A 56,086-nucleotide genomic window follows, 5' to 3' on the forward strand; every position below is an offset into this window, starting at 1 on the left:
CCGGGCGTAGGTGCGGCGCTGTCGAGCCATCCCGATATCGACATGGTCTCGTTCACCGGATCGACCCGCGCCGGCGTCGAAGTCGCGCGCAGCGCGGCGCCGACGGTCAAGCGCGTGGCGCAGGAACTGGGCGGAAAATCACCCAGCATCGTGCTTGATGACAGCGCGTTCGCGGCCAACGTTGCGGCGGGCGTGGGCGGGATGATGGGCAATTCGGGCCAGACCTGCTCGGCGCCATCGCGAATGCTGGTGCCCGGCGCGCGGATGGACGAAGCGATCGCGGTCGCCAAGGCCACCGCCGATCAGGTGACCGTGGGTGATCCCAACGGCAACTTCGCGTTGGGCCCGGTGGTCAACAAGGCGCAGTTCGACAAGATCCAGGGGCTGATCGAGGCGGGAATGGCCGAAGGCGCAACGCTGGTCGCTGGCGGTCCCGGCCGGCCCGAGGGACTCGACAAGGGTTACTACGTCAAGCCGACCGTCTTCGCCAATGTCACCAATGACATGACCATCGCGCGCGAGGAAGTGTTCGGTCCGGTGCTGTGCATCCTGGGCTACGATAGCGTCGACCAGGCGGTCGAGATCGGCAACGACACCGAATACGGGCTGGCTGGATACGTCGCGGGCGCAGACCTTGGTGCGTGCCAGGCAGTGGCGCGGCGGCTGCGTGCCGGCCTGATCGCGATCAACGGCGGGTTCGATTTCGCGGCGCCGTTCGGTGGCTACAAGAAAAGCGGCAACGGCCGCGAATGGGGCGAGCCGGGCTTCCACGAATACCTCGAATTGAAGGCGATCACCGGCTACGCGGCCGCCTGATTTTGGCTCCCCTCCCGCTTGCGGGATGGGTCGGGGGTGGGCCGCCGCAAAGCGCTACCTCGCCTTGCCAACCCCAAACCCCTCCCGCAAGCGGGAGGGGCTGATGTTAACAAGGACAGTTCGATGGCCGAACCCGCCAGCCGCTACGCCGCGCCACACCCATTCAGCGCGGCCGAGGGTTGGCGGATCGAGCGGCTGACCCCGCCCAGCCGCTTGTTCGGCGCCAACGGCTTGCGTACCGGGCTCGATGGGCGGATTTACGTTGCGCAAGTGCCCGGCAGCCAGGTTTCGGCGATCGATCCCGAATCTGGCGCGATCACCACGATCAGCCCGATGGGCGGCGCGGTGGTCGCGCCCGACGATCTGGTGTTCGATGACGCGGGCAACATGTACCTGACCGAGATCACCGAAAACCGCGTGACGATGCTGACGCCGAACGGCACGCATCGCGTGATCCGCGGCGACATGCCGGTCGCCAACCCGATCACCTGGCACCAGGGCAAGCTGATTGCGGGCGAATGCCGGATGGGCGGGCGGATCATGGAACTCGACCTGGCCGGCGGGGCGCCGCGTATGATCGCGCAGGACGTGCCGATGGCCAATGCCTTCGAGGTTGGGCCCGATGGCAAGCTCTACTTCCCGGTAATGGGCACCAACCAGATCTGGCGGGTCGATCTCGCGGGCGGCGCGCCCGAAGTGGTCGTGGGCGATCTGGGCGTGCCCGATTCGGTCAAGTTCGACAGCAAGGGCCGCATCGTCAGCACGCAAGTGGCGAGCGGGCAGGTGCTGCGGATCGACCCCGCCACTGGCGCGCGCGAGGTGCTGGCGCAATTGGAGCCGGGGCTCGACAACTGCACGTTCGTGGGCGATCGGCTGTTCGTCAGCAGCATTCCGGGCGAAGTGACCGAGATTCTGGGCGGCGGCCAGGTGCGCAGCCTGATTCCGCGTGGGCTGCAATGGCCGCTGGGGCTGGCGGCGGGGGCCGAGGGCGAGCTGTTCGTCGCCGATGGCGCTTTTTCGTACTTTCACGCGGGCGACCAGCCGCGCACGATCGCGTGCATGCTGTTCACCGCGGGCGGGCCGGGCTTCGTGCGCGGGGTCTGCGCCGGATCGGCTGTTGGCGAGTGGATCGTCACCACCGGGCTCGGCAGCGTAGCGCGCTACCGCGTTGGCGAGGAATCCGAATGGCTGGCACATGGCTACGACCGGCTGATGGGCGTTGCGACCAACGACAAGGGCGCAGTGGTCTTTGCCGAATACGGCGCGGGCCGAGTGCACGTGGCCGAGGGCGGCACGGTGCGCGAAATCGCCAGCGGGCTCGACAAGCCGATGGGCGTGGCAGTCGATGGCGATACCGCATACGTGACCGAGGCCGGCACGGGCCGGATCGTGCGGCTGCGGCAAGGTCGTCCGGTGGAAACCGTGGCCGAGGGCTTTGGCCGGCCCGAAGGTTTGTGTGTGGTCGAGGGCAAGCTGATCGTGGTCGATGTCGCGAAGAAAGCGGTGTTTTCGGTGGATCGCGAGAGCGGCGCGGTCGAAACGCTGGCGGAGAACCTGCCGGTCGGCGCGCCCGCCGGCGTGACTCCCAAGGTTCTTGGCCCGATCGGCGACATGGCCGGGCCGATGATCCCGTTCGCCGGGATTGCGGCTGGCGCGGACGGCGCGCTTTACGTTTCGGGCGATGCCGAGGGCAGCGTGCTGATGCTGCGCAAGGTCTCGTAGTACGTCAACGCATCCGCTCGACACGAACGGGGGGAGGGGCTCTAACCGCCCAGTTGCGCCGAAATGCTGTTGGCAGCACCCACAAGTGCCTGGCCCAATGTCGCCGCGCGTCCCTCGCGCAAGGCCGCGCCGATTCCGAGCGCGACGAGCGCATGGCTCGGCGTCCCTGGCGCTTTCCAGACAGGGGCGGCCAGTACCGTGACCCCGGCGATGTAGTTGCCATCATCCACCGCGTAGCCCTGTTCGCGGGTGCGCGCGATTTGCGCCTGCCATTGCGCGAAGCTGGGCGGAACGTCCCATCGCAGCGCGGTGAAGCGGCGTTCGAGTTCGGCCTCTGGTACAGTGCCGAATGCGGCGATGCAGCGGCCGGTGGCGCTGATCAGCGCGGGGAAGCGGCTGCCGACGCCCGCGCTCAATTGCAGCGTCTGCCCGCCGCTGGCGGTGGCGACGACGATGATATGGTCCAACCGGACGATCTGCACCGCCAGCACGGTCACCCCGAATTCGCGCGCCAACCGGTCGAGCGGGGCGGCGACGAGATCGGCGAAGCGGTCACGCCTTAGCCAGCCGCGCGCCAGCGTCAGCACCCCGGCATCGAGCGTGTAGCGCTTGGTGTCGGGATCGAAGCTGACCAGCTCCTCCTCGACCAGCGCGCGCAGCACGTACAGGCAGGTACTCGGCACCAGTCCGAGTTCGCGCGCAATCGCCTGCACGCCCATCGGTGCCTCGCTTCGGCCGAGCAGGCGAAGGATGGCGGCGGCACGCGCGATGGCGGGGGCTTTGGGGATCGGTGGGGAGATGCTTGTCATTCGATATATAGAATATCATTCGATATAGACAACGGCAAGCGATTCGTGACATAGGCTCCGCATGGCTTTGCTCACCACCTTTACGCGCCACACCGATGCGCTCGCCCACGCCAGTGGGGCGGCGCTGTGGGACTTGTTCGACGGCACACGCGAACGCTTCAACATCGCGCACGAATGCGTGACCCGCCACGCCGACGGCTCGGGCCGCGCGGCGGTGCGGATTGCACATGCTGGCGGCAGCGACGAAATCCTGTCGTTCGACACGATCGCGGCGGGCGCGGCGCAGTTCGCACATTGGCTCGACGCGCAAGGCATCCAGCCGGGCGAACGGATCGCGTTCATGCTCGAACCGTCGCTGCCGTTCTACGTCTGCCTGTTCGGCGCGATGCAGACCGGCGCGATCTCGGTGCCGATGTTCACGCTGTTCGGCCCCGATGCGCTGCGGCTGCGGGTCGATGACTGCAAGCCCACGCTGCTCATCACCAACCGCGAAAAGGCTGACCTTGCGCGCGGGCTCGGTACGGTGCGCGTGGTGGTGGCCGATGACGGGCTGCTCGACGAGATTGCTTCGTATCCAACCACTTACGAACCGAAGACCAGCGCCGATGACATGGCGGTCTTCCAGTACACTTCGGGCACCACGCGCGAATTGCCCGAGGCGGTCAAGCACACGCACAAGGCGCTCGTCACGTTGATGTTCGCCGCGCTTTACGGCACCGGCATTCGGCCTGGCGACGAATTCTTCTGCCCGTCCTCGCCCGCCTGGGGCCATGGGCTGTGGCACGGCACGCTCGCGCCGCTGGGCCTGGGCGTCACCACCGGCACCTTTGCCGGGCGGTTCGACGCGACGCGCCTGATGCGCGCGATGCAGGACTTCGGCATCACCAACATGTCCGCCGCCGCGACGCACTACCGGATGATGAAGAATTCGGGCCACGCGGGCGACTTCAAGTTCGCGATCGCCAAGCTGTCCTACACCGGCGAGCCGATCGATCCCGCGACGCTCGACTTCATCGAGCAGACGTTCCACGTGCCGGCATGCAGCATGTACGGCACCACCGAAATCGGTGTGGTGCTGGTCAATTTCCCCGGCGCCGAGGACTATGCTGTCAAGCCCGGTTCGCTCGGCAAGCCGATCCCGGGGCAGAAGCTCGAAGTCCAGCGGCCTGATGGTTCGCCCACTCCGCCCGACGAGATCGGCGAACTGATGCTGTGGCGGCGCGGGGCATGGGAAACCACCAAGGACCGCGCGAAGATCGACGCCGACGGCTATTTCTACCACTGCGGCCGCGCCGATGACGTGATCATTTCGGCCGGCTGGACGATGAGCGCGGTCGAGATCGAGAACACGCTGCTCAAGCATCCCGCGGTGCTCGAATGCGCGGTGATCGGCGTGCCCGACGAAGCGCGCGGGCAGGTGGTCAAGGCCTATGTCATCGCCAATTGCGCCGGCTCCGCCGCCTTGGTGAAGGAATTGCAGGACTTCACCCGCGAAAAACTGGCGCAGCACGAATTCCCGCGCCTGATCGATTTTGTCACCGATTTGCCCAAGACCCCGGCCGGCAAGGTCAACCGCAAGGTGCTGCGCACGCAGGCCGCCGCAATTGCCGAAGCCGCCGCAGCCGCCGCCAACTAGAATACAGGAGAGAACGTGATGCCAGAAACGCAAACCCATGACGCCGAAGTCACCGCCAAGTTCCCCAAGATCACCGAGCAAGGCCTCGCCGATCTGCGCACCCGCATCGGCGTGAAGATCGAAAACACGATCGAACCCTGGAACTACGAAGCCAGCCGCGACGCGATCCGCCACTATGCGCACGGCATCGGCGACGACAATCCGCTGTGGTGCGATCCCGCTTACGCCAAGACCACCAAGTACGGCGACGTGATTGCGCTGCCCAGCTTCCTGTTCACGACCAGCCGGCTGATCTCGGGCTATTGCGGCGGGCTTTCGGGCGTGCACGCGATGTGGGCCGGCGCCGACTGGACCTGGCACAAGCCGGTGTTCCGCAACGACACCATCCGCACCGAAGCCTACCTCAAGGACCTGGTCGAGCACCAGACCAAGTTCGCCGGGCGTTCGTTCCAGCAGATCTACCACGTCGATTTCTACAACCAGCACGGCGATCTGGTGTGCGAAGCCGATTCGTGGGTGTTCCGCACCGATCGCGATGAAGCGCGCGAACGCGGCACCAAGTACACCGAAGCGCGTGGCCGGGTGGAACCGTTCACCGATGAACAGCTTACCGAATGGGGCAAGCTTTACGCCAACGAAGAAGTCCGTGGCGCCACTCCGCGCTACTGGGAAGACGTCAACGTGGGCGACGAACTGCCGCGCATGATGAAGGGGCCGATGACCGTCACCGGCTTCATCTGCTACGCGCAGGGCTGGGGCGGGCTGTACATTCGCGCCAACAAGCTGGCTTACAAGATGCAGCAGGCGCACCCTGGCCTGGCCATCAAGAACCGCTTCAACGTGCCCGATTGCCCCGAGCGCGTGCACTGGGACGAAGAGTTCGCGCTCGAAGTCGGCGCGCCCGGCGCGTACGATTACGGCCCCGAGCGCAATTCTTGGCTGACGCATCACATCACCAACTGGATCGGTGACGATGGCTTCCTGCAGAAGTCCAAGTGCCAGATCCGCCGCCACAATCCCGATGGCGACGTGATCTTCATCGACGGCACGGTGATCCGCAAGTTCGAAGAGAACGGCAAGAAGTACGTCGAAATCCAGCAGATGGCCAAGACGCACCGCGACGAGGTTTCGGCTTTCGGCACCGCGATCGCCGAACTGCCAAGCAAGGGTTGACCCGTCATGGGCTCCGGCTCCGAGGCATGTCCTCGGGCCGGAGCTTGAGCGAACCGGTGGCAGGCCATAAGGCCGCGCGATGACAGAAACATCCCTCACTCCGGTATGGTCCGGTCCGCTCGCCGGCGTGCGCGTGCTCGATTTCACGCGCGTGCTTGCGGGGCCGGCGGCGGCGCTGGCACTGGCCGACCTTGGCGCCGAAGTGATCAAGATCGAACCGCCTGCGGGCGATGAAACGCGCGGGTTTCCGCCGATCCGCGATGGGGAAAGTCACTATTTCCTCGCGGTCAACCGCGCGAAGAAAAGCGTGGTGATCGATCTCAAGACGCCCGAGGGCGTCGCGCTGGTGAAGGACCTGGCGGCCAAGTCCGACGTGGTGATCGAGAACTACCGCCCCGGCGTGATGGACCGGTTGGGGCTTGGGTGGGACACGCTGTCGGCGCTCAATCCCCGGCTGATTTATTGCGCGATCTCGGGTTTCGGGATGACCGGCCCTTTGCGCGACCGGCCGAGCTTCGACATCGTGTTGCAGGCGATGTCGGGCGCGCTCAGCGTGAATGGCGAGCCCGCCAAAGACGGACAGGGCGATATGCCGACCAAGCTGGGGATTCCGCTCGGCGATCTGGTTGGCGGGATCAACGGGCCGATCGCGATCCTGGCCGCGCTGCACGAACGGCACGCCACCGGGCGCGGGCGGTTGATCGACGTGAGCCTGATGGACGGGTTGCTGGGCCTGCTCGGCTACTACGCGCAACTGTCGTTCTTTACCGGCGCTGACCCGGTGCGGACCGGATCGCAACATCCCAATCTCGTGCCCTACGGCATCTTTCCGGCGGCCGATGGCTCAATCGTGGTGGCGTGCCTGACCAACGCCTTCTGGGCCAAAGTCTGCGCGGCGATCGAGCGGCCCGAGTGCGCGGACGATCCGCGCTACGATTCGATCCAGCAGCGCCGCGATCACCGCGATGAGGTCAATGCGCTGGTCAGCACCTACACCGCGCGGCACAGCGTCGCCGATCTCGTCACCCGCTTCGCCGCGCACGAAGTGCCGCACGCGCCGATCCTGGGGGTGGGCGAAGCGCTGGCGCAGGAGCAGACGGTCGCGCGCGGCATGGTCGTCGAGGTGGAGCACGCTACGCTAGGGACCATCCCGATCGTCAACCGCCCGTTCCGTTACGTGGATGCCGAGCAGGCGCCGCCCGCCGCGCCACCGGTGCTGGGCCAGCACACCGACGCGGTGCTGGGCGAAGTGCTGGGGTTGGATGCCGCGGCGATTGCCGGCCTGCGTGCGAGTGGCGCGGTCGGCTAGGCCCGAACCGCGATCCCGAACCGGTCGATGTAGTCCTTGAAGTGCGCGTGCACGCCTGCGCGCGTGAGGCCGTAATCTTCCAGCCGATAGCTGTGCTTGCCGTGCTTGCCTTGCGGATTGGCATCAAGCATCGCCTGCATTCCGGCTTCGGCCGCGGGCGTGAAATCCTCGTCGAAGTGCGCGTAGAGCGTCTTCATCGTGCCGATCGGGTCGGTGGTCAGCGCGTTGTACTGGACGTGGTGGATCGCCTGGGCGCCATGCTTCTCGTGGAACGCGATCGTCCGCCGGATCATCGCGTCGAAGGTTTTCAACGAGATCGCCGCGATATCGAGCGGGTTCACGCTATCGCTGTAAAGCTGGCGCACCGCATAGACCAGGCTGCACGCCGAGGCGACCACGTCGGCGGGATCGCGATGCGTCATCACCAGTTGCGCGTCGGGATACACGCCGGTCAGCGCGTCGAGATAGAGCGGGTGCCACGGGTTCTTGAAGGTCCAGCGCCCGCCATTGTGCTGCTGGAGCAGTTGCATCAGTCGCTTGTGATAGCGGAACGCGGGCGCGTAGTCGGTCGACAGGAACCAGTCCGAATAGCTCGGAATGTGAAATTGCGAATCGTACACCTGGCTGATGAAGCTGGGCGACATCGCGAACTGGCATTCGCAACTGCTGTCGGCATCCTCGTGGTGCATCGCCGAGATATGCGGCACGTATTTGAGCGACATGTCGAGCCGCGCCTGTTCTTCAAGGCAGCGCGGATCGCTGCGCAACGCGCCCTTCGCGGCCGGCGGCACCGTCGCGAAGGCTTCCCAGCGCATGAACGACCGGCGCGCCGGATCGGCGGTGAGCAGGTTGATCGCCAGCGTGGTGCCGGTGCGCGGCAGCCCGAACACGAACGTCGGGCGCTCGATCGGGGCTTCGAGCAGTGCCGGGTTGGCCTTGAGGTAGTCCTCCACCTTCAGCCGGTTGACCAACGTTGCGGTGACGCTCGCGGCGAGCCTCTGGTCACCGCTCTCGGTCAACGCAGCTTCGGCGTTGAGCGCGTTGATGAGCACGTCGAGCCCCTCGAACATCGAAGGATCGCCGAAGTCATCGAGCCCGGTCTGTGCCTTGGCATTAGCCAGCAGTTTCGCTGTCTCGATCATTGCGTCAGGCCGGCTTGCGCGGAAGTTCGACTTCGGCCTTTGCCGTCGCCAGCACGCCGCCGCTCTGGTTGACCATGCGGCTTTCGATCTGCACCAGCGCGCGGCCGTGCTCGTCGACGAACTTGTCGACCACTTTGCCCGTCTGGATGGTGATGTCGCCGGTCAGTGCGGGGCTACGGTAGTTGCAGTTCGAGTGGCGCACCATGCCCCATTCGCCCGCCCAGCCGGCGAGGTAATCGGTGATCCACGCGCCCATGCTGGCGCCGTAGCCATAACCGCGCGGCATGCCGATGAAGCGCGCCCAGCGCGGGAACAGGTGCCCGCGCGACGGACCGACGTAGGCCCCATCGGTCAATTCGGGGTTGTTGCGCTCCTCGACCGGGTCCTGCTCCTTGCCCGCCATCGGGCCGACGAAACCGAGCAATTCCATGTCGAGATCGGTGCGGCGGTGCATGCTGCCCCACTGGGTGAAGGTGTAGCTGCGCCATTCGGTGGTGAAGCTGACGATCGAGTGCGGGCCGAACACGCGCTCGGTCAATTCGTCGCCCACGTTGACGCTTTCCCAATAGCGCGGCGAATGCCCCAGATCGTGCATCATCTTGATGTACTTGTAGGCGCGCGCTTCGACTTCGAGGATCTCCTCGTCGGTCCACACCGGCTCTTCGTGGCCTTCGGTCGATCCGTGCTGGGCCGCCTGGCCGGCTGCCTGGTTGTAGCGGATCGAGGTCGAGCGTTGCTTGGCGACCAGGTCGCCGTGCTGGTTGTAGTAGAAGTTGTCGCCGCGCTGGAAGCAGGTGGGGCCGAACGACGAGGTGTCCTTGACCTTGTAGTCGAACGGAACGCGCTCGTTCCAGATGCGATCGCCGCCCTTGACGCGCGGGCCGTTGAACCACCACTCGTCGCCACCGAACAGCATGTGCGAATTGGGGATCGACCCGATGCACGACGGCGCCGAGCCGTGGCCGTCGTCCATCGTGACGGGGAAGCTCTGCGGCGCGATCAGTTCGCCGAAACGGCTCTCCATCGCGAACATCGTGTCGTAATGCAGGCGGTTGGGGAAGTGCATCGCCTGGACCCAGCGGCGGATATCGCAATTGGCGAAAGGTTCGACCATCCGGGCGGGCTGCATTGGCTTGCCGATGTAGTTGTCGAGATCCGAACAATCGAGCGTGGTCACCAGGCTATCCCCCTAAAGGCTTTGATCCCGGTCGGCGTGGGGCATCGCATCGGGCAAGGCAATGGCGGGGCGGCGCGGCCTTGCAAACTTCGCCCCGGCGTTGCGAGGGGAGATCGGAACCTCAGATCAGTTCGCGGAATTCCTCGATCACCTGGCGATAGACGCGCTTCTTGAACGGCACGATCAGGTCGGGCAATTCGTCGGGCGCAACCCATTTCCACTCGTTGAATTCGGCCGGATCGTGCGCATCCAGCTTCACGTCGGCATCGCTGCCGGTAAAGCGCAACAGCATCCACCACTGGCGCTGGCCGCGGTACTTGCCCTTCCACAGCGTGCCGAGCAGGTCTTCGGGCAGATCGTAGAACAGCTCCTCGCGCGATTGCGCCAGCACCTGGACGAGTGTTTCGGGCAGCCCGGTTTCCTCGTGCAATTCGCGCAAGGCGGCGGCGCGCAAGTCTTCGCCCTTGTCGATCCCGCCTTGCGGCATCTGCCACGAATCGCCTTCCTTGCTGTCGATCCGCTTGCCCACGAACACCTGGCCCTCGGCGTTGACGAGCATCAGCCCGACGCAAGGTCGGTACGGCAGGCCTTCGTACTGGGGGTCCATCAAGCGGTGCCCAGCATCAGCTTCATGGCGGCAAACACGCGTTGCATGTCGGCCTGCCCGCTGGGGATGGCCTTGCGCAGCGTGGTGAAGCCGTGGATTGTGCCTTTCATTTCCATGAAAATCACGTCCGACCCGGCCCGGATCAGCGCTTCGCCGTAAAGCCGGCCGCTGTCACGGATCGGATCGAGCGAAGCAGTGACCAGCACCGTCGGCGGTGCGGCCGCGTGATCGCCGTGAATCGGATAGGCGCGCACGTTGCCGGCTTCGGCAGCATACGATGCGTGGAACCAGTCCATCGAGACCTTGGTCAGCAAGTGCCCTTCGGCAAAGTCGAGCATGGACTGGTGATCGGTCTTCTCGTCTGAAAGCGGGTAGATCGGCACTTGCAACACCACTGGAACGGCAGCGGGAGCATCGCCCAACGCCTGCGTCACCACGATCGCGAGATTGCCGCCGGCCGAATCGCCGATGGTGATGAGCCCGGTTGCACCACGGCCCAGTTCGGCCGGGCTGCCAGCAACCCAGCGCGCGGCGGCTTCGCAATCGTCGGCCGCGGCGGGGAACTTGTGTTCGGGGGCGAGGCGGTAGTGCACCGCCACTATGGGCAAATCGACCTCGGCGGCGATTTCGGTGCACAGCGCGTGGTGCGTATCGAGATCGCCGATCACGAAACCGCCGCCGTGGAAGAACATCACCACCGGGCCCGGCTCGCGAGTTTCGCGCGCATCGTAAAGCCGCAGGGGGATTTCTCCGCCGGGGCCGGGACAGGTGAGATCGCGGATCACGGCCAGCGGGCGAGGATCGGCTTCGCCCAGCGGAACCATCGCAAGGTACGAACCGCGTGCATCGGCCAGCGACATTTCATGCATCGGCGGAGCTTGGACCCCGTTCAAAAAGGCGAGGAATGCGGCAACATCGGGCCGGACAAAGGGCTTTGATTTATCGGCGGATTCGCTCGTGCTCATGCATCGTTTCCCGGATATCGTGAATCGGCGGGGGTTTTCCCCTGCGCGCCAAAGGTCTAGGGGGGCTTTGGCACCTTGACCAGACGGCCAGTCGTGTTTCTGGCTTGATGGAACTTGGTGAGAGGCGAGTTTTTCTTTTTTGCGCGCCACCGCTGCGACGGGTAGGCGCGCTGCTCCGGACGGCCCATGCCACATCAATGGCTTACGCCTCGACCGTCCGACGCGAAGGACTTACATGGCTACAGCAATTCTGGACGATGTCATGGTTGGGCAGCCGGCTCAAGCCGCGCCCGAGGCAATGGTGGTGCGTTTCGCGGGCGATTCGGGCGACGGCATGCAGTTGACCGGGGGGCAGTTCACGCTCTCCACTGCCCTTGCGGGCAACGACCTCGCCACGTTCCCCGATTTTCCCGCCGAAATCCGCGCGCCGCAAGGCACGCTGTTCGGCGTTTCGGCATTCCAGATCAATTTCGGGTCGACCGAGATCGAAACCGCTGGCGATGCGCCCGACGTGCTGGTGGCGATGAACCCGGCGGCGCTGAAAACCAACGTGGGCGCGCTCAAGCCGGGCGGGTTGATCATTGCCGACAGCGGCGAATTCACCAGGCGCAACCTGGAAAAGGCGCATTACGCGGTCAATCCGCTGGAAGATGGCAGCCTGGCGAAGTGGCAGTTGCTGGCGTTCGATATCTCGAAGCTGACGCTCGATGCGGTCAAGCCGTTTGGCCTTGGCAACAAGGAAGCGCTGCGCTGCAAGAACATGTGGACGCTGGGGCTGGCGCTGTGGATGTTCGACCGTGATCGGCAACCGCTGATCGACTGGCTGAACGGCAAGTTCGCCAAGAACCAGGTGCTCGCCGATGCCAACGTGGCCGCACTCAACGCGGGCCATGCCTATGGCGAAACCGCCGAGCTTTCGGGTCCGTTGCGGCAGATGCACATGGCGCCAGCCAAGAGCGAGCCAGGTTTGTATCGCACCGTCACGGGCGCCGAGGCGATCAGCTTTGGCCTCGTTGCGGGTGCGCAACTGGCGGGCTTGCCGATGTTCTTCGGCGGTTATCCGATCACGCCCGCTTCGGCGATCCTGCACAACCTGGTGCGGCTGAAGGAATTCGGCGTCACCACCTTCCAGGCCGAGGATGAAATCGCCGCGATCGGTTCCGCCATCGGCGCAAGCTATGCCGGGCATCTGGGCGTAACTTCGTCATCCGGCCCGGGCATCGCCTTGAAGGGCGAGGCGATGGGCTTGGCGGTGATGACCGAACTGCCGCTGGTGATCATCAATTCGCAACGCGGCGGGCCTTCGACCGGCTTGCCGACCAAGACCGAGCAAAGCGATCTGTACCAGGCGGTCTATGGCCGCAATGGCGACACGCCGATGCCGGTGATCTCGTGCCGCAGCCCGTCCGATGCGTTCGAATGCGCGATCGAGGCGTGCCGCATCGCGGTGCAGTTCATGACCCCGGTGATCCTGCTGACCGACGGCTATATCGCCAACGCCGCCGAGCCGTGGAAGGTGCCCGATCCGGCCAGCTTCGCGCCGTTCCCGGTATCGTTCCTCGAAGCGAAAAACGGGCCGAACGATACGCTGCTGCCGTTCGCGCGCGACGAAAAGGGCGCGCGGCCGTGGATCAAGCCGGGCACGCCGGGGTTGATGCACCGCATCGGCGGGATCGAGAAGGCACCGGGCACGGGCAACATCGACTATTCGCCCGAATCGCACCAGGCGATGACCGACGCGCGCAAGGCCAAGGTCGACGGCGTGGCGCAGCATATTCCGCACCAGGACGTTGCGCTGGGCGAGACCAGCGGCAAGCTGGTGGTGGTCGGCTGGGGATCGACCTTCGGGCCGATCCACCAGGCGGTGCGACGGATGCGCGGCAAGGGCTTCGATGTCAGCCACGTCCATGTCCGACACATCTGGCCAATGCCCGAAAATCTGGGCGCTTTGCTAAAGAGTTACGAGCATGTCCTCGTACCCGAAATGAACACCGGCCAGTTCAAGACCGTGCTGCGCGACCAGTTCCTGGTCGATGCCAAGCCGCTTGCCAAGACCAGCGGGCAGCCGTTCACGATCGCCGAACTCGAGCTGGCGATCGGCACGTTCTTCGACGGTATTCCCGGTAACGAAGGCGGCGAAGTTCCGGCCGACGCAACCCAACTGCCCAGCATCGAGGCTGTTAACCCATGAACGACATGACTCCGATCGGCGGCGTGACCACCACGCTAAAGGACTGGGAAACCGACCAGGAAGTGCGTTGGTGCCCGGGTTGCGGCGATTACGCGATCCTGAAAGCGGTGCAGCGGACATTGCCCGAACTGGGCGCGGACCCTGCCAACACCGTGTTCGTCAGCGGCATCGGCTGTTCGAGCCGGTTTCCGTACTACGTTGAATCGTATGGCTTCCACACCATCCACGGCCGCGCGCCGGCGTTCGCGACGGGGATCAAGCTGGCCAATCCGGAACTCGACGTGTGGATCGTGACCGGTGACGGTGACGGCATGTCGATCGGCGGCAACCACACGATGCACATCCTGCGGCGCAACCTCGATTGCCAGATCCTGCTGTTCAACAACGAGATCTACGGCCTCACCAAGGGCCAATCATCTCCCACCAGCCGATTGGGCACGAACAGCCCGACCTCGCCGCTGGGATCGTATGACCGGCCGGCATCGCCTTGCGCATTCGCGCTGGGTTCGGGCGCGCGCTTTGTGGCGCGCGGGTTCGATGTCTCGAAGGAATTGACCGGCGTTCTCAAGGCTGCCTACCATCACAAGGGCGCCGCGTTCATCGAGATTTTCCAGAACTGCATCGTCTACAACAAGGACGTGTTCGACGATTTCGCCGCGCCCAAGGGCGCCGAGGGTCGCCAGTTGTGGCTCAAGAATGGTGAGCCGATGCTGTTCGGTTCGGAAAAGTCCGGCGGGGTCAAGGGCATCGCGCTCGATCACGACGCGCTGATGTTGAAGGTGGTCGATGTGATCGCCAAGGACGACGGGACTCCCGACTGGAAGGCCGCCGGCGTGATCGTTCACGACGTCACCAACCGTTCGGTCGCCTACATGCTGGTCGACTTGCGCGCGACGCCCAAGTTCGCCGATTTCCCGATGGCGCTGGGCGTGATCTACGACGATCCGCGCCCCACTTTCGAAACCGCGGTGGCCGATGAGCGCGCGCGGGCAAGCAAGGGCAAGACCCCCGACCTCGCGGCGCTGCTCAAGCGTGGCCAGACATGGACGGTTGAAAGCTGACCGGCCAAAGCCAGTGACAAAGCCCCAGATCGTCTGGCTGCGGCATGATCTGCGCCTGGCCGACCAGCCTGCATTCCATGCCGCCAGCGCTGCGGGGCCGGTGCTGCCGGTCTATGTGCTCGATGATGCGCGCGCTCGGCGCTGGGCGTTGGGCGGGGCAGCGCGGTGGTGGTTGCATCACAGCCTGGCGTCGCTCTCGGCTTCGCTGGAGCGGCAGGGATCGCGGCTGATCCTGCGACGGGGCGATGCGGTATCTGCGCTGGCGGCGATCGCGCACGAATGCGCCGCGGGCGCGATCCACGGCGTTCACCACCATGAACCGTGGTGGCGCGATGCCGAGAATGAATTGGCCGCTGCGCTGCCCGATACCTGCCCGCTCATGCTCCACCATGGCAATTATCTCGCGCCGCCGGGCAGCGTGACCACCGGCGCGGGGCAGCCCTACAAGATCTACACTCCGTTTTCGCGCGCGCTGCTGGAGCGGATGCCGCCCGAACCGTGCCTGCCCGAACCGAAGCTCGATTCTCCGCCGCATTGGCCCGAAAGCGATCGGCTGGAGGATTGGGCCTTGCTCCCGACCAAGCCCGACTGGGCAGGCCAGTTCGGCCCCGAATGGACGCCGGGCGAGGCCGGTGCGCACGTGCGGGTCGAGGCCTTCGCCAGCCACATCGCGGCTTATGAAAACACCCGAAACCTGCCCTCCACCGAGGGCACGTCGCGCCTTTCGCCCCACTTCGCGTTCGGCGAGATTTCGCCGCGCCAGGTGTGGCATGCGATTGCAAACCATCAGGGCGAGGGCGCCGATACCTTTCGCAAGGAACTGATCTGGCGCGATTATGCGCAGAACGTGATCCACGCGATGCCGGCTTACGGTGCGCGCAGCTACAGCGAAACGTTCAAGCACTTGCCGTGGCGCGATCCGCGCAGCGATCCGGCGGCGCAGGCCGATCTGGCCGCATGGCAGCAGGGTCGCACCGGCTATCCGATCGTCGATGCCGGGATGCGGCAGTTGTGGGCCACCGGCTGGATGCACAACCGCGTGCGGATGATCACCGCCAGCTTCCTGGTGAAGCACCTGCTGATAGATTGGCGCCATGGCGAACGCTGGTTCTGGGATACGCTGGTCGATGCCGATTACGCCAGCAACGCGGTCAACTGGCAGTGGACCGCGGGCAGCGGGGTCGATGCCAACATGTTCGTGCGGATCATGGCGCCGTTGACACAATCACCCAAGTTCGATGCCGGCGCCTACATCCGTCGCTGGGTGCCCGAGCTCAAGGGGCTGGACAACGACGGCATCCACGATCCGGTGTTTCCGCCGCGTGGCTATCCGGGCAAAGTGGTCGATCACCGCGCCGCGCGCGAACGGGCACTGGCCGCTTGGGCTGAAGCCAAGGCCGCAATGCCCCGCGACTGAACCGTCAGCAAGACCGCCGGTATCGCAGGTTCGGCCCGGCTACGGCCACGCCGCTTCGATAGCGCAGCACGATGTTGTCGTGAACGATCGGGCTCAGCAGCCGGTGGAAGGCGCAGCCGACTTTGGCATTGTCCCACCAGATCACTTCGGCTTGCAGCGCTTCGAGCCCGGGCAGGGTCAGCCAGCACTTGGTGCCGGCCAACATCCGATCGGGGCATGCGGCCGAAAAACCGGCAAGCGACAAATCGAGCACTGTGGTGGCCACCCCGCGCCCGCCTGCCTGGCGCAACGTGGCGGGGATCGTGACGGCGGCGCGGACGGCGCAACGGTCTTCCTGCGCCGCGATCAGATAGCGGTCGTCGGATGTGTCTCGGATCAGCATCGTACCACTCTCCATCGCTTGCGGCCGAGAAGTTGGGCACCTCCGACCGTTACGTGACAGTGGCACAAACAGGGTTACATCCGGGTTCTTAACTAGCGTTAACGCGGAGACGGTGTGGGCTGGCAAATTGTTTACCACACAGTTCCACGATCGCTTCACCAACCACTTCGGGCGGCTTGACCGAGGCCGGATCTTCGCCCGGATAGGCCTTGGCGCGCATCGCGGTGCGGGTGGCGCCGGGATCTACGATGGCGACGCGCAAGTTCGAGATATCGCGCGTTTCCTGCGCATAAGCGTCGAGCAGGTTGTCGAACGCGGCCTTGGTGGCGCCGTATGCGCCCCAATAAGCGCGCGGGGCGGCACCCACGCTGCTGGTCACGCCGATCAGCTTGCCGGCGGCGCTGCGCTTGAGCATGCCATCGAACCCGGCGATCAAGGCCTGCGTTGCCAATACGTTAAGTGTGAAGGCCTTGTTGAGATCCTTCGAATCGATCTGCCACGCGGGCGTCAGTGCCGGCAGCATTGCCGCGTTGATCACCAGCACGTCGAGCGCTTGCCAACGCTGGCCGATCGCGGTGGCCAGGCGCGCGATGCCTTCGGGCTCGGCCAGGTCCACGGGCGCGATCGTGGCGCTGCCGCCGGCATCGAAAATAGCCTGCTCGGTCGCTTCGAGCGCGGCGCCGGTGCGTGCGGTGAGCACGACGTGCGCGCCCGCCGCCGCGAGAGCCTTGGCGGTTGCCGCGCCGATACCCTTGCTGGCGCCGGTTACGAGTGCAGTTTTTCCGGCAAGCAGGCGATTGTCAGCAGTGTCCGTCATCACGCAACCTTGTCGACCGGGAACGCCAGTTGCGCGGGCACGTCGCGTTCACCCACGTCGGTCAGCCGCGTGGGATATTCGCCCGAGAAGCACGCATCGCAGAACTGCGGGCACGCGGCATCGCGGTTGGCTTCGCCGACCGCGCGGTAAAGCCCGTCGATCGAAACGAAGGCCAGGCTATCGGCCTGGATGAATTCGGCCATTGCCGCCACGTCCATCCGCGCGGCGAGCAGCTTCGACCGTTCGGGCGTGTCGACGCCGTAGAAGCACGAATGGCTGGTCGGCGGGCTGGCGATGCGCATGTGCACTTCGCTTGCACCGGCATCGCGCATCATCTGCACGATCTTGAGGCTGGTGGTGCCGCGCACGATCGAATCGTCGATCAGCACGATGCGCTTGCCTTGCACGATCGCACGGTTGGCGTTGTGCTTGCGCTTGACGTCGGCGTTGCGCGCGCCGTCCGACGGCTGGATGAAGGTGCGCCCGACGTAGTGCGAACGAATGATGCCCAGTTCGAACGGCAGCCGCGATTGTTCGGCATAGCCGATCGCGGCCGGGGTGCCGCTGTCGGGGACCGGCACCACCAGATCGGCGTTGGCCGGGCTTTCCATCGCCAGTTGCACGCCGATGGCTTTGCGCGCCGCATAGACCGAGCGCCCTTCCATCACCGAATCGGGGCGGCTGAAATAGACGTATTCGAAGATGCACGGCCGCGCTTTTTGCGCGCCGAACGGGCGGTGCGTCGTGACCGTGCCGTCGAGCGAAACCTGGATCAGTTCGCCCGGTTCGACTTCGCGCACGAAATCGGCTCCGACGATATCGAGACCGACCGTCTCGCTCGAAAAGATCACCGAATCGCCCATACGCCCCATCACCAGCGGCCGGATACCGAGCGGATCGCGGCAGGCGATCATGCCGTGGTTGGTCATGCAGATCAGCGAGTAGGCGCCTTCGACCATGCGCAGTGCGTCGACCAGCTTGTCGAGCAGCGTGGGGTAGCGGCTGGTAGCGACGAGGTGGATGATGACTTCGGTGTCCGAAGTCGACTGGAAGATCGCGCCGCGCCGCACCAGATCACGCTTCAGGTGCATGGCGTTCGAGATATTGCCGTTGTGCGCGATGGCAAAGCCGCCGGTGGCCAGATCGGCGAACAGCGGCTGGACGTTGCGCAGGCCCGAACCGCCGGTGGTGGAATAGCGCACATGGCCCGAGGCCATGATGCCGGGCAGTTCGGCGATGGCCGGCCCGCTCGAGAAGTTCTGCGCCACGTGACCGATGCCGCGCCGCGAATAGAATTCCAGCCCGTCGAAGCTGGTGATGCCGACCGCTTCCTGGCCGCGGTGCTGGAGCGCGTGGAGCCCCAGCGCCACGATCGCGGCGGCATCGCGCCCGCCGACCACGCCGAACACGCCGCATTCTTCATGCAGTTTGTCGCCGTCGGCGTCGGTGAAGAGGGGACTGCCCAAAAACGGCATGGTTGTGATCATGGCTGATGGACCCGCTGGCGAAGAATCCGGCCCCGCCATTCGCCCGTGCCTGTGGCGGCAAACGGTGGCCATGGCAAGGCTTTGGTTCGATAATACCTGGGGCGGTAGGAGCCGATGGTTGCTTCAGTGAGGGACAGTCCAATAGCCGTCGGCAACGATCTTTTGTGCCGTCTGATAAAACGCGCCATCAGCCCCATGATTGCCATTGCTACAATAAAACGCGGTGTGGATAGTCGAGCCCGGGCCAAAATAAATGCCAAAGAAGCCGTTCGCGGAACCGCCGCCCCAATCCAGACCTCCGCTGTGGCGGTAGAACTTGAACTGCGCAGCTCCGAGTTTTTCTTCAACACCCGCGTCGAATAGATGGTCATTGGTAAACAGCGTGTCATGGCCTGCTTGCGTTACGAGCGGCGCAGCGCCATTCCACTGGGCCACAGCCTGCCTCGCCGCCAGCGCGTAGAGCCAATCCGTAATCACATTGGCCGAACCGTAGAATCCACCCGCTCCGCCCCATGCGCTCCAGTCGGGCCAACTCACCCCGGCATGCCATTGCGACTGCAGCCCCGCGTAATACAACGCCCCGAGCGAGGGATCGACGACATGACGGCGCAATCGTGCGAACCGGGGATCTGCGAGAAGCCGCGCGTTCTGATAGTCATTGAGCTTCATACCCGTGCAGGCTTCTATGATGACGCCGGCCACCGAATAATTTTCGTTTGCATATGCTCCTGCCGGGAAAGGTCCCCCGCCTTCCTTGAGCAAGGCGACAACTTGCGCACCATTGTCGACGGTCGCGGCGGGGACGGGCGATCCGGCTGGCCATAGGCCGATGGCTGTTGGCTGATCACTGGCAATTTTGTCGTTCTCCTCTTTGGTATGCAGGCCCGGGTGTATTCCTCCGAAGAAGTAGGTCTGGTGGCATAGCAATTGCTTCAGCGTGATGTCCTGTAAGCCGTTTCCAACCGTGGTGGCGTTGCCGAGATAGTCGGTTAAAAGCGGAAGGAACGGCGCATCGTAGTTCGGGCGCAGCGTCACCAGCAGGGCCTGCCGCAACAATCTGGCATGCCAAGGTGCATGGTGCGGTGGTTGTGGAGAAGGCAATCGCGGAGCCGAAACCGAGACAGCATTCAACGCGTCGATGATCCGCTGAGGGAAGCCGGCCAAGCCGCCCTTGTCGCGCACTTCATGCGCCAATGCCGGATCGATCAGCAGCGGCGCGAGAACGTCGGGTAAATCAAAAGCGGCTCCCGGCGCGCGCCCACCGGCCGGAATCGAGTAATGTGTTGTCGGGACCGGGCGCTCTGCCCGCACGGATTCGATTAGGTCAGCGAGCGCGTTCCAGTCGTCGAATAGCGCGACCATCGCCGTCGCTGTCAGCGGCTTGGACATGCTGCCGATGTGGATGATCGTGTCGCGGTTCATGGCCTGTTCGGCCACGGTTGGCGTGAGCACGCGCGCCAGCCCCACCGATCCATCGGCATGAACCACGCCTTCGCGCCGCATCAGGTAGGTTGCGCCGGGAACACGCAACCCACCGGGGGGATTGGGCGCACTTTCCGCCGCAATGACTGCGCCCTGCGCGACCTCGCTGGCGCTGGTCAAGGGCGGAATGGCAAAGCCCGTGTCGACCAGTGGCTCGAACCCGGCCGGCAAGGTGATGACAACTGCTGCCCTGTTCATGACCGTTTGCGTTGCATTGGGGCCGGTGTAGGCGGTGACGCCGATCGTCATCGGAAAGGCGGTGTTGGTTGTTGCGGAACTTTGGACGCCGGCGTGATAGCTCAGGACAGCAAGCCCTGCGGCATCGGTGATGGCCAGTTCGGCGTGGTTGTATTGCGGCTGCTGAAGCCAGACCCGCGCCTTGGCCAGCGGTGCGCCAGTGCTTGTGAGCACGGTGACCTGCAATCCGGGAGTCAGGGTTGGCGGCTTCATCGGCAGTCTTCCCCTTGCAAGGTGGCCGGCAGCAAGCGTAGCCACACGCCCGGTCCAGACAAGCGCAATCGCCACCACACCCAATCAATCGCGCACCATTGCAGCGCCGCGGCGCAGCGCCTACATCGCCACCGTCCTTCCCGCAGTCGCGAGCCACAGCCAACTTGTTCCTTTCCCCTTTCGAACGGATGATCGCCCGGCGCTACCTGTTGCCGGGCCGGGGCGAGGCGTTCATCGCGCTGGTGGCGGGGATCAGCCTGGCCGCGGTGATGCTGGGCGTGGCCGCGCTGGTCATCGTGATGAGCGTGATGAACGGCTTTCGCGCCGAACTGATCGACAAGATAGTCGGGCTCAACGGCCATGCCATCGTCCAGGCCTATGGCGGACGGCTGGACAACTGGCAGGCGATTCTCAAGGACATCAAGGCGACGCCGGGGGTGACGCATGCCTCGCCGCTGATCGAGCAGCCGCTCTACACCACCTTCAACGGCCGCGCGAACGCGATCCTGGTGCGCGGCAACACCGCCGAAGACATCGCGCGGCTGGCGCCCAAGGTGACTGCCGGCTCGATCGACACGCTGCGCGCCGGCACCGACAACGTCGCGATCGGTTCGCGGCTGGCCGAAAACCTGGGCGCGCGGATCGGCGATACGATCACCGTGATCAATCCGCAGGGCCGCTCCACCCCGTTCGGCACGGTGCCGCGCCAGGTCGGCTATCGCGTGGCGGCCATATTCGAGATCGGGGTCTACGATTACGATCAGTCCTATGTGGTCATGCCGATCGAGGACGCGCAGACGCTGATGCTGACGGGCGATACCGTGGGCATGATCGAAATCATGACCACCAACCCCGATACGGTTTCCGCCACTGTCGCGCCGTTGAAAGCCAAATTGCGCGGGCAGGCGGTGCTCACCGACTGGCGCACGATCAACGCCAGCCTGTTCGAGGCGCTGGCGGTGGAGCGGGTGGCGATGTTCGTGGTGCTGTCGATCATCGTACTGGTGGCGGTGTTCAACATCCTTTCGAGCCTGATCATGCTGGTGCGCGCCAAGACCCGCGACATCGCGATCCTGCGCACGATGGGCGCGACGCGGCGATCGTTGCTCAAGATCTTCGTCAGCATCGGCTTTGTCGTCGGCACGATCGGCACCGGCATGGGGCTGGCGCTGGGGCTGGTGTTCCTGTTCTTCCGCCAGCCGATCGTCCACGTGATCGAGCGGATGACCGGGCAGAACCTGTGGGACCCGTCGATCCGGTTTCTCACCGAGCTGCCCAGCCGCAGCGACCCGGTGGAGATCACGGTGATCTGCGTGATGGCGCTGGTGCTCAGCTTCCTTGCCACGCTGTACCCCGCGCTCAAAGCGGCAAGCACCGATCCTGTGCAGGTGTTGCGTTATGAGTGACAGCGTCGTTGAGCTGATCGGCTTGAAACGCAGCTTCGTGCAGGCCGAAGTGACGATCGAGGTGTTGCGCGGCATCGATCTGGCGATCCGGCCGGGCGAGATCGTCGCGCTGCTGGGGCCGTCGGGATCGGGCAAGTCCACGATGCTGCAAGCGGTGGGCCTGCTCGAAGGCGGGTTCGAGGGCACGATCCGGCTGATGGGCACCGATGCCTCGACGCTCGATGGCGATGCACGCACGCGGTTGCGGCGCGATCACCTGGGCTTCGTCTATCAATTCCATCATTTGCTTCCCGATTTCAACGCGATCGAGAACGTGATCCTGCCGCAGATGATTGCCGGCACCGATGCGGCAGCGGCGCGCGCGCGGGCCGCTGAACTGTTGACCGCGCTCGGGCTCGGGCATCGGCTGGAGCATCGGCCGAGCCAGCTTTCGGGCGGTGAACAGCAGCGCGTCGCAGTGGCGCGCGCGCTGGCCAACAAGCCCGCACTGGTGCTGGCCGACGAGCCCACCGGCAACCTCGATGAGGCGACCGCCGGCCGCGTGCTCGACGAATTCGTGCGGCTGGTGCGCGAGCATGGCAGCGCCGCGCTGATCGCCACGCACAACGAACGGCTCGCCAGCCGCATGGACCGCGTATTGCGGCTGCACGACGGCATTCTCGAATAACCCTGCAACCAGAGGACTAGCTGATGACCGCCAAGCCGCTTGAACCGATCGATTGGGACGATTTTGCCGAACTGCACGAAAAGAGCGACGGCGGCGGCGTGTTCTCGAGCGCGATGGCGCTGCGCCAGGCCACGCTGATCGAACTGGTGCGCTTCGTCGCCAGCTTGCCGGCAGCCGACCGCGAGGTCTACGTGATCGACAAGAGCGGCGACCATCGCTTCGACGCGAGCGAAATCATGGCGTTGACGCATCGGCCCGATTATCCCGGTTGACTGGCCGGGGTTGACCAACCCGGCGGGAGCGGTAGGTTCCGCGACCAGATAACGGGCTGGGGGCTGCCATGACAACGATCGCCGATTTTACTGCGAAACTGCCGAACGGCGAGGAGATCAACCTCGCCGACAAACTCGGAAAAGTGCTGCTGGTGGTTAACACCGCCAGCAAGTGCGGCTTTACGCCGCAGTATGACGGGCTTGAGGCGCTGTGGAACAAGTACAAGGATCAGGGCTTCGAGGTGGTGGCGTTTCCGTGCAACCAGTTCGGTGGGCAGGAACCCGGCACGGCTGACGAGATCGAAAGCTTTTGCAAGATCAATTTCGGCGTGTCATTCCCGCTGATGGCGAAGATCGACGTCAACGGCGCGGGCGAGGCTCCGCTCTATCACTGGCTCAAGGCCGAGGCGCCCGGGCTGATGGGCACCAAGGGCATCAAGTGGAACTTCACCAAGTTTCTGATCGACCGGCAAGGCAAGGTCGTGCGTCGCTACGCGCCGACCGATAAGCCCGAATCGCTCGATAAGGATGTTGCCAAGCTGTTGTAGGGTTTCTTACAACTTCCCGAGCGCGCCCTTGTCGATTGCAGCAACCGCAGCCTTGAGTTCATCGATGCTGGCGGCGTTGCCTTCGGCTTCGACCGAGAAGCGATTGTCCAGCATCACGCTGAACTTCCCCGAATGGCTGTCGTTGCGCCATTCCTCGGTCTGCATGTGGCCGTCGACGGTGCCGGTTTTTTCGTAGCCATTGGCGTCGGACTTGCTGGCGCTCACGCCCAGCGCGCTGCCCATCGCGGCGATCGAACCCAGCGCGGCCATGTCGGTCACCTTGAGATGGAAGGTGTTGCCGTTGCCGGTGTAGGTGCCGTCGGCGTTGCTGCCGATGCCACCCGCCGCGCCGCTTTCGATGGCGGTGCGCTGGTAGCCGCCGATCGATTGCGGTAGCAGCGCCTGAAGCTTGTCGGGGCTGACGGCCGTGCGGTTCTGGTTGGCCTTCATCTGCTCGGTCGCGGCATTGAGCGCGCCCACATCGACCGTGCCGCCGCCGGGTATCGCGATCTTGCCCGAAACCGTGCCCGAACTGTCGGCCACATGCGAACCCAGCCCGCCGCCGAACATCCCCAGAAATGCGCTCGAAACCGCGAAGACCACGAAATAGAGCAGCGCTGCTGCCAGGACCGTGACGGCGGTGAAACCCGCCGCCTTGTCCTGCGGTACGCGCATCACCGAGGTCGCGCCGACGTAATAGAGGTAAAGGCTGTAGAGCCCCAGCACGCCCAGCAGGCCAAGGCCAGGAATCAACTGGAACACACCCGCGACCCAGGCCGCGGTGCTGCCATAAACGACCAGCTTGAACGCGCTCGTCCGGTCGGCCACGCCGCCAAAGCGCGGCGCGACATTCTGCGCCACCAGCGCCACCACCACGACCGCGACCAGCCCGAGGATATAGGTGACCACCAGCGTCGAAAGCCCGGCCACGATTCCCGGGCGATAGTTGATCCCGAACGCGCCGAAGCCGAACACCTGCCCGTGGATGAACGCGCAAATCGGCCCGATCGCGGCGAGCGGCACGGCCCACCCGCGCATCAGGTCAGCGGGGGTGGAAGGCTCGGCGGCGATCACCGGCCATTCGCTGGCGGGTTGCATGATCAGCGCCTTGGCGCGGGCGACTAGGTTGCTCGATTGGGCGGTCATGGCACAAGGTCCCTCGTTCGCGGCGGGCATGGTTCCTGCCGGATGGTTGCGGGCGACCAGCGGACCGATGGGATTCGGCCTCGATGTTGCGCTATCAGGCCACGCGCTGGGCTGGTGATCAAGCGTTTTCCCCACCGGCGGGGTGCATTGCACTTGATTGGACCGGCCAGGGGGTCATAGACGGAGCCATGTCTCACGCCCCGTTCGTGCCGTTGCGCGTGTTCTCCAGCTACACCTTGCTTGATGGCGCGGTGGATCCCAAGATCATCGCGCGCACCGCTTCCGATCGGAAGTTTCCGGCGATCGCGATCACCGACCGCAACGGGCTTTATGGCGCGGTTGCGTTCGCTTCGGCAGCCAAGGCTGCCGGCGTGCAACCGATCATCGGGACTATGCTGGGCGTGGCGCGGCCCGAACGCGGCGGAGCCGCGCCGGGGTTCGGGCCTGCGACTACGGTGGTCGACTGGCTGGCGCTCTACGCGCAGGATGAGGCCGGGTATGACAATTTGTGCGATCTTGTCAGCCGCGCGCATCTCGATCGTCCGCTCGAATTGGCGCCACATGTAGGACTCGCCGATCTTGTGGGCCGCACCCAGGGCCTGATCGCGCTGACAGCGGCGGGCGAGGGCGCGCTGGCCAGGCTTTACGGCGAAGGCCAGCACGCGGCCGGCGAGGCTTATGCCGATCGATTGCAGGAACTGTTCCCCAACCGGCTCTACATCGAACTGGCGCGGCGCGGCGAGGCGATCGAGCAGGCGGCGGAAGATGCGCTGATCGATCTGGCTTATGCGCGCGATCTACCGCTGGTGGCCACCAATCCCGCCAGTTACGCCGATCCGCATTTCTACTCGGCGCACGATGCCATGCTGTGCATTGCCAGCGGCACGCACGTCGACAGCACCGACCGCCCGCGTTCATCGCGCGAATGGTGGATCAAGCCGGCACCGGTGATGCAGGACCTGTTCGCCGACTTGCCCGAGGCGATCGCCAACACGCTGGTAGTGGCGCAACGCTGCGCGTTCCTGCCACCCAAGCGCAAGCCGATCCTGCCCAGCCTTGCCGGCGACCAGGAAGGCGAAGCGCTCGCCATGGCGGCGGATTCGCGCAGCGGTTTGATTGCCCGGATCGAGCACCGTTACCCAGAATCCGTTCGGGCTGAGCTTGTCGAAGCCCTGTCCTGCCTTCCTGCCGACCTGGCAGAAAGCGAGCACTCCTTCGACGGGCTCAGGACGAACGGGTTCTGGGACGAGGTCAAGACGTACAAGGATCGCCTCGAATTCGAGATCGACGTCATCAACCGCATGGGCTTTGCCGGGTATTTCCTGATCGTGGCCGATTTCATCAAGTGGGCCAAGGATCAGGACATCCCGGTGGGGCCGGGGCGTGGTTCGGGCGCGGGCAGCGTGGTGGCGTGGGCGCTGACCATCACCGATCTCGATCCGCTGAAGCTGGGTCTGCTGTTCGAACGCTTTCTCAACCCCGAGCGCGTGTCGATGCCCGACTTCGACATCGACTTCTGCGAAACGCGGCGCGGCGAAGTGATCCGCTATGTCCAGGCCAAATATGGCCACGATCACGTCGCGCAGATCATCACGTTCGGTAAACTCAAGGCGCGTGCGGTGCTGCGCGATACCGGGCGCATTCTGCAGATGAGCTACGGCCAGGTCGACCGGCTGTGCAAGCTGGTGCCCAACCACCCGACCGACCCGTGGACGCTGCCGCGCACCTTGAACGGCGTGGTCGAATTCAAGCGCGAATACGATCGTGACGAGGACACCAAGCGTCTGATCGACCTGGCGATGCAGCTAGAGGGGCTGCCGCGCAACAGCTCAACCCACGCGGCGGGCGTGGTGATCGGTGATCGGCCGCTGGCGCAACTGGTGCCGCTGTACCGCGATCCGCGCTCGGACATGCCGGTCACGCAGTACGACATGAAGCACGTCGAGGATTCGGGGCTGGTCAAGTTCGACTTTCTTGGCCTGAAGACGTTGTCGGTGCTGCAAAAGGCGGTGCAACTGATGGAAAAGCGCGGGGTCGGCATCGATCTGTCGGCGCTGGCGTGGGATGATGAGCAGACGTACAAGCTGCTTCAGTCGGGCGCGACGGTGGGGGTGTTCCAGCTCGAATCCGAAGGCATGCGGCGCACGCTGGCGGCAGTGAAGCCGACCGCGTTCGGCGACATCATCGCGCTCGTTTCACTCTACCGGCCGGGTCCGATGGACAACATTCCGCTGTTCGGCCGGCGCAAGAACGGGCTCGAATCGATCGAATACCCGCACGCCAAGCTCGAAGGCATCCTGTCCGAGACTTACGGAATTTTCGTCTATCAGGAACAGGTGATGCAGGCCGCGCAGATCCTCAGCGGTTACTCGCTGGGCGATGCCGACTTGCTGCGCCGCGCGATGGGCAAGAAGGACCAGAAGGAAATGGATGCGCAGCGCGCGCGGTTCGTCGCCGGCTGCAAGGACGTTTCGGGCATCGAGCAAGCCAAGGCCAGCGAGCTGTTCGACTTGATCGACAAGTTCGCGGGCTATGGCTTCAACAAGAGCCACGCCGCCGCCTATGCGTTGCTGGCGTACCAGACCGCGTGGCTGAAGACGCATTACCCCCACGAATTCTATGCGGCATCGATGTGCTTCGACATGCATCAGTCTGAAAAGCTGGCGATTTTCGTGGACGACATGCGCCGCTGCGGCGTGGCGCTGGCAGGGCCGGACATCAACGCCTCCGAAGCCGAATTCACGGTCGAGCGCACCGATGAAGGCCACGCGGTGCGCTATGCGCTGGCTGGCCTGCGCAACGTCGGCGAAAAGGCGATGGACGCGCTGGTGGCCGAGCGGGATGCCAAGGGCGCGTTCACCAGCCTCGACGACTTGTTCCGCCGTTTGCCCGCAGGCGTGATGAACCGGCGCGGGCTGGAAGCCTTGGCGGGTGCGGGGGCGTTCGACGAGCTTGAGCCGAATCGCGCGAAGGTATTCGCCAGCGCCGAAACGCTGCTTGCGGTAGCGGATGAGGCGGCGCGCAGCCGGGTCAGCGGGCAGGCCGCGCTGTTCGGCGGCGATGACCATGCCGCTCCGGGCGTGCGGCTTGTCGAGGCGGCGCCATGGTCGCGCGCCGACATGATGGCGAAGGAGCGCGATACGTTCGGCTTCTACTTCGCCGCGCACCCGGTGGAGGAATGGCGCGCGATCGCGGGTGCTAACGGTGCACGAACCTATGGCAGCCTGATGACCGGCGGCAACGAGGGCGGCGAAGCCCGCACCGGCGCGGTGATGTCGGCGCTGATCGAAAACGTCCAGCGGCGCAAGACCAAGCGCGGCAAGGACTTCATCGCCGCCGATTTTTCGGACAGCAGCGGACAATTCTCGGCCTCGTGCTTCGAGGAAGGGTTGGTCGATTCGTTCTTGCAATGGGCGAAAGAGGGCACCTGCGTGCTGCTCAATGTCGAACTCGATCGGCCCAGCCCCGACGAACCGCCGCGCATCACCGTGCGCAGTGCGCGGCCGCTGGCTTCGGTGACGAGCGCCGCGCGGATGGTGCTGAGCCTGGAAGTGCACCGGCCCGAGGCGCTGTCCGAACTGGCACTGATGCTGACGCGTGGGGCGGATGCCAAGGGCGAAGTGCGCGCGCGACTGCGCACCGGGGGGCCGCGCGAGCCATTGGTGAAGCTGGGCGCCGACTTCCGGCTCGACAGCGAGATCGCGGAAAAGTTGATCGGGATCGAAGGATTGGCCAATGTGGCGCTGACCGCACGGCCCGACCGGCATTTGCGGCTGGTGACATAAGCCCGACCGAATGGGCAGGAGGGGATAAGCGCATGCAACCGGGCCCAAACAACATTGGGGCGATGCAGGACTGGCAACTGCTGGTCACGCACCTGATCGACCACGCCGCGCGCGAGCATGGCGAACGGGAAATCGTCACGCATTGGGCCGATGGCAGCGAAACCCGCACCACCTGGGCCGGCGTGCGCCGCGATGCGGCAAAAATGGCCGAGGCCTTGCGTGCCGCCGGCCTGAAGCCGGGCGAGCGGGTGGCGACATTGGCGATGAACCATGCACGGCATCTGGTTACCTGGTATGGCGCGGTGGGGGCAGGCGGCGTGCTCCACACGCTTAATCCGCGGCTGTTCGACGATCAGCTCGACTACATCGTAAACCACGCCGAAGACCGGATAATGATCTTCGACGCGGCCTTTGCGCCGCTGGTCGAACGGATGAAGGCGCGCTGGCCCACGGTGGAGCACTACATCTGCTTCGATTCAGCCCAGCCGGCACCGGCTTTCGAGGACTGGATCGCGGCGTATCCGGGCACCGCGCCGTGGGCCGATGCAAACGAGCGCGATCCGTGCATGCTGTGCTATACCAGCGGCACCACCGGCAATCCCAAAGGCGTGCTGTACGAGCACCGTTCGACCATGCTCCACGCGATCAGCGGGCTGCAACCGCAAGTCCACGCGATGGATTGCCGCACGGTGATGCTGCCGGTGGTGCCGATGTTCCATGCCGCAAGTTGGGGCCTGCCGTGGCTGGGTGCGGCGGCGGGAGCCAAGTTCGTCTATTCGGCGGTCAACGATCCGGTGGTACTGTGCGACTTGTTGCGCCGAGAAAAAGTCACCGCATCGGCTGGCGTGCCCACTGTATGGCTGTCGGTGCTCCAGCACCTCGATGCCGGTGGCGATACGCTGCCCGATCTCAAGCAGGTCGTGTGCGGCGGATCGGCGATGCCGCGCTCGATGATCGAACGGTTCATGGGCCAGGGCGTGCGCGTGGTCCACGCCTGGGGCATGACCGAGACTTCACCGATCGGCACCACCGGCGCCGAATCGTGGGATTGGGACGATCGCAGCTTCGAAGATCAGGTCACGATCAAATCGTACCAGGGCCGCGTGCCGTTCGGCGTGGAATTGCGCTGCGTCGATCTCGATGACCCGGGCAAAGTGCTGCCGCGCGACGGGCTGACCGCAGGCGCCTTGCAGGTGCGCGGGCCGTGGGTGGTCAAACGCTACTTCAAGGCCGAGCGGGATGCGGTCGATGCCGATCAATGGTTCGATACCGGCGATGTGGCGGTGCTGCACCCCGATGGCACGCTGCAATTGACCGACCGCACAAAGGACGTGATCAAGTCGGGCGGTGAGTGGATCAGCTCGGTCGAGCTGGAAAACGCGGCGGTGGGCCATCCCGCAGTGGCCGAGGCGGCGGCGATCGGCATCGCGCACCCCAAGTGGGACGAACGACCGATCCTGGTGGTGGTGAAGAAGGCCGGGGCAGACGTGACCGACACGGAAATCCGGGATTTCCTGGCCGACAAGGTGGCCAAATGGTGGCTGCCCGACGCGGTCGAATTCGTCGACGCCATCCCCCACACCGGCACCGGCAAGATCAGCAAGAAGGACTTGCGCGAACAGTTCCGCGATTACACGCTGGAGGGCGCGGCCTGAGCAGGTTTGCCGTCAGGCCGCGCACCTCCTGAAGTCAGATCAAAACCACATGCGCTGCAATTCGCGGTGCTTGTCGAGGAACTGGTGCTTCAGCGCGCCCAGAATGTGCAGCGCCACGGCGGCAAGCAACACGTATGCGGTCGCGGTGTGCAGGCCGCCCAGCAAGTCATGCCAATGGTCCTTCTGCGCATCGGTCAGGCCATTGACGATGGGAAGGCGGAACCAGGGGACAACATCGAACAGCACCAGCGGGTGCTTGGCCGCGTCTTTCCACGCCGAATCGTGCAGCCAGCCCGAGAACGGCACCAGCACGATCAGCCCGTAAAGCAGCCCGTGGACAAGGCGCGAGAGCTTCTGCTCCCACGCCTGATACGTCGTCGGGATCGCGGGCGGCACGTGAGTCAGGCGCCACAGCACCCGCAGGATCACCAGGCCGAGCACGGTAATGCCGAGCGACTTGTGGAAATTGATCGCGGCGCGGATGCTGTCTTCGGGCGTGTAGTCGAAGCGTAAGCCGATCCACAGATTGACGATAATTCCGATTGCAACCAGCCAGTGGAGCACGACCGCCCCTTTGGTGTATTTGTCGTTCATTGAGCTTGACTCCAAAACCGCATGGCTGTTTGCCGCGCCTCAGCAACCTCCCCCGGATAGCCAGCTTCCGTGGCTTGTTTCAAGCTTCGGTTCAGCCAGGATAGAGCATCTGCCGCGCATGAACATGATGAATCACGTTTTCGCGCAGCAATCGCCCCGCATCAGTCCGCGCCGCGTGCCGCTTGCCGGAAGGGTGATCAGCCTGGTGCCGTTGTTCGTGTTCGCGGCCTTGATCACGCAGGCCTGGTTGCGCAACGGCGTGCTGACCTGGAGCGTGGGCATAGCCTATATCGTTTACGATACCGCGCTGCTGGTGTTTACCGCCTGGGCCATCCTGCCGCTGCGCCACGGGCAACCCGCCATCGTCGCGACTGCCGAACCGCGCCGGCCGACGCTGGGCGTGATCGTGGCCGCGCACAACGAAGCGCGCGTGCTCAGCCAGACGATCGAGGCGCTGGCGGGACAAGCCGATCCGCCCGAACTGATCCTGCTCGCCGATGACGGATCGAGCGACGATACGCCCGCCGTGCTCAAGCAACTTTATGGCCTCGAAACCCCCTCGTCGGGGGAAATGTCCGGCCCGGCGCCGGGCATGGCAAGCTTGCGCTGGCTGCGGCTGCCGCACGGAGGCAAGGCGCGCGCGCTCAACGCCGCGCTGCTTCACGCCGATACCGAAGTGGTGCTGACGGTCGATGCCGATACGCTGATCGCACCGGGTGCGCTCAAGGCGATGCGCCGTGCGTTCGCGGTCGAGCCGGCGCTGGTTGCGGCCACCGGCGTACTGGCGCCGATTTGCGGGCCGACGCCGATGGCGCGGATGTTCCAGTGGTTCCAGAGCTACGAATATGTCCGCAACTTCCTGTCGCGTTATGCCTGGGAAGGGCAGCGCGGGCTGCTGCTGATTTCGGGTGCGTTCGCCGCGTTCCGGCGCACCGCGGTAATCGAGGTGGGTGGGTTCGATCCCGATTGCATGGTCGAGGACTACGAACTGATCCACCGTCTGCACCGCCACGCCGCCGATACCGGACGCGACTGGACCGTGCGCGTGATCGGCGCGGCCTTGGCTAGCACCGACGCGCCGGCCAGCCCGATGGCATTCCTGCGCCAGCGCCGCCGCTGGTTTGGCGGGTTCTTGCAGACCCAGCACTGGAACCGCGACATGGTTGGCAACGCGCATTACGGCAAGCTCGGCACGCGGATGCTGGTGGTCAAGGCGCTCGATACGCTTCAGCCGGTTTATGGCATGGCGGCATTTTTCATCCTGATCGCGCTGCTGGCGACCGGGCGGTTTTTCCTGGCCTTGCCGATCCTGCTGATCATGGTGGCGAAGATCGCGATCGACCTCACGTTCCATCTGTGGAGCCTGACGATCTACAAGCGCTGGACCGGGCAGCGCGAAGGGCTTGACCTTGGCCCGGCGCTGCTGGCCTCGTTTGCCGAGCCCTTCACGTTCCAGTTGCTGCGCCACGCCGGCGCGATCTGGGGCTGGTTCGCGTTCCTGTCGGGGCGCGAACGCTGGGTTCGCAACGAACGCACCGCGCTGGGCTCTACTGCGGGCCGGTAATTGCTTGGGCCGGTAATTGCTTGGGTCAGCACTGAGATATTTTTAACGGAGGGTTAGGAGTCTCAATATTACAGCCCGTCAGGCCAGCGGCCGGGGGGTCGTGGGCAGGGGATGACATGGAGACTGTCTGATGCGTTTGATTGAAAATCTGCTCCGCGACGAGGCTGGTGCCACCGCGATCGAGTATGGCCTGCTTGCCGCATTTGTTGGCGTGGCGCTTGTCACCGCGATGCAGAGCCTCGGCAATTCACTGACCAATACTTACAACACGGTCGGCAGCAAGATGAACAGCGCCAACACCACTGCCAGCGCCTGACGGCTGCGTCAGGCGAACAGCGCGAGCTGTCCGTCCAGACGCGGCGGGCGAAACCGGGTGCTGTCCAGCTTGAGCTTTTGCTGATCGATCCCGGCGCGTTTGCACGCGTTGCGGAACCGTGCGCGCACCAGATCGGCCCACACGCCCTCCGGTTTCATTCGCGAAAAGAAGCCGGGGTCGTTGTCGCGTCCTGCGCGCATCGATTGGATCGTGTGCATGACCTTGGCCGCGCGATCGGGGAAGTGCGCGTCCAGCCATTCGCGGAACAGCGGCGCGACTTCGAGTGGCAACCGCACCATGATCCAGCTTGCCGAACGCACGCCCAGGCCACCCGCTTCGGCCAGGATCGCTTCGATGAACGGGTCGGTGATGGCCGGGATGATCGGCGATACCGAAATGTGCGCTGGCACGCCTGCCTCGACCAGTTTTCCCAGAGCTGCCAGCCGTTTGGCAGGCGTTGCTGCACGCGGTTCGAGCAGGCGTGACAGCCCGGCATCGAGGCTGGTCACCGAAATCGCCACCGCCACCAGATCGTGCCTGGCCAGTTCGGCCAGCAAGTCGAGATCGCGCAGCACGCGGTCCGACTTGGTGGTGATCGTGACCGGGTGCCGCGCCTCCAGGCACACTTCCAGCACTTCGCGGGTGATGCCGTACTGCGCCTCGATCGGCTGATACGGATCGGTGTTGGTGCCCATCGCCAGCGGCGCAGGCTTGTATCCGCGCGCGGCGAAGGTCTTGCGCAGCAATGCGGCGGCCGTTGGCTTGGCGAACAGCTTCGTTTCGAAATCGATCCCCGGCGACAAGTCCTGGTAGGCGTGCGTGGGGCGGGCATAGCAATAGATACAGCCGTGCTCGCAGCCCTGGTAAGCGTTCAGGCTGCGGTCGAAAGGAATGTCGGGCGATTGGTTGAACGAAACGATGGTCTTGGGGTGCAGCCGCTGAACTGTGGTTTTCGGCCGCGATATCAGGTCTTGCGCGTGTTGCTCGTCCAGCCAGTCACCATCGACTTCTCGCCCGGGCACGTTGAAGCGGTTGCTGGTTCGATTGCTGGTCGCTCCACGGCCCTTGGTATATTCCATGGATGGAACATATAGCGAACAAATGGCCGAGTCTAGTCAAACCCTAATGAAGACTGCCCAATGCCAGCAGCAGCAGCGGGTCCAGCAGCAGATGCGTTGTCGCGTGGCCGGCCAACCCGGCCAGCCAGCCGTGCCGCCAGTAAAGCCAGCCCCACACGGCGCCCACCGCCCAATAGCGCAATGCGCCGTACAGCGGGGCGGCCAGCACCATCGGCCAGACCAGGCAAAGCTGCGATACCAGGATGATCGCGATGAATTGGCCGTTCGAAACCCGCCCGCGCCGCAGGGCGACCGCCATTGTCAGCCCGGTCATGAGCAGCAGCCGGAACTTGAATTCTTCGATCGCGGCCATCACGCACAGCACGGGGGTCCGCGGGAGGAGGGGGCTGGTGTAGAATGCCGCATAGCCGGGGGGCAGGCTGTGCCGAAAGATGAGGGCATCGAGTACGAGGACGAACAGCGTGACGCCAAGGATGCATGCCCCGATTGTCCGAACGGCTGCAGCGCAGTTCGTCGGAAGCAAGTGCAACCCGTTGCGACGGGGGTCGATTCGCCGGAGGAGCGCCCTTGCGGCGATGGCTGGTCGGGGGTTTGCGATATCGGCCGGCATCATGCTCCCACCCGTTGGGAACTGGTTCCGGCTGGGTGTTCAGCACTAGCGAGCGATGGTAAAAATCGGCTTAAGGCAGCGGCCCGGCACTCAAACTTCGCGCAATCTCGGCATCAATTCGACGAAGTTGCAGGGGCGATTGCGGCTGTCGAGCTGTTCGGCAAGGATCAGGTCCCAGCCGTCCTTCACCGCGCCGTTCGAGCCTGGCAGCGCGAAGATATAAGTGCCGCGCGCCACGATCGCGCAAGCGCGCGACTGGATCGTGGAGGTGCCGATGGTCTGGTAACTGACCCAGCGAAACAGTTCGCCGAAGCCGGGAATATGCTTGCCGCCGCCCGAATCGACCACCTTGTCAAGCGCCTCGGGTGTCACATCGCGCCCGGTGAGGCCGGTGCCGCCGGTGATGATCACCGCGTCGATCTCGCGATCGTCGATCCAGTTGTTCAGCCGGCTGGCGATCCGAGCCACGTCGTCCTTTTCGATCGAGCGCATGGCGAGTTTGTGCCCGGCGGCCTTGACGCGCTCCGCCAGCAAGTCGCCCGAAGTATCGTCATGCGACTGTCGCGTATCCGACACGGTGAGCAAGGCAATCGAAACCGGCTTGAACGTCCGTTCGGGGTCGATCGTCATTTGGCCAGCCCGTTATAGGCGACGCGCACCGAACCGGCACCCGACAGCCCAGGGAAGCGCGGCCACATGCCTTGCGCCAGACCCAACCGGCTTTCGGACGGCCCGCCCGCCTGCTTTTCATACATCCAGTAGTTGCGCAGCACCGTCGCCACGTAGCCGCGCGTTTCCCAGTAGGGGATCGATTCCATCCACAGCAGCGGATCGCCGTTGTCGCGGATCTGCGTGTTCCAACGATCGACCGGCTGCGGGCCGGCGTTGTAAGCGGCGATCACCTTGGGCAGCAGCCCGCCGGTGGCGTTCGACTGGCTGAGCGTGCGCAGGTGCGCCTGGCCGAACGCGAGGTTGACGGTGGGGCGGTTGAGATCGGTGGCATTGCCGCTCACGCCCAGTTCGCCGGCATGGTCGCGCGCAGCGGCGGGCATGATCTGCATCAGCCCGCGCGCACCGGCCGGGCTGACCACGGTCGGCCGGAACACCGATTCCTGCAAGGTGTGCGCGAAGACCAGTGCCGGATCGACTTGCCAGCCGTTGGCCGGGGTCCACTTGGGTGCCGGAAACCTTGCGGATTCATCGGCGCGGGCGCCGACAGGCGCATTGTAGGCCATCCACAATTGCGTGCCGGGCAGGCCGATCTCTCGCGCGAGCCGCGACAGCGGGGCGTAGTGCGAAGGATCGCCGATCCGCGCCTGATAACGCAGCACTTCGTCGGCCAGGCTGTCTTCGCCGATTTCGGCGAGCGCCACGGCGGCGCGGACGTTGGGCAGGTTGCGCAGATTCAGCCAGTCGTCCGAGTTGAAATCGGCGGAAACCTGCGCTTGCGGCGCGCGCAGCCCGAGCGATTCGGCGGCGATCATGCCGTACAGCGAATCGCGTTGCCTTGCGGCATTGCGCAAGGCGGCCGCAACCTTCTGTGGTTCGCGTGCGCGCAAATGGGCACGGCTGGCCCAGTACCAGGCGGCCGAGGTCAGTTCGGTGTTTTCGGCGACGGCAGCGGCTTTTTCGAACGATTCGGCGGCAACCTGGTTGTCGCCCGAACGCCATGCGGCCAGGCCCGCGGTCCACAGCCCTTCGGCCACCCACGCGCCAGACCCTTCGGTGGCCGACAATGCGACCTTGCGCGCATCGGCATCGCGACCCTCGATGAAGTACGACCAGCCCACCTTTTGCCGCCATTCGGCGCGCGCGGCGGGCGAGAGCGTGGCATCGACCCCGTCGAGCAGCAACTTGGCGCTGTCGGGATCGTCGTACTTGATCTTTTCGTTGATGGCCGCAGCGATGCTGTCGGGCATCGTGCCATCCGAAGCACTGCGCGGGCGCGAGCGGGCGGGCAGGCGAGGCAGGCTGGAGAATTCCTGCGTGCCGGGCAGCAAGGGCAGCGCGGTGACCCCGCGCTTGACCGCGAGCCGGCCGAGCTGATCCGCCCACGGCAACTCGGGCGCCTGGCCGAGCAACGTGGCCAGCGCGGCACCATCGGCCTTGGGCGATCCGGCAGCGGCGTAGAACTGCGCCTTGGCTACCGCGTGGAGCGGGCCTTCGGGCTTGGTCGCGAGCAAATCCTGGACCTGCTTCCAGTCGCTGCGATCGATCGCCTTGAATACCTGGCCGTAAAAGGTGCGCTCGTCCAGCGTGAGCAGCTTTGGCACCGCGGTCCGGTCGGCGCGCTTGGTGAAGTAGTCCATGGCCGCGCTGTTGGCGAACGAGGGGGTGGGCGCAAGCGCTCCGGCCACGGCCAGCGCCGCGCCAGTGAGGCCAACAGAACGCCCAGCTATGCGCATCATGCGCGCCATTGTCATTGCAGCCCCGCTTCCGTCCATTCGAGCCAGTTCATCCAGATTCGTCGCTTGAGCGACGGCTGCGCCAGCAAAGTTGCCAGCGCAAAGTCCAGAACCAATGGCACGCTGGCCCTCTCTTGGTTAACCGTTGGTAAAATCGCAGCGTTATTCGCTGGATCGTGCGTGATCAGCGATGAAATGTCGGTTTTGCCCAAAACCAGCAGCCTTTGCGGCATTGCGAGCGCAACATGATGCATGACCACTGCGCCAAGACCGGCATCGCGGAGCGCATGCCAATCAGGCATGGCCATGGCTGCGGGCAGTGCGCTGGCCAGATATATTTCGGTGCGGGCCAAGCCCATCGCGCTGAGGATCGCATCGAGCAATTTGCCCTCGCGGCCAGCCAGCAGCACTTGTGAATCGCCCGGTTCGGGCATCGGCACCAGGACCATCAGCGGCGCGCCCGCAGGCCCGGCGGACGGCACGCGCGCAGCGGCGGGGGCAGGGCTGAGGCTGGCTTCGGTGAGCCACCAGCTTGCGAAGTCTTCAAGGCGTTGCGGCCAGTGAGCGGGATTGCCACCGATCGGCGCAATGGCTTCGCTTGTGGCCATCCGTTCGCGTGCATCGGTTGGACGCCGGGTGGACTCGGGCTGTGTGGTCGGAATGGGGGCCGTGGCTTGTGCCGGAGCAGCCTTGCTTTCGCCCGCAGCGGCCAGCCAGTCGGCCGGTTCATCATGGAAAGTGCTGTCGACGCCGGCATCGGCCCACCAGCCCAGCGCGGCTTCGAGCGATGCGCGAGACCAGCCTTGCCGATCCCCAACCGCAGCACTGGCCTGCCCGAACGCCAAATTCGCCCACCGATCCCGTTATGCCTGACCCCACAGCGGTCTTGACCTTCCCCGCCCCCTCTATCAAGGCCGCAAGTGATCAATTGCGCGATTAACCCGCCCGGACGATGCCCTCACGCGGCAGTCCGGGCCGGCGAAGGAGTTTGAGGGATGAGCGAACGCGAATCGATGCCGTACGATGTGGTCATCGTCGGCGGTGGCCCGGCGGGACTGGCAGCGGCGATCCGGTTGAAACAGCTCGATTCCGAGATTTCGGTCTGCGTGCTCGAAAAGGGCTCGGAAATCGGCGCGCACATTCTGTCGGGCGCGGTGGTCGATCCCAAGGCGTTCGACGAATTGCTGCCCACCTGGCGCGATGACGGTTGCCCGATGGCCGAAACGCCGGTGACCGACAACTGGCACTGGGTGCTGACCAAGAAGGGCCACGTTGCGATCCCGCACTGGCCGATGCCTCCATTCATGTCGAACCACGGCAATTATACCGGCAGCCTGGGCAACTTGTGCCGCTGGCTGGGCGAGAAGGCCGGCGACATGGGGGTCGAGATATTCCCCGGCTTCCCCGCATCCGAAGTGCTGTTCGATGAAGCCGGCGCAGTGATGGGCGTCGCCACCCAGGACATGGGCGTGGCCAAGGACGGCAGCCACAAGGGCGATTACCAGCCCGGCATGGAACTTCACGCAAAATACACTTTGTTTGCAGAGGGCGCGCGCGGACACCTGACAAAGCGTCTGAAGTCGCACTTCGACCTGGAGCGTGATTGCCAGCCGCAAGTCTACGGCATCGGCATCAAGGAATTGTGGGACATAGATCCCGAAAAGCACGTGCCCGGCCGCGTGCTGCACACGCAAGGCTGGCCGCTGACCGAAAGCAATGCCTGGGGCGGCGGGTTCCTGTACCACCAGTCGAACAACCAGGTTGCGCTCGGTTTCGTGACCGCGCTCGATTACGCCAACCCGTATGTTTATCCGTACGAGGAATTTCAGCGCTGGAAGCAGCACCCTTCGATCCGTGCATTGCTGGAAGGCGGGCGGCGCGTGTCTTACGGCGCGCGCGCGATCAACGAAGGCGGCTGGCAGTCGGTGCCCAAGCTGGCCTTCCCCGGCGGCGCGCTGATCGGGTGCTCGGCGGGCTTCGTCAACGTGCCCCGCATCAAGGGCAGCCATACCGCGATGAAAAGCGGGATGCTGGCGGCCGAAGCGATCGTGGCCGCGGTCAAGGCGGGTCGCGAGAAGGACGAACTGGGCGAATACGATACCGCCGTGCGCGATAGCTGGATCGCTACCGAACTCAAGAAAGTCCAGAATGCGGAACCACTTGTGGCCAAGTGGGGCGGAAGCTGGGGCACGCTGTTCGCGGGCGCCGACATGTGGCTGCGCACGCTGTTCGGGTTCGGGCTGGCCAAGCCGATGAAGCACCACACCGACGCTTCGGGCACGCAGCGCGCCGATCTGTTCAAGCCGATCGTTTATCCCAAGCCCGACGGCGTGGTCAGTTTCGATCGTCTGTCGTCGGTTGCGCTGTCTTTCACCAACCATGAGGAGGACCAGCCGTGCCACCTCGTGCTCAAGGACCCGACTGTGCCGACGCGGATCAACCTGCCGCTTTATGGGGGACCCGAGGCGCGCTTTTGCCCGGCCGGAGTGTACGAATTCCTCGGGATCGAGGACGGCAAGCCGCGCTTGCAGATCAACGCGCAGAACTGCGTCCACTGCAAGACCTGCGACATCAAGGACACCACCCAGAACATCGAATGGGTGACGCCCGAGGGTGGCGGTGGGCCGAATTATCCCAATATGTGAGTGGGTTGATTGACGATCCTCGAACCAGCCTACGCCAAGATCAACCTTGCGCTGCATGTTCGGCGGCGGCGCGAGGATGGATATCACGAATTGGAGACGCTGTTTGCGTTTGTCGATTTCGGCGATCGGTTAACGGCCACACCATCGACGCGCGATGAATTGCACGTCACCGGCGAGTTTTGTGGTGCACTTGAAGACCCATTCGGAAATATCGTCGCTAAGGCGTTGAATTCATTGCCGCATGGCCGTGGATGGAACGTCATGCTTGAGAAGCGGCTCCCGGTAGCAGCGGGGCTGGGCGGGGGCTCGGCCGATGCGGGCGCGGTGTTCCGGATGGTCGAACGCAACTTTGGTTTACCCGACAACTGGCGGGAAAAGGCTGCAAAACTCGGCGCCGATGTGCCGGCTTGCGTCGCCAGCGTGGCCTGTATCGGCACCGGCACCGGTACTGACCTGGCGCCGCTCGACAACAACCTGGCCGGACTGTGGGCGCTGCTCGTCAACCCGCGCCTGCCGCTGGCGACCGGGCCGGTGTTCAAGGCCTGGGACGGGACTGACCGTGGCCCGTTGCCGGCGGGTGCTGCGCGCGCGATCGCGCAAGCAGGCCGCAACGACCTTGCAAGCCCTGCGCAATTGCTTTGCCCGGCGATCGGCGACATCCTCGCCGCGCTGGCGACAACCCGCCCGTGGTTGGCGCGCATGTCGGGCTCGGGCGCGACCTGTTTCGGGTTGTACGAAAGCGAGGCCGAAACCATGGCCGCACAAGCCCAACTCGCTGCCGCACATCCCGATTGGTGGTACGCGACCGGAGCTTTGCGGTGAGCGACCAGCCTGCCTGCCACGTGGTCGGAACCCCAACGCCGGGTGGCATCCTGATTATCGGCGATCACGCCTCGAACCGCGTTCCGCCCGGCACTGACCTGGGCATCGATCCGGCGCTGATGGATCAGCACATGGCGCTCGACATCGGCGTGGCCGAGGTGGCCGAACGCATGGTCGCCGCCGATCCGTATTTCGCCGCGCTATTGGGCAACGTCAGCCGGTTGGTCTGCGATTTCAATCGGGAGGAAGACGCGCCCGGACTGGTGCCGATCGAAAGCGATGGCTACGCAATTCCGGGCAACAGGCTCGACGCGGCGGGTGTTGCCCAGCGGCTGGATCGCTTCCACCGGCCCTATCATGCGGCAATCGAGGCGAATCTCGCCGCCAATCCGCCAGCACTGATCCTTTCGCTCCACAGCTTCACGCCAGCATTGTCGAGCCGCGCAGAACCGCGCCCGTGGCATGTCGGCGTGCTCTACAACCAGGACGATCGCGGCGCCCGCTTGGCGATTCCGCTGCTCGAAGCCGAAGGCCTCAACGTCGGCGACCAACTCCCCTATTCGGGCGCGCTGCTCAACGCGACGATGAACCGTCACGCCGAAGTCTGCGGCCGGCTCTATCTCGGTGTGGAAGTTCGGCAGGACCAGATCGGCGATGCGGCAGGCCAAGCGGTGTGGGCCGATCGGCTGATGCGGGTGTGCCGTCAAATCGTCTCAAATTAAACCTTCGACGGCCGGGCGCCGCTGGACTAGGGCGCGAGCGGTTGCCATAATCGCTTCAAAGGTCGTTTCCTCATGCCCGCATACCGTTCCCGCACCACCACCCATGGCCGCAACATGGCGGGCGCGCGCGGATTGTGGCGCGCGACGGGGATGAAGGACAGCGATTTCGGCAAGCCGATCATCGCGGTGGTCAATTCGTTCACGCAGTTCGTGCCGGGCCATGTCCACTTGAAGGACCTGGGCCAGATGGTCGCGCGCGAGATCGAGGCGGCGGGCGGGGTTGCCAAGGAATTCAACACGATCGCGGTCGATGACGGGATCGCGATGGGGCACGATGGCATGCTCTATTCGCTGCCCAGCCGCGACCTGATCGCCGACAGCGTCGAATACATGGTCAACGCGCATTGCGCCGATGCGATGGTGTGCATTTCCAACTGTGACAAGATCACGCCGGGCATGCTGATGGCGGCGCTGCGGATCAACATCCCGGCGGTGTTCGTTTCGGGCGGGCCGATGGAGGCGGGCAAAGTCGTGCTGAAGGGCAAGACCGTGGCATTGGACCTGGTCGACGCGATGGTCGCGGCCGCCGACGACAAATATACCGACGAGGAAGTGCTGACGATCGAGCGTTCGGCCTGCCCGACGTGCGGATCGTGCTCGGGCATGTTCACCGCCAATTCGATGAACTGCCTGACCGAGGCGCTGGGGCTGTCGCTGCCGGGCAACGGCTCGATGCTGGCGACGCACGCCGATCGGCAGAAGCTGTTCCTCGAAGCCGGGCGCGTCGCGGTCGATCTGTGCAAGCGATATTACGAGCAGGACGACGAGAGCGCCTTGCCGCGCAATATCGCCGGCTTCGAAGCGTTCGAGAATGCGATGAGCCTCGATATCGCGATGGGCGGATCGACCAACACCGTGCTCCACCTGCTCGCCGCCGCGCACGAGGGCGAGGTGGCTTTCACCATGGCCGATATCGACCGTTTGTCACGCCGCGTGCCGGTGCTGTCGAAAGTCGCGCCGGCCAAGTCTGACGTGCACATGGAAGACGTCCACCGCGCGGGCGGGATCATGGCGATCCTGGGCGAACTCGATCGCGCCGGGCTGCTTCACACGCACTTGCCGACAGTGCACAGCAAGACGATGGCCGATGCGCTGGCGCAGTGGGATATTTCACAGACCAATTCTGCTTCGGTGCAGGATTTCTACCGCGCCGCGCCGGGTGGGGTGCCGACGCAGACTGCGTTCAGCCAGAACGAGCGCTGGGACGAATTGGACCTCGATCGCGCGAACGGCGTGATCCGTTCAGCCGACAACGCGTTCTCGCAGGACGGCGGGATCGCGGTGCTGTCGGGCAATATCGCCGTCGATGGCTGCATCGTGAAGACCGCGGGCGTCGATGAAGCGATCCACGTTTTCGCGGGGCCGGCCAAAGTGTTCGAAAGCCAGGACGCGGCGGTGACGGGCATCCTGACCGGGCAGGTCGTGGCGGGCGACGTGGTGGTGATCCGCTACGAAGGGCCGCGCGGCGGACCGGGGATGCAGGAAATGCTGTACCCGACCAGCTATATCAAGTCGAAAGGGCTGGGCGCGGCTTGCGCGCTGGTCACCGACGGGCGCTTTTCGGGCGGCACTTCGGGGCTGTCGATCGGGCACGTCTCGCCCGAAGCGGCTGAGGGCGGCGCGATCGGCCTGGTTCAAAACGGCGACCGGATCGAGATCGATATCCCCGCACGCACGATCAAGCTGGCGATTTCGGATGAGGAACTGGCGGCCCGCCGCGCGGCGATGGACGCGAAGGGCGATCTGGCCTGGCAGCCCGAAAAGGCCCGCCCGCGCAAGGTTTCGGTGGCGTTGCAGGCTTATGCGGCGATGACGACAAGCGCCGCGCGCGGTGCTGTGCGCGATGTTTCGCAGTTGAAGCGCGGCTGAGCGACATGCGTGTTCGCGTACTATTGACGGTGGCCATGCTGGCGGTTTCCGGCTGCTCCAGGCACGACGATACTGCCGCCGGTGCGCGGCCGATCGATTGCGTGCTGGCCGGCGTGGCGAGCCAGTGCAAGGTCGAAACCGTGGTCGAGGGGGATCGCAAGCTGCTGGTCGTGCGGCATCCCGATGGCGGGTTCCGGCGGTTCGAGGCGGTTGTTGACGGGCGCGGCGTGGTGCCGGCCGATGGCGCGCAAGGCGCCGGCGGCAATTGGACCGAAGACGGCCGCTATGCCGTAAGCGTGGGGCAGGACCGCTACGTGTTCCCGGCGCGGGAGTTGCCGTCCAATGGCCAAACTCAGTAACGGGGGGGCGGTTGACCCCGATCGCCTGAACCAGGTGCTCTCGGTTGCGCAGATGCGCAAGGCCGAGCAGGCATTGATCGATGCGGGAACGTTTTCCGAAGGAAGCACTGGGGTCGATGCGCTGATGCAGACGGCGGGTCGCGGCGCGGGCGAATGGGTGCGGCGGATGGCGGCGGGTCGGCCGGTGACTGTGCTGTGCGGGCCTGGCAACAACGGCGGCGATGGCTATGTGATCGCGCAGGCTTTGTTGGAACACGGCAACCCGGTGCAGCTTGTTCCCGCGCGCGAACCTGCCACCGAGGCTGCGCGCAATGCCCGCGCGCTTTATGGTGGGGCCGTGCTGGCGGCCGACGCAAGGCCGCACGGAGACGTGCTGGTCGATTGCCTGTTCGGCAGCGGCCTGGCGCGCGCATTGCCCGAAGACCTGGCCGCTCAGCTTCGGGCGCTCGCGGCCAGCCATTTGCACCGCATCGCGATCGATGTGCCGAGCGGGATCGAAAGCGACAGCGGCGCCGCGCTCAACCCGGACCTGCCCGCGTGGGACCTGACGGTGGCGTTGGGTGCGTGGAAGTTCGCGCATCTGGCGCAGCCGGCTTCGGCGGCGATGGGGATGCTCAAGCTGGTCGATATCGGCGTGGCCGCGGTGCCCGGCGCGGCGCATGTGCTGGCGCGGCCGCGGATCGAAGCTCCGCCGGTGAATGCGCACAAGTACACGCGCGGGTTGGTGACCGTGATCGGCGGGGCAATGCCGGGCGCGCCCCTGCTGTCAGCCGAAGCGGCGATGCGGGCCGGTGCAGGCTATGTCAAATTGGTGGCGCCGCAGCGCGTTGATGGCATGCCGCCCGATCTGGTGTTCGTCGCCGCGCCCGATGCGGGGGCAATGATGCGCGAGCTTGCCGATCGAAGGACGAGCGCGGTGCTGATCGGGCCGGGTCAAGGCCGGGATGAGCGCGCGCGGACGCGGCTTTCGGGGGTTCTTTCCTCGCGGATACCGGCGGTGATCGATGCCGATGCCTTGATGCTGCTGTCCCCCGGGCTGCTGCCACGCCCGGTGGGCGGGCTGATTCTCACCCCCCACGACGGCGAGATGACCGCGCTCGAAAACCGCTTCGGGCTCCCTGCCGATCGGACAAGGCCCGAGCGCGCCTTGGCGATGGCGCAATTGGTCCAGGCGGTGGTGGTGTTCAAAGGCCCGCAAAGCATCATCGCCTCGCCCAGCGGCGTGGTCCGGATCGCCCCGCGCGCGCCAAGCTGGCTTTCGGTTGCAGGCAGCGGCGATGTGCTGGCAGGGATCATGGCGGCGCGTTTGGCGGTCACTTGCAATACGGTGCTTGCCGCCAAGGAAGCGTTGTGGCTTCATGGCGAAGCTGCCAGACTGGCGGGGCCATCGTTTACGGCGAGCCAGTTGATCGACGCGGTGCGCGAAGCGATGGTGAGCGCGCTTGTCTGACGCCGTGCCCGGGATGATCGGCGCCTCGCCCGTGGTGCGCATTGCCGCCAAGGGCGATGGCGTGACCGAAGACGGGCGCCACGTTGCGCTGGCCGCGCCGGGTGACATGGTTGCAGCCGATGGCACGGTAACGCCGGGGGTGCACCATGCGGCGCCGGCATGCCGTCATTACCCGCAGTGTGGCGGGTGCCAATTGCAGCATCTCGACGAGGCGGCGCTGGCCGATTTCGTGGCCGACCGCGTGATCGGCGCGGTGTTGGGGCAGCATCTGGAATTGCCTCAGATCGTTGCGCCGCCCCACCTTTCACCGCCCGCCAGCCGCCGCCGCGCAACGTTACATGCGCAGGCGATCGGCAAGCGCGTGGTGCTGGGTTTCCGCGAGCAGGGTACGCACCATATCGTGGATTTGCGCGAGTGCGCGGTGACGGCTCCGGCGCTGGTGGCGCTGGTCAAGCCGCTGCGCGAGTTGCTGACGCGGTTCGCCACGCGCGGCATGGCGGTCGACGTCGAAATGACGCTGGCCGATCAGGGCGTGTCGGTCGGGATCAAGGGGCTTGCGGTCGAAGGACTTGCAGCGATCGAGAGCCTGGGTGATTTCGCGCGGGCGCACGGCCTGGCGCGGCTGACGATGGATGCGGGCTACGGCCCTGAAACGCAGTGGGAGCCCGAGCCGGTTACCATGACAGTAGGTGGAGTGCCGGTGGCGCTGCCTGCGGGCGCGTTCCTGCAGGCCACGCCCGATGGCGAGGCGGCGTTGACCAGTGCGGCGTGCGAGTGGCTCGATGGCGCTGCCATGGTCGCCGACCTGTTTTCGGGGCTGGGGACGTTTGCCTTCGCGCTCGTGAAGGCTGGGCCGGCGGGGCGGAAGGTGCTGGCGGTCGAGGCCGATCGTGCGGCGCATCTGGCCGGGCAGGGGGTGGCGCGGATGAACGGGTTGCAAGTCCATTCGCTCCACCGCGATCTGTTCCGCAATCCGCTGCGGCCCGAGGAACTGAACCGCTTCGACGCTGTCGTGCTCGATCCGCCGCGCGCCGGCGCGCGTGAGCAGGTCGCGCTGATCGCGGACAGCACCGTGGCGCGCGTGGTCTATGTCAGTTGCAACCCGTCAAGCTGGGCGCGCGATGCGGCGCGGCTGGTCGAGGGTGGCTACAGGCTGGCGGAACTGCGTGCCGTGGGGCAGTTCCGCTGGTCGACCCACGTCGAACTGGCAAGCCTGTTCGTGCGCTAGAAGACCGCGATAACCGCGTGAACGACCAGCGCGATCAGTGCGAGGCTTGACAGCGCGAACAGGCTGAAGCGCACGATAATCCGGTTGACCGAGGCCTGCACGATCGAGTGCATCACTCGCAAGCCGACGTATCCCCAGGCGATCTGCGCGTTGAGGCCATCGCCGTGGCCGGTGATCGCCAGAACCAGCGCAACCGTATAGAAAACGGTGGGTGCTTCATGCAAGTGGTTGTAATTGTGCGCGATCCACTGGACGTTTGCGGGCAGCACATCATCCAGGCTCTTCCCGGTGCCGCCGACCAGTTTGGCGCTGTCGATCCCGGCCTTGTTCATCGCCGGGATGCGCGTGGCGTACATCCACAGCCACATCACCATCGTCCAGGCCGCCAGCGCGACCACGGGTTTGAGGATCGCCATGCCGACGATTGCGGTTGCTGCCATTTGGTAATTCCCCCCGAAGTTGTTGTTTTGTCAGTTTATCGATGGATCGTGCAGCAGTGTGGCCATGACCGCGCGTACCGCCAGCACGATCAGGCAGATCGTCGACAGAAAGAACATCGAAAAGCGCACCGGAATGCGGTTCACCGTCGATTGGTACACCGAGTGGACGATCCGCACGACCACATAGCCCCAGGCCAGCGCCACGTCGATCGCACCCGCGCCCATCACTGCCAGGATCACCACCGTCGGGTAGAAGATCGTCGGCTGTTCCATCAGGTGCGTGTAGTTGTGTGATTTCCATGTTGCCTTGTCGGGCAGCACGCCATCGAGATCCTGCCCGCGCCCGCCGGGCTTGGCTTCCTTCAGGTCGATCCCCGATTTCGCCATGGCGCCGAAGCGTGCCTGTCCGGTCCAGAACAGCATCACCAGCGACCACAGCACCAGCACTGCCGCCGGTGCCAACATCTGCGCCTGCATTCCCTTGTCTCCCCCGAAACGTCGCACAAGACTGCGGCGGCGCTATTCGATTGTCAAATGCAACCGGCCTCGGCCAGCACCGCCGCGAAGGTTTGCGGATCGGTGTTGCCTCCCGACAGGATCACCGCGGTGCGCCCGTCAGTCGGCACTTTGCCCGCCAGTACCGCCGCCAGCGCCGCCGCGCCGCCGGGTTCGACCACCAGCCGCAATTTCGAAAACGCGTAGCGTTGCGCTGCGCGCACTTCGGCATCGCTGACCCACGTTCCGCGCACGCCGCGCGGGTGCAGGACCGCGAAGTTGATCGGATAGGTGGCGGTGGCCATCAGCGCATCGCACGCGGTTTTGGGCGCGTTCGGGCCGACTGGTTCGATCACGCCCGCAACCAGGCTGCGGGCAATGTCGTCCCAGCCTTCGGGCTCGACTGGCACGACTTCGGCTTGGGGACAGGCGAGCACCAGCCCGGCCGAGAGCCCGCCTCCGCCGCAGGGCGTGACGATGCGGGTCGGCGCGCCGCCGGCGCGGGCTTCCATCTGCGCCGCGAGTTCGATGCCGGCGCTGCCCTGGCCCTCGATCACCCACGGATCGCCGTACGCGTGGACCAGCACCGCGCCTTTTTCCGCGCAGAGCTTCGCGGCAATTTCATCGCGCGATTCGGTCATGCGTTCGTAGAACACCACCTCGGCTCCCAACGCGCGGGTCGAGGTGATCTTCACCGCCGGCGCGTCTCGCGGCATGACGATGGTGGCGGCAATCCCCAGCTGCTTGGCCGCCCAGGCCACGCCTTGCGCATGGTTCCCGCTCGACACCGCGACCACGCCGCGCGCGGCTTCCTCGGGGGTCAGGTCGCTCAGCCGGTGCCAGGCGCCGCGAATCTTGAACGCGCCGACCGGCTGGAGCACTTCGGCCTTGCACCACACCACTGCCCCTGAAGGCAATTCGAGTGGCAGCAGCGGCGTCTGTGGTAGCAGTTCGGCCATCTTGGCGGCAGCGCGCAGCACGCCTTCGCGGGTGGGTGTGCGGTCGGTGGAACCAGCAGCGGCGAGAGTCGGTTGTCCTGTCATGGAAGCGGGCTATATGCCGCGCGCTACGGTTGGCAAAGGAGATGCGCGCATGAGCAAGGTTCTGGTGATCGGCGCGGGCGGCGTCGGGTCGGTTGCGGTCCACAAGATGGCGATGAATGCGGGTATCTTCAGCGAAGTCGCGCTGGCCAGCCGGACCAAAGCCAAGTGCGATGCGATTGCCGAGAGCGTCAAGGCACGCACCGGCGTGACGATCGAGACTTACCAGATCGACGCCGATGACGTGGCCGCCACCACCGCGCTGATCGAGGCGGTCCAGCCCGCGCTCGTCGTCAACCTGGCGCTGCCGTACCAGGACTTGCACATCATGGACGCCTGCCTCGCCGCGGGCGTCAACTACATGGACACGGCCAATTACGAGCCGATCGACGAGGCCAAGTTCGAATATTCGTGGCAGTGGGCTTATCAGGAGCGGTTCAAGGCGGCCGGGCTGATGGCGCTGCTCGGTTCGGGTTTCGATCCGGGCGTGACCAGCGTGTTCGCGACCTGGATCAGGAAGCACAAGCTCGACACGATCCGCACGCTAGATATCCTCGATTGCAACGGCGGCGATCACGGCCAGCACTTCGCCACCAACTTCAACCCTGAAATCAACATCCGCGAAGTGACCGCGCCCGCACGGCATTTCGAGAACGGCAAGTGGATCGAAAGCCCCGCACTGTCGAAGAAGCAGAGCTTCGCGTTCGAGGCGGTCGGCCCGAAGAACATGTATCTCATGTACCACGAGGAGCTGGAAAGCCTGCACCAGCACTTGCCAGAAATCGAGCGCATCCGCTTCTGGATGACCTTCGGCGATGCCTATATCACGCACCTGACCGTGCTACAGAACGTGGGTATGACGCGGATCGATCCGGTGATGTACGAAGGCCATGAGATTGTCCCGCTTCAGTTCCTGAAGGCGGTGCTGCCAGAACCATCGTCGCTGGGTTCGACCACCAAGGGCAAGACCAACATCGGCGACATCGCCACCGGCTTCAAGGACGGCGAGGAGCGCACGTTCTACGTCTACAACATCTGCGACCACGAGGATGCTTACGCCGAAACCGGCAATCAGGCTGTCAGCTACACCACCGGCGTGCCCGCGATGATCGGCGCCGCGCTGGTGCTGCAGGGCAAGTGGGCCGGAGCCGGCGTGTTCAACATCGAACAGTTCGATCCCGATCCGTTCATGGACATGCTGAACCAGCACGGGCTGCCGTGGACGTGCAAGGAACTCGGGCAGCCCCTGGACTTCTGATGGGCCATTTCTGATGGGTTGGGGTTGGGGTTCGATCCTGCCAATCGCGATGCTGTTTGGTTCGAACCTTGTGATGAATGTCGCGTGGTACTGACATCTGCGCACACCGGGCAAGGCGGTGTGGTTGATGATCCTGATGAGCTGGGGGCTGGCGTTCTTCGAATATTGCCTGGCGGTGCCGGCCAACCGGATCGGCGCCAAGACTTATTCGCTGGCGCAGTTGAAGACGATCCAGGAAGTGGTCACGCTGGTCACTTTCATGATCGTGGCGTGGGTACTGTTCGGGGTGAAGCCGGGGCTGAGCCAGGTGCTGGGATTTGCGCTGATCGTTGCGGGTGCGGCGCTGGTGTTCAAGTCGCCGATCGGATGAGGAAGCACTGATGGAAACGAGAGCTGGCGATCCGGGGGCGTTTGCGCACTTCGATTTGGCGCGCGTCGATAGTCCTGCGTTTGTGGTCGATTTAGCAAGGCTGCGCGCCAATCTGGCAGTGCTGGCGGATATTCGCGACCGCGCCGGGATCAAGGTCTTGGCCGCGCTCAAGGCGTTCTCGATGTGGAAGGTCGCGCCGGTTGTGGGCCAATACCTCGACGGCGTTTGCACGTCGGGCCTGTGGGAAGCGAAGCTGGCGGCCGAGCATTACAAGGGCGAGATCGCGACGTATTGTGCGGCTTACAAAGCGGCGGATATGCCCGAGATCCTGCGGCTGTCGGATCACGTGATCTTCAATTCGCCCGGTCAGCATGCGCGGTTCGCGGGCGAGATTGCGGCGGCGCGCGCGGCGGGTGAGGCGTTCGACATCGGCTTGCGGATCAATCCGCTCCACGCCGAGGGTGAGGTGCCGCGCTACGATCCGTGCGCTCCGCATTCGCGGCTGGGCTTTCCGGTCGATCAACTTGAGGACGCGCATCTGGATGGCGTGACTGGCCTCCATTTCCACACGCTGTGCGAGCAGGATTTCGGGCCGCTTGAACGCACCTGGGCGGCGCTCAAGCCACGGATCGAGCGGTTCCTGCCGCGCTTGCAGTGGCTCAACTTCGGCGGCGGGCACCACGTCACGCGCGCCGATTACCAGCGTGATGAGCTGATCGCGTTCCTGCAAAAGGTGCGCGCGGAAACCGGCTGCGAGATTTATCTCGAACCGGGCGAGGCGGTGGCGCTCGATGCGGGCATCCTGGTTGGGACAGTGCTGGATACGCACTGGAACGGTATACCGCTGGCGGTCACCGACATTTCCGCCACCTGCCACATGCCCGATGTGATCGAGGCTCCGTATCGGCCGGCGATGCTTGGCGAACGCGACGAGGGCACCGATGAGCCCGTCCGGCTCGGCGGGCCATCATGCCTCGCGGGAGATGTGATCGGCGATTACATCCTTCCCGGCGGTTTCCAGCCGGGTACGCGCTTCGCGTTCCTTGACCAGGCGCATTACTCGATGGTCAAGACCACCACCTTCAACGGCGTGCCGCTGCCCTCGATCTGGCTGTGGGACAGCGCGACCGATGCACTCGAATGCGTGAAGCGCTTTTCTTACGAGGACTTCCGCGATCGGCTTTCGTAGGGCATGATCCGTTGGCCTTTCCCTGCGGGGCGTGGCAGGGAGAGGGGACACCGATGCCCGATACGATACTCGACGCTGTGACCAGCGATCCATTGGCCATGGGCTGGATGCAGGGCTATCCGCCGCCGGCCGAAAAGCGTATTCTGGCGTCCGAGGCCGGGCATATGCGCTTCCCGATGACGCGTTGGGCGTTTTCGAACATGCGCCAGTTCTGCCCGACCGTGCGGGTTGGGGCGGATGGCGTGCACGCTGCCCCATTTGCACGGGGACTGCGTGACGATCTCGACGGCGTTATGGTCACCTCGATCGGCGGCGCGCCGATGACTTTTGCGCAAACGCTGATCGACAACTTCACCGATGGCATTCTGGTGCTGCACAAGGGCGCAGTGGTCTACGAGCGCTGGTTCGGTGTGACCGGCCCCGAAACCCGCCACATCGCCTTTTCGATGACCAAGAGCTTTGTCGGCACGCTCGCCGAGATGCTGGTCGAGCAAGGCGTGCTCGATCCGGCCGCGCCGATTGGTGGCTTGATCCCCGAACTCGCCGCCAGCGGGTTTGCCGATGCCACGCTGCGGCAGGTACTCGACATGACCACCGCGATCGATTTCAACGAGGACTACACCGATCCAAACTCGGGCATCGGCGCGTTCTCGAACGCGCTGGGACTTACCCCGCGTCCGGCGGGCTACACCGGCGCTGCCAACATGCTCGAATTTTTGCCGGCGATCGGTAAAGCGGGCAACCACGGCGATGGCTTCACTTACCGCACCGCCAACACCGAGGTGCTGGGCTGGGTGCTGGCGCGGGCGACGGGCAAGCCGGTCCACCAGTTGCTGACCGAACGGCTGTGGGCACCGCTGGGCATGGCGGGCGATGCCGATATGCTGGTCGATTCGGCGGGCACGCCGTTTTCGGGCGGCGGGCTGTGCCTGCGGCTCGAAGACCTCGCGCGGTTCGGAGAGGCGGTTCGCAACAGCGGGCGCAATGCTGTGGGTGAACAAGTGATCCCTGCTGCAGCAATCGCGCGGATTTTTGCGGGCGGAGACCCCGAACGGTTCGCCAAGTCCAGCTATCCGGCGCTTCCCGGTGCGAGCTATGGTGGCCAGTGGTGGGCAACGCACAACGCCAATGGCGCGATTTCGGCACGCGGTATCCACGGGCAGACACTGTGGATCGATCCTGCGGCAGACATGGTGATTGCCCGCTTCGCCTCGCACCCGATCGCGGCCAATTCGGCCAACGATCCGCACTCCTTGCCCACTTGGGCAGGTTTGGCCGATCACCTTGCAAAAGGCTGATAGAAAAGGGTAAATTCTGGCACTGGCAATGTAGATATCTCGCAATATTTCAGTTTCGAGACATATGCATCCCGAACCCCGATTTTCACTTGCGGTTCATAACCCAAGCCCTATATCGCCCCCTCGCAGCCCCATGGGGACTTCCAATAACCGCAAGGCTGTGTCGTTACGTTGTTGCTTTGGCCGAAAGGCCTATTGGGGGTCCCTTGAATTGCACATCCATCCCGATGCACGAGCTGTAGTCCGCGCCCTTTCGCCGGACCAACCCGTTATCCTCAACCGCCCGCATGCTGCGGCGCGCGCTGCCCGTTTCTTCATCGAGAAGTTTCCGGGGCGTTCGCTCTACGCGGTGAAAGCCAATCCTTCGCCCGATTTGCTGCGGGTGTTGTGGGATGCCGGCGTGACGCATTACGATGTGGCATCGATCGCCGAAGTGCGCCTGGTACGTGGCACGCTGCCCGCAGCCACGCTGTGCTTCATGCACCCGGTCAAGGCCGCAAGCGCGATTGCGGAGGCTTATCACATCCACGGCGTGCGTGTGTTCAGCCTCGATTGCCTTGAGGAACTCGAGAAGATCCGCGTTGCCACGCTGGCGCCTGACGGCACTGCACCGGAAGACCTGACGCTGTGCGTGCGGCTGCGCGTGTCGTCCGAGTATTCTGAACTCAGCCTTGCCTCGAAGTTCGGCTGCGACCTGACCGAAGCGGCGCCGCTGTTGCAAGCCACGCGCCAGATCGCCGATTCGCTCGGCATCTGCTTCCACGTCGGCAGCCAGTCGATGAGCCCGTTCGCCTATGTCCAGGCGCTCGAACGCGTCCGCGCAGCGATCGTCGAAGCATCGGTACTGGTCGACGTGGTCGATGTGGGCGGTGGCTTCCCGTCGGTCTACCCGGGCATGGAACCACCGCCGCTCGAGGATTACTTCGGGCTGATTGCGCGCACGTACGAATCGTTGCCGGTGTCGTACTCGTCCGAACTTTGGTGCGAGCCGGGCCGGGCCTTGTGTGCCGAATACAACTCGTTGATCGTGAAGGTCGAGCGGCGCCGCGGGCGTGATCTCTACATCAACGACGGTGCTTATGGCGCGTTGTTCGATGCGGCTCACGTTGGCTGGCGTTTCCCGGTCAAGGCGTTCGACGCCTATGGGAACGACAATCACGCCGACGCCGCTTGCGAACCGTTCAGTTTCTACGGTCCGACTTGTGACGACATGGACCACATGGACGGCCCGTTCGAACTGCCCGCCGGGATCGGTTCGGGCGATTACATCGAGATCGGTATGCTCGGCGCTTATGGCGCGGCGATGAAAACCGCGTTCAACGGCTTCGACGAAGCCGAAGTGCGCGAAGTTACCGACGAACCGATGGCCAGCCAGTACTTGGGCAACCGCCGCGATCCGCGCGTTTCGGACAATGTGGTGAGCTTGCGCTGATCGGGCGGGGGAGCAACAACCGACAATGCCGACCACGCCTGCGTCCATGACGCGCGAGATTGACGGTGAGCGCGTTCACATCATCGACGGGCTGCTCGATCCGGTCATCATCGGCATGTTCGAACGGCTCGTCGTCGACCTTCCCTATTTCCGCAGCAACTACGACAAGTCCAAGGACGAACCGGGCCGGCATCTGCGCCACGATTTCGGCAAGTCGATGATCGAGACGTTTCCGCTTTTAGGGGGTTTTCGCGACGACGTCCTGGCGCGGGTCCGGCAAATCGATGCTGGGCGCGGTGAAACGATCGAGCAGTTTTTTGCGCTCGACCAGTATTTCGGTGCAGTCCAGTATCCCCATCATGACACGCCTGGCGGCATGACGGCGCTGTATTTCGCCAATGCGGATTGGGAACCAGACTGGCAGGGCGAGCTGGTGTTCTACGACAAGTCCGGCGAGGCCTCTATGCTGGTTGCGCCCAAACCCGGCCGGCTATGCCTGTTCAACGGCGAAATCGTCCACCGGGGCGGAGTGCCTTCGCCGCTATGCCGAACGCAGCGATTCACCGTGGTCATCAAAACCGTGCCTGCGGGTCATGCCGCCGTCACCCCGGCCTAAGGTGCCAGCGGCGCGGGCGGTCAAGCCGCCTGCTTCAGTTCCAGTTCCAGCCGATCCCAGATCTCCACCAGCGCCTTGGTCAGTTCCAGCATCATCGCTTCGGTATGCGCCGGGCCGGGCGTGAAGCGCAGGCGTTCTGTGCCGCGCGGCACGGTGGGGTAGTTGATCGGCTGGACGTAAACGCCATATTCGGCGAGCAGCACGTCGGCGATCTTCTTGGCGCGCACCGGGTCGCCGACCATCAGCGGTACGATGTGCGTGGTCGAATCCATCACCGGCAACCCGGCTTCGCGGAACAGGCGCTTGAGCATGGCCGCGGCCGCCTGCTGCGCGATGCGTTCCTCGCTCGATGCCTTGAGGTGCCGCACCGAAGCGAGCACGCCCGCCACCAACACGGGTGACAGCGAGGTGGTAAAGATGAAGCCCGGCGCATAGCTGCGGATCACGTCGATGATCTTGCTGTCGGCCGCGATGTAGCCGCCCATCACGCCGAACGCCTTGCCCAGCGTGCCTTCGATGATGGTGATGCGATCGGCCGCTTCGTCACGATCCGAAATGCCGCCGCCGCGCGGGCCGTACATGCCTACCGCGTGAACTTCGTCGATATAGGTCAGCGCGTTGTACTTGTCCGCCAGGTCGCAGATCGCGTGGATCGGGGCAACGTCGCCCTCCATCGAATAGACCGATTCGAACGCGATCAGCTTGGGCAGCGCGGGATCGGTTTCGGCGAGCAGTTCTTCGAGATGTTCGAGGTCGTTGTGCCGCCACACCTTCTTTTCGGCGCCGGAATTGCGGATGCCGGCGATCATGCTGGCGTGGTTGAGTTCGTCCGAAAAAATCACGCAACCGGGCAGGATCTTGGCGAGCGTGGACAGCGTGGCGTCATTCGAGACATAGCCCGACGTGAACAGCAACGCGCCCTGCTTGCCATGAAGATCGGCCAGTTCCCATTCCAGATCGACATGATAGTGCGTGTTGCCGCCGATGTTGCGCGTGCCGCCCGAACCGGCGCCGACGTCGTTCAGCGCTTCTTCCATCGCCGCGATTACCTTGGGGTGCTGGCCCATCGCGAGGTAATCGTTCGAACACCACACGGTGATGTCCTTGGGGCCGTTGTGCCCGGCGAAACAGCGCGCGTTGGGATAGGCGCCCTTGTTGCGCAGGATGTCGATGAATACGCGGTAGCGGCCCTCGGAATGGAGCCGGTCGATCGCTGCATCGAAGATCTGATCGTAATTCACTTGGCGCCGCTCCCTAACGCACGCCAGGCGCGGCGCGCTTTCCGTGACCCTGGTCTGATTGAGACCCGTGTCAATTTCTGGGGCCTGTTCCCGTTATTCTGCCCCTCGGCGAACGCTTGGGTTTTAGCCGCGCGCAGCGAGAAACGGAAGCGCGAACGATTCGCAATAAGCCAAGGCGCAACGCCTTCAAAACACCGCGATTTCGGCCAGCTTTTCGCGGGCGAGGGCGGGGGCCAGTTCGGCCAGTTCAGGCCCCTCGCGGGTGAACAACGCGCGGTCGGGCGTCGTCCGCTGCCACGATTGGCCTTGCGTAAGAAACGCGATCCGCCGCGCGATGCCGGCCGCGCCATCGACGAAGGTTACGCCCGCGCCGAACGCTTGCGCCAGATCGTCGACGATCAGCGCAAAGTGCGTGCAGGCCAGCACCACGGTGTCGATCGGCGCGCCGTCGGCCAGCGCGCGCAAGCCTTCGGCGGCGCGGGCAAACACCGACGGATCGACTGGCAACCCGCGCAGCCGCGCCTCTGCCGCCTCGACCAGTTCGGGCGCAGCGTGGCGGAGCAGACGCTTGTCGGCGGCAAATTGGGCTTCGAGTCGATCGACATAGCCCTGCCGGATCGTCGCCCCGGTGCCGAGCAGCCCGATCACCCCGGTTCGCGTCAGCGCGGCAGCGGGTTTGATCGCGGGCACGGTGCCGACGATGGGCACCTCCAGCACATCGCGCACCATGCCCAGCGCAATCGTGCTGGCGGTGTTGCAGGCGATGCACACCAGCCGCGGTTTCAGCCGTTCGGTCATCCGCCCGAGCAGGCCCGCCACGCGGCTGGCGATCTCGACCTCGGTTTTGGTGCCATAGGGCAGC

50 protein-coding genes are annotated in these 56,086 nt (G+C 64.8%); 29 read left to right on the forward strand and 21 right to left on the reverse strand.

Going from position 1 to position 56,086, the window contains the following annotated elements; genetic code table 11:
• Positions 1-816, forward strand: an 816-nt coding sequence (locus tag Q0R16_RS02445; protein WP_295631451.1) for an aldehyde dehydrogenase family protein, incomplete at its 5' end; no start/stop codon positions are given.
• Positions 817-939: 123 nt separating this feature from the next.
• Complete coding sequence (locus Q0R16_RS02450) at positions 940-2,538, forward strand: SMP-30/gluconolactonase/LRE family protein (RefSeq protein ID WP_295631453.1); 1,599 nt, start codon at positions 940-942, stop codon at positions 2,536-2,538.
• A 41-nt stretch (positions 2,539-2,579) separates the two neighbouring features.
• On the opposite strand, the gene Q0R16_RS02455 is transcribed toward Q0R16_RS02450, so the two are convergent.
• The gene (locus tag Q0R16_RS02455) at positions 2,580-3,347 is read right to left on the reverse strand and encodes an IclR family transcriptional regulator (RefSeq protein ID WP_295631455.1); all 768 of its coding nucleotides are present in this window, start codon (positions 3,345-3,347) and stop codon (positions 2,580-2,582) included.
• A 61-nt stretch (positions 3,348-3,408) separates the two neighbouring features.
• On the opposite strand from Q0R16_RS02455, the gene Q0R16_RS02460 reads away from it, so the two are divergent.
• The 3 genes from Q0R16_RS02460 to Q0R16_RS02470 all read left to right on the forward strand — a co-directional run bounded on the left by Q0R16_RS02460 (position 3,409) and on the right by Q0R16_RS02470 (position 7,465).
• Positions 3,409-4,983, forward strand: a complete 1,575-nt coding sequence (locus Q0R16_RS02460; RefSeq protein ID WP_295631457.1) for an AMP-binding protein — start codon at positions 3,409-3,411, stop codon at positions 4,981-4,983.
• 18 nt (positions 4,984-5,001) lie between these two features.
• Complete coding sequence (locus Q0R16_RS02465; protein ID WP_295631459.1) at positions 5,002-6,156, forward strand: MaoC family dehydratase N-terminal domain-containing protein; 1,155 nt, start codon at positions 5,002-5,004, stop codon at positions 6,154-6,156.
• Positions 6,157-6,235: 79 nt separating this feature from the next.
• On the forward strand, positions 6,236-7,465 hold the full coding sequence (locus Q0R16_RS02470) for a CoA transferase (RefSeq protein WP_295631462.1): 1,230 nt from the start codon (positions 6,236-6,238) through the stop codon (positions 7,463-7,465).
• Here Q0R16_RS02470 and Q0R16_RS02475 read toward each other — a convergent pair.
• From Q0R16_RS02475 to Q0R16_RS02490, 4 genes are all read right to left on the reverse strand, one after another.
• The gene (locus Q0R16_RS02475) at positions 7,462-8,607 is read right to left on the reverse strand and encodes a sulfotransferase (protein WP_295631464.1); all 1,146 of its coding nucleotides are present in this window, start codon (positions 8,605-8,607) and stop codon (positions 7,462-7,464) included. The genes Q0R16_RS02470 and Q0R16_RS02475 overlap by 4 nt on opposite strands.
• Before the next feature lie 4 nt (positions 8,608-8,611).
• Positions 8,612-9,736, reverse strand: a complete 1,125-nt coding sequence (locus tag Q0R16_RS02480; RefSeq protein ID WP_295631537.1) for a MaoC family dehydratase N-terminal domain-containing protein — start codon at positions 9,734-9,736, stop codon at positions 8,612-8,614.
• Positions 9,737-9,905: 169 nt separating this feature from the next.
• Positions 9,906-10,391 carry an RNA pyrophosphohydrolase gene (locus Q0R16_RS02485; protein WP_295631465.1) on the reverse strand — a complete coding sequence of 162 codons (486 nt, stop codon included), beginning with the start codon at positions 10,389-10,391 and terminating at the stop codon, positions 9,906-9,908.
• Positions 10,391-11,260, reverse strand: a complete 870-nt coding sequence (locus Q0R16_RS02490; RefSeq protein WP_366857048.1) for an alpha/beta hydrolase — start codon at positions 11,258-11,260, stop codon at positions 10,391-10,393. Before Q0R16_RS02490 ends, Q0R16_RS02485 begins: the two co-directional genes overlap by 1 nt.
• A gap of 331 nt (positions 11,261-11,591) precedes the next feature.
• Between Q0R16_RS02490 and Q0R16_RS02495 the strand changes: the two genes are divergently transcribed.
• From Q0R16_RS02495 to Q0R16_RS02505, 3 genes are read left to right on the forward strand one after another with little or no spacing between them, the layout of a single operon-like run.
• Positions 11,592-13,547: a 2-oxoacid:acceptor oxidoreductase subunit alpha gene (locus tag Q0R16_RS02495; RefSeq protein ID WP_295631468.1), complete on the forward strand. Its 1,956-nt coding sequence runs from the start codon at positions 11,592-11,594 to the stop codon at positions 13,545-13,547.
• Complete coding sequence (locus Q0R16_RS02500; RefSeq protein ID WP_295631470.1) at positions 13,544-14,608, forward strand: 2-oxoacid:ferredoxin oxidoreductase subunit beta; 1,065 nt, start codon at positions 13,544-13,546, stop codon at positions 14,606-14,608. Before Q0R16_RS02495 ends, Q0R16_RS02500 begins: the two co-directional genes overlap by 4 nt.
• 13 nt (positions 14,609-14,621) lie before the next feature.
• The gene (locus tag Q0R16_RS02505; RefSeq protein ID WP_295631472.1) at positions 14,622-16,025 is read left to right on the forward strand and encodes a deoxyribodipyrimidine photo-lyase; all 1,404 of its coding nucleotides are present in this window, start codon (positions 14,622-14,624) and stop codon (positions 16,023-16,025) included.
• Between the two features lie 4 nt (positions 16,026-16,029).
• Here the strand turns inward: Q0R16_RS02505 and Q0R16_RS02510 are convergent, their stop codons facing one another.
• From Q0R16_RS02510 to Q0R16_RS02525, 4 genes are all read right to left on the reverse strand, one after another.
• Complete coding sequence (locus Q0R16_RS02510; RefSeq protein WP_295631474.1) at positions 16,030-16,407, reverse strand: PilZ domain-containing protein; 378 nt, start codon at positions 16,405-16,407, stop codon at positions 16,030-16,032.
• A gap of 88 nt (positions 16,408-16,495) precedes the next feature.
• Positions 16,496-17,224, reverse strand: coding sequence for an SDR family NAD(P)-dependent oxidoreductase (locus Q0R16_RS02515; RefSeq protein WP_295631476.1), 729 nt, complete (start codon positions 17,222-17,224; stop codon positions 16,496-16,498).
• Positions 17,224-18,699: an amidophosphoribosyltransferase gene (purF, locus tag Q0R16_RS02520; protein WP_295631540.1), complete on the reverse strand. Its 1,476-nt coding sequence runs from the start codon at positions 18,697-18,699 to the stop codon at positions 17,224-17,226. Before purF ends, Q0R16_RS02515 begins: the two co-directional genes overlap by 1 nt.
• Positions 18,700-18,834: 135 nt before the next feature.
• Positions 18,835-20,643 carry a serine hydrolase gene (locus tag Q0R16_RS02525; RefSeq protein ID WP_295631478.1) on the reverse strand — a complete coding sequence of 603 codons (1,809 nt, stop codon included), beginning with the start codon at positions 20,641-20,643 and terminating at the stop codon, positions 18,835-18,837.
• 164 nt (positions 20,644-20,807) lie between these two features.
• Here Q0R16_RS02525 and Q0R16_RS02530 point away from each other — a divergent pair, with 164 nt between their 5' ends.
• The 4 genes from Q0R16_RS02530 to Q0R16_RS02545 all read left to right on the forward strand — a co-directional run bounded on the left by Q0R16_RS02530 (position 20,808) and on the right by Q0R16_RS02545 (position 23,536).
• Positions 20,808-22,049: a lipoprotein-releasing ABC transporter permease subunit gene (locus Q0R16_RS02530; RefSeq protein WP_295631480.1), complete on the forward strand. Its 1,242-nt coding sequence runs from the start codon at positions 20,808-20,810 to the stop codon at positions 22,047-22,049.
• Positions 22,042-22,716 carry an ABC transporter ATP-binding protein gene (locus Q0R16_RS02535; RefSeq protein ID WP_295631482.1) on the forward strand — a complete coding sequence of 225 codons (675 nt, stop codon included), beginning with the start codon at positions 22,042-22,044 and terminating at the stop codon, positions 22,714-22,716. The genes Q0R16_RS02530 and Q0R16_RS02535 overlap by 8 nt, the downstream gene beginning before the upstream one ends.
• Positions 22,717-22,739: 23 nt before the next feature.
• Positions 22,740-22,988, forward strand: coding sequence for a hypothetical protein (locus Q0R16_RS02540; protein WP_295631484.1), 249 nt, complete (start codon positions 22,740-22,742; stop codon positions 22,986-22,988).
• A 68-nt stretch (positions 22,989-23,056) separates the two neighbouring features.
• Positions 23,057-23,536 carry a glutathione peroxidase gene (locus Q0R16_RS02545; protein ID WP_295631486.1) on the forward strand — a complete coding sequence of 160 codons (480 nt, stop codon included), beginning with the start codon at positions 23,057-23,059 and terminating at the stop codon, positions 23,534-23,536.
• A gap of 6 nt (positions 23,537-23,542) precedes the next feature.
• Here the strand turns inward: Q0R16_RS02545 and Q0R16_RS02550 are convergent, their stop codons facing one another.
• Positions 23,543-24,682 (reverse strand): YIP1 family protein, encoded by a 1,140-nt coding sequence (locus Q0R16_RS02550; protein ID WP_295631488.1) that lies wholly within the window; start codon positions 24,680-24,682, stop codon positions 23,543-23,545.
• A gap of 188 nt (positions 24,683-24,870) precedes the next feature.
• On the opposite strand from Q0R16_RS02550, the gene dnaE reads away from it, so the two are divergent.
• Positions 24,871-28,467, forward strand: coding sequence for a DNA polymerase III subunit alpha (gene dnaE / locus Q0R16_RS02555; RefSeq protein ID WP_295631490.1), 3,597 nt, complete (start codon positions 24,871-24,873; stop codon positions 28,465-28,467).
• A gap of 32 nt (positions 28,468-28,499) precedes the next feature.
• Positions 28,500-30,122, forward strand: coding sequence for a long-chain fatty acid--CoA ligase (locus Q0R16_RS02560; RefSeq protein ID WP_295631492.1), 1,623 nt, complete (start codon positions 28,500-28,502; stop codon positions 30,120-30,122).
• A 39-nt stretch (positions 30,123-30,161) separates the two neighbouring features.
• Here the strand turns inward: Q0R16_RS02560 and Q0R16_RS02565 are convergent, their stop codons facing one another.
• Positions 30,162-30,716: a cytochrome b gene (locus Q0R16_RS02565; RefSeq protein WP_295631495.1), complete on the reverse strand. Its 555-nt coding sequence runs from the start codon at positions 30,714-30,716 to the stop codon at positions 30,162-30,164.
• Between the two features lie 118 nt (positions 30,717-30,834).
• Here Q0R16_RS02565 and Q0R16_RS02570 point away from each other — a divergent pair, with 118 nt between their 5' ends.
• Together Q0R16_RS02570 and Q0R16_RS02575 are read left to right on the forward strand one after the other, a co-directional pair.
• Positions 30,835-32,280 (forward strand): glycosyltransferase, encoded by a 1,446-nt coding sequence (locus Q0R16_RS02570; RefSeq protein WP_295631497.1) that lies wholly within the window; start codon positions 30,835-30,837, stop codon positions 32,278-32,280.
• A gap of 130 nt (positions 32,281-32,410) precedes the next feature.
• Positions 32,411-32,596: a Flp family type IVb pilin gene (locus tag Q0R16_RS02575; protein ID WP_295631499.1), complete on the forward strand. Its 186-nt coding sequence runs from the start codon at positions 32,411-32,413 to the stop codon at positions 32,594-32,596.
• Between the two features lie 8 nt (positions 32,597-32,604).
• Here the strand turns inward: Q0R16_RS02575 and Q0R16_RS02580 are convergent, their stop codons facing one another.
• The 5 genes from Q0R16_RS02580 to Q0R16_RS02600 form a co-directional block, all read right to left on the reverse strand.
• Positions 32,605-33,675, reverse strand: coding sequence for a PA0069 family radical SAM protein (locus Q0R16_RS02580; RefSeq protein ID WP_295631501.1), 1,071 nt, complete (start codon positions 33,673-33,675; stop codon positions 32,605-32,607).
• A 43-nt stretch (positions 33,676-33,718) separates the two neighbouring features.
• Positions 33,719-34,198 carry a hypothetical protein gene (locus Q0R16_RS02585; protein ID WP_295631503.1) on the reverse strand — a complete coding sequence of 160 codons (480 nt, stop codon included), beginning with the start codon at positions 34,196-34,198 and terminating at the stop codon, positions 33,719-33,721.
• Positions 34,199-34,375: 177 nt separating this feature from the next.
• Positions 34,376-34,915, reverse strand: a complete 540-nt coding sequence (gene moaB, locus Q0R16_RS02590; protein WP_295631505.1) for a molybdenum cofactor biosynthesis protein B — start codon at positions 34,913-34,915, stop codon at positions 34,376-34,378.
• Positions 34,912-36,690, reverse strand: a complete 1,779-nt coding sequence (locus Q0R16_RS02595) for a transglycosylase SLT domain-containing protein (RefSeq protein ID WP_295631542.1) — start codon at positions 36,688-36,690, stop codon at positions 34,912-34,914. Before Q0R16_RS02595 ends, moaB begins: the two co-directional genes overlap by 4 nt.
• A gap of 14 nt (positions 36,691-36,704) precedes the next feature.
• On the reverse strand, positions 36,705-37,535 hold the full coding sequence (locus Q0R16_RS02600; RefSeq protein ID WP_295631507.1) for a hypothetical protein: 831 nt from the start codon (positions 37,533-37,535) through the stop codon (positions 36,705-36,707).
• A 150-nt stretch (positions 37,536-37,685) separates the two neighbouring features.
• Between Q0R16_RS02600 and Q0R16_RS02605 the strand changes: the two genes are divergently transcribed.
• The 7 genes from Q0R16_RS02605 (at position 37,686) to Q0R16_RS02635 (ending at position 45,845) form a co-directional block, all read left to right on the forward strand.
• A complete protein-coding gene (locus Q0R16_RS02605) occupies positions 37,686-39,335 on the forward strand; it encodes an electron transfer flavoprotein-ubiquinone oxidoreductase (RefSeq protein WP_295631509.1) in 1,650 nt (549 codons plus the stop codon).
• A gap of 9 nt (positions 39,336-39,344) precedes the next feature.
• Positions 39,345-40,157 carry a 4-(cytidine 5'-diphospho)-2-C-methyl-D-erythritol kinase gene (locus Q0R16_RS02610; RefSeq protein ID WP_295631511.1) on the forward strand — a complete coding sequence of 271 codons (813 nt, stop codon included), beginning with the start codon at positions 39,345-39,347 and terminating at the stop codon, positions 40,155-40,157.
• Entirely contained in the window at positions 40,154-40,879 is a 726-nt protein-coding gene (locus tag Q0R16_RS02615) for an N-formylglutamate amidohydrolase (protein WP_295631513.1), read from the forward strand. Before Q0R16_RS02610 ends, Q0R16_RS02615 begins: the two co-directional genes overlap by 4 nt.
• 72 nt (positions 40,880-40,951) lie before the next feature.
• The gene (gene ilvD, locus Q0R16_RS02620) at positions 40,952-42,808 is read left to right on the forward strand and encodes a dihydroxy-acid dehydratase (RefSeq protein WP_295631514.1); all 1,857 of its coding nucleotides are present in this window, start codon (positions 40,952-40,954) and stop codon (positions 42,806-42,808) included.
• A 5-nt stretch (positions 42,809-42,813) separates the two neighbouring features.
• Positions 42,814-43,167, forward strand: a complete 354-nt coding sequence (locus Q0R16_RS02625) for a hypothetical protein (RefSeq protein WP_295631515.1) — start codon at positions 42,814-42,816, stop codon at positions 43,165-43,167.
• Positions 43,151-44,617, forward strand: a complete 1,467-nt coding sequence (locus Q0R16_RS02630; RefSeq protein WP_295631516.1) for an NAD(P)H-hydrate dehydratase — start codon at positions 43,151-43,153, stop codon at positions 44,615-44,617. The genes Q0R16_RS02625 and Q0R16_RS02630 overlap by 17 nt, the downstream gene beginning before the upstream one ends.
• 13 nt (positions 44,618-44,630) lie before the next feature.
• Positions 44,631-45,845, forward strand: coding sequence for a class I SAM-dependent RNA methyltransferase (locus Q0R16_RS02635; protein ID WP_295631544.1), 1,215 nt, complete (start codon positions 44,631-44,633; stop codon positions 45,843-45,845).
• On the opposite strand, the gene Q0R16_RS02640 is transcribed toward Q0R16_RS02635, so the two are convergent.
• The 3 genes from Q0R16_RS02640 to Q0R16_RS02650 are packed head-to-tail and all read right to left on the reverse strand — an operon-like array spanning position 45,842 to position 47,823.
• Positions 45,842-46,285, reverse strand: coding sequence for an MAPEG family protein (locus Q0R16_RS02640; RefSeq protein ID WP_295631517.1), 444 nt, complete (start codon positions 46,283-46,285; stop codon positions 45,842-45,844). The two genes, Q0R16_RS02635 and Q0R16_RS02640, sit on opposite strands and share 4 nt — an antisense overlap.
• A gap of 30 nt (positions 46,286-46,315) precedes the next feature.
• Complete coding sequence (locus Q0R16_RS02645; RefSeq protein ID WP_295631519.1) at positions 46,316-46,762, reverse strand: MAPEG family protein; 447 nt, start codon at positions 46,760-46,762, stop codon at positions 46,316-46,318.
• 53 nt (positions 46,763-46,815) lie between these two features.
• Complete coding sequence (locus Q0R16_RS02650; RefSeq protein WP_295631521.1) at positions 46,816-47,823, reverse strand: pyridoxal-phosphate dependent enzyme; 1,008 nt, start codon at positions 47,821-47,823, stop codon at positions 46,816-46,818.
• A 49-nt stretch (positions 47,824-47,872) separates the two neighbouring features.
• On the opposite strand from Q0R16_RS02650, the gene Q0R16_RS02655 reads away from it, so the two are divergent.
• The 6 genes from Q0R16_RS02655 to Q0R16_RS02680 all read left to right on the forward strand — a co-directional run bounded on the left by Q0R16_RS02655 (position 47,873) and on the right by Q0R16_RS02680 (position 53,983).
• Positions 47,873-49,078 carry a saccharopine dehydrogenase family protein gene (locus tag Q0R16_RS02655; RefSeq protein WP_295631523.1) on the forward strand — a complete coding sequence of 402 codons (1,206 nt, stop codon included), beginning with the start codon at positions 47,873-47,875 and terminating at the stop codon, positions 49,076-49,078.
• A 97-nt stretch (positions 49,079-49,175) separates the two neighbouring features.
• Positions 49,176-49,448, forward strand: coding sequence for a DMT family protein (locus tag Q0R16_RS02660; protein WP_366857049.1), 273 nt, complete (start codon positions 49,176-49,178; stop codon positions 49,446-49,448).
• Positions 49,449-49,458: 10 nt separating this feature from the next.
• Complete coding sequence (locus tag Q0R16_RS02665; RefSeq protein WP_295631525.1) at positions 49,459-50,637, forward strand: carboxynorspermidine decarboxylase; 1,179 nt, start codon at positions 49,459-49,461, stop codon at positions 50,635-50,637.
• 53 nt (positions 50,638-50,690) lie between these two features.
• Complete coding sequence (locus tag Q0R16_RS02670; RefSeq protein WP_295631527.1) at positions 50,691-51,935, forward strand: serine hydrolase; 1,245 nt, start codon at positions 50,691-50,693, stop codon at positions 51,933-51,935.
• A gap of 211 nt (positions 51,936-52,146) precedes the next feature.
• Entirely contained in the window at positions 52,147-53,367 is a 1,221-nt protein-coding gene (locus Q0R16_RS02675) for a type III PLP-dependent enzyme (protein ID WP_295631529.1), read from the forward strand.
• A 46-nt stretch (positions 53,368-53,413) separates the two neighbouring features.
• Positions 53,414-53,983, forward strand: a complete 570-nt coding sequence (locus Q0R16_RS02680; RefSeq protein WP_295631531.1) for a 2OG-Fe(II) oxygenase — start codon at positions 53,414-53,416, stop codon at positions 53,981-53,983.
• Positions 53,984-54,003: 20 nt separating this feature from the next.
• On the opposite strand, the gene hemA is transcribed toward Q0R16_RS02680, so the two are convergent.
• A complete protein-coding gene (gene hemA, locus Q0R16_RS02685; protein WP_295631533.1) occupies positions 54,004-55,224 on the reverse strand; it encodes a 5-aminolevulinate synthase in 1,221 nt (406 codons plus the stop codon).
• A 186-nt stretch (positions 55,225-55,410) separates the two neighbouring features.
• A partial coding sequence (locus Q0R16_RS02690) for an aspartate/glutamate racemase family protein (RefSeq protein WP_295631535.1) occupies positions 55,411-56,086 on the reverse strand: 676 nt, incomplete at its 5' end.

It is taken from the genome of Novosphingobium sp. (genome assembly GCF_025351285.1).
GTDB lineage: Bacteria > Pseudomonadota > Alphaproteobacteria > Sphingomonadales > Sphingomonadaceae > Novosphingobium.

Bases quoted from the DNA above. Each gene is read 5' to 3' on its own strand.
- Q0R16_RS02645 (WP_295631519.1), bottom strand. From the start codon at position 46,762: ATGCAGGCGCAGATGTTGGCACCGGCGGCAGTGCTGGTGCTGTGGTCG.
- ilvD (WP_295631514.1), top strand. From the start codon at position 40,952: ATGCCCGCATACCGTTCCCGCACCACCACCCATGGCCGCAACATGGCG.
- Q0R16_RS02510 (WP_295631474.1), bottom strand. From the start codon at position 16,407: ATGCTGATCCGAGACACATCCGACGACCGCTATCTGATCGCGGCGCAG.
- Q0R16_RS02540 (WP_295631484.1), top strand. From the start codon at position 22,740: ATGACCGCCAAGCCGCTTGAACCGATCGATTGGGACGATTTTGCCGAA.
- moaB (WP_295631505.1), bottom strand. From the start codon at position 34,915: ATGACGATCGACCCCGAACGGACGTTCAAGCCGGTTTCGATTGCCTTG.
- dnaE (WP_295631490.1), top strand. From the start codon at position 24,871: ATGTCTCACGCCCCGTTCGTGCCGTTGCGCGTGTTCTCCAGCTACACC.
- Q0R16_RS02500 (WP_295631470.1), top strand. From the start codon at position 13,544: ATGAACGACATGACTCCGATCGGCGGCGTGACCACCACGCTAAAGGAC.
- Q0R16_RS02460 (WP_295631457.1), top strand. From the start codon at position 3,409: ATGGCTTTGCTCACCACCTTTACGCGCCACACCGATGCGCTCGCCCAC.
- Q0R16_RS02480 (WP_295631537.1), bottom strand. From the start codon at position 9,736: ATGCAGCCCGCCCGGATGGTCGAACCTTTCGCCAATTGCGATATCCGC.
- Q0R16_RS02515 (WP_295631476.1), bottom strand. From the start codon at position 17,224: ATGACGGACACTGCTGACAATCGCCTGCTTGCCGGAAAAACTGCACTC.
- Q0R16_RS02455 (WP_295631455.1), bottom strand. From the start codon at position 3,347: ATGACAAGCATCTCCCCACCGATCCCCAAAGCCCCCGCCATCGCGCGT.
- Q0R16_RS02465 (WP_295631459.1), top strand. From the start codon at position 5,002: ATGCCAGAAACGCAAACCCATGACGCCGAAGTCACCGCCAAGTTCCCC.
- Q0R16_RS02550 (WP_295631488.1), bottom strand. From the start codon at position 24,682: ATGACCGCCCAATCGAGCAACCTAGTCGCCCGCGCCAAGGCGCTGATC.
- Q0R16_RS02680 (WP_295631531.1), top strand. From the start codon at position 53,414: ATGACGCGCGAGATTGACGGTGAGCGCGTTCACATCATCGACGGGCTG.
- Q0R16_RS02470 (WP_295631462.1), top strand. From the start codon at position 6,236: ATGACAGAAACATCCCTCACTCCGGTATGGTCCGGTCCGCTCGCCGGC.
- Q0R16_RS02495 (WP_295631468.1), top strand. From the start codon at position 11,592: ATGGCTACAGCAATTCTGGACGATGTCATGGTTGGGCAGCCGGCTCAA.
- Q0R16_RS02635 (WP_295631544.1), top strand. From the start codon at position 44,631: ATGATCGGCGCCTCGCCCGTGGTGCGCATTGCCGCCAAGGGCGATGGC.
- Q0R16_RS02575 (WP_295631499.1), top strand. From the start codon at position 32,411: ATGCGTTTGATTGAAAATCTGCTCCGCGACGAGGCTGGTGCCACCGCG.
- Q0R16_RS02535 (WP_295631482.1), top strand. From the start codon at position 22,042: ATGAGTGACAGCGTCGTTGAGCTGATCGGCTTGAAACGCAGCTTCGTG.
- Q0R16_RS02525 (WP_295631478.1), bottom strand. From the start codon at position 20,643: ATGAAGCCGCCAACCCTGACTCCCGGATTGCAGGTCACCGTGCTCACA.
- Q0R16_RS02570 (WP_295631497.1), top strand. From the start codon at position 30,835: ATGAACATGATGAATCACGTTTTCGCGCAGCAATCGCCCCGCATCAGT.
- Q0R16_RS02545 (WP_295631486.1), top strand. From the start codon at position 23,057: ATGACAACGATCGCCGATTTTACTGCGAAACTGCCGAACGGCGAGGAG.
- Q0R16_RS02655 (WP_295631523.1), top strand. From the start codon at position 47,873: ATGAGCAAGGTTCTGGTGATCGGCGCGGGCGGCGTCGGGTCGGTTGCG.
- Q0R16_RS02560 (WP_295631492.1), top strand. From the start codon at position 28,500: ATGCAACCGGGCCCAAACAACATTGGGGCGATGCAGGACTGGCAACTG.
- Q0R16_RS02670 (WP_295631527.1), top strand. From the start codon at position 50,691: ATGCCCGATACGATACTCGACGCTGTGACCAGCGATCCATTGGCCATG.
- purF (WP_295631540.1), bottom strand. From the start codon at position 18,699: ATGCCGTTTTTGGGCAGTCCCCTCTTCACCGACGCCGACGGCGACAAA.
- Q0R16_RS02450 (WP_295631453.1), top strand. From the start codon at position 940: ATGGCCGAACCCGCCAGCCGCTACGCCGCGCCACACCCATTCAGCGCG.
- Q0R16_RS02595 (WP_295631542.1), bottom strand. From the start codon at position 36,690: ATGCGCATAGCTGGGCGTTCTGTTGGCCTCACTGGCGCGGCGCTGGCC.
- Q0R16_RS02485 (WP_295631465.1), bottom strand. From the start codon at position 10,391: ATGGACCCCCAGTACGAAGGCCTGCCGTACCGACCTTGCGTCGGGCTG.
- Q0R16_RS02475 (WP_295631464.1), bottom strand. From the start codon at position 8,607: ATGATCGAGACAGCGAAACTGCTGGCTAATGCCAAGGCACAGACCGGG.
- Q0R16_RS02650 (WP_295631521.1), bottom strand. From the start codon at position 47,823: ATGACAGGACAACCGACTCTCGCCGCTGCTGGTTCCACCGACCGCACA.
- Q0R16_RS02580 (WP_295631501.1), bottom strand. From the start codon at position 33,675: ATGGAATATACCAAGGGCCGTGGAGCGACCAGCAATCGAACCAGCAAC.
- Q0R16_RS02565 (WP_295631495.1), bottom strand. From the start codon at position 30,716: ATGAACGACAAATACACCAAAGGGGCGGTCGTGCTCCACTGGCTGGTT.
- Q0R16_RS02630 (WP_295631516.1), top strand. From the start codon at position 43,151: ATGGCCAAACTCAGTAACGGGGGGGCGGTTGACCCCGATCGCCTGAAC.
- Q0R16_RS02665 (WP_295631525.1), top strand. From the start codon at position 49,459: ATGGAAACGAGAGCTGGCGATCCGGGGGCGTTTGCGCACTTCGATTTG.
- Q0R16_RS02490 (WP_366857048.1), bottom strand. From the start codon at position 11,260: ATGCATGAAATGTCGCTGGCCGATGCACGCGGTTCGTACCTTGCGATG.
- Q0R16_RS02625 (WP_295631515.1), top strand. From the start codon at position 42,814: ATGCGTGTTCGCGTACTATTGACGGTGGCCATGCTGGCGGTTTCCGGC.
- Q0R16_RS02605 (WP_295631509.1), top strand. From the start codon at position 37,686: ATGAGCGAACGCGAATCGATGCCGTACGATGTGGTCATCGTCGGCGGT.
- Q0R16_RS02640 (WP_295631517.1), bottom strand. From the start codon at position 46,285: ATGGCAGCAACCGCAATCGTCGGCATGGCGATCCTCAAACCCGTGGTC.